Here is a 57,671-nt window from a genome sequence, read left to right on the forward strand (position 1 = left end):
CCCTCGCCGGTCGCCGGCCCCGGCGGCCTCACGGAGCGGGTCGGGGACACGGAACCGGCCCTCGTCGCGGAGCCGGCCCCGACCGCGGCCGCGGAGCCGGTCGCGGAGGCGGAGCCGGTCGCGGAGGCCGGGCCGGTCGCGGAGGCCGGGCCGGTTGTGGCAGTGGAGCCTGTGGGCGATGTGCGGTCCCTCGCCGTGCTGGACCGGGGGGACCGGGAGCGGCTGCTCGGGGGCGCGCACCATGACCCGCACTCCGTGCTCGGGGCCCACTCCGTGGCCGACGGAGTGGTCTTCCGGGTGCTGCGGCCGTACGCGCTCTCCGTGACCGTCGTCGCCGAAGGGCTGCGGGCCGAACTCCACGACGACGGGGACGGGTTCTTCTCCGCCGTGCTGCCACTGCGGGCGGTGCCGGAGTACCGCCTGACGGTGGAGTACGAAGGAACGGTGCAGGAGATCGAGGACGCGTACCGGTTCCTCCCCACGCTCGGCGATCTCGACCTGCACCTGTTCGGCGAGGGCCGGCACGAGCAGCTGTGGACGGTCCTCGGCGCGGAGCCGATGGAGCACCAGGGCGTCACCGGCACGCGCTTCTCCGTCTGGGCGCCGAACGCCCGCGGTGTGCGGGTCGCCGGCACCTTCAACTTCTGGGACGCGACGGCGTTCCCGATGCGGTCGCTGGGCTCCTCCGGGGTGTGGGAGCTGTTCGCTCCCGGTGTCGGCGAGGGAGAGCTCTACAAGTTCGAGATCACCCGGCCCGACGGGACGAAGACGCTGCGCGCCGACCCGATGGCACGGCGCACCGAGGTCCCGCCCGCCACGTCCTCCGTCATCCACACCTCGCGTCACGAGTGGCAGGACGAGGAGTGGATGGCGCGACGGGCCGACCGGCCCGCGCACGAGGCGCCGTTCTCCGTGTACGAACTCCATCTTGCCTCCTGGCGACCGGGCCTGACGTACCGTCAACTCGCGGACCAGCTGCCCCGGTACATCGCCGACCTGGGCTTCACCCACGTCGAGCTGATGCCGGTCGCCGAGCACCCCTTCGGCGGCTCCTGGGGCTACCAGGTCACCGGCTTCTACGCGCCCACCGCCCGCCTCGGCACCCCCGACGACTTCAAGTACCTCGTCGACGCACTGCACCAGGCCGGCATCGGCGTGATCATGGACTGGGTGCCCGCGCACTTCCCCCGGGACGAGTGGGCACTGGCCGAGTTCGACGGACGGCCGCTGTACGAGCACGAGGACCCGCTGCGGGCCGCGCACCCCGACTGGGGAACCCTCGAGTTCGACTACGGGCGCCGGGAGGTGCGCAACTTCCTCGTCGCCAACGCCGTCTACTGGTGCGAGGAGTTCCACATCGACGGGCTGCGGGTCGACGCCGTCGCCTCCATGCTGTACCTCGACTACTCGCGCGAAGCCGGCCAGTGGACCCCCAACGTCCACGGCGGCCGGGAGAACCTCGACGCGGTCGCCTTCCTCCAGGAGATGAACGCCACCCTCTACCGGCGCGAGCCCGGTGTCGTCACCATCGCCGAGGAGTCGACGGCGTGGGACGGGGTCACCCGGGCCACCCACCACATCGGGCCGGGCGGCTTCGGCGGGCTGGGCTTCGGTCTGAAGTGGAACATGGGCTGGATGCACGACTCCCTGGGATACGTCTCCCACGAGCCGGTCCACCGCAGGTACCACCATCACGAGATGACGTTCTCGATGGTGTACGCGTACAGCGAGAACTACGTGCTCCCCATCTCGCACGACGAGGTCGTGCACGGCAAGCGGTCGCTGGTGTCGAAGATGCCGGGCGACTGGTGGCAGCAGCGGGCCACCCAGCGGGCGTACCTGGGCTTCATGTGGGCCCACCCCGGCAAGCAGCTCCTCTTCATGGGGCAGGAGTTCGCCCAGGGCGCGGAGTGGTCGGAGGCGCACGGCCCGGACTGGTGGCTCCTCGACCCGTCGTACGGGGCCGAGGCCGACCACCGGGGTGTACGGGATCTGGTCCGGGACCTCAACACCGTGTACCGGCAGGCTCCGGCGCTCTGGGAGCTCGACACCGATCCCGCCGGGTTCGGCTGGGTGGCCGGGGACGCCGCGGAGGACAACGTCCTCGCCTTCCTCCGGCACGCCGCCGACGGATCACCGCTGCTCGCCGTCTCCAACTTCTCGCCGGTGGTGCGGCCCGAGTACCGGCTCGGGGTGCCGGACGACGTGAGCGCGTGGCACGAGGTGCTGAACACGGATGCGGGGCGGTACGGCGGGAGTGACGTCGGCAACGTCGGCCCCCTCAAGCCGGACGACACGGCGTGGCACGGACACCCCGCGAGCATCCGCGTCACGCTGCCACCCCTGTCGACGGTGTGGCTGCGGCCGGCTTAGGGTTTCCCACCCCTCGAACGCCGGACGGGCCGGAAATCCGGCGCGTCCGGCGTTAGAGGACGAGCGGGCCGATGATTCAGCCTGCCCGGCGTTCGAGGACGAGCGGGCTGATGATTCAGCCCGTCCGGCGTTTGAGGACGAGCGCGCAAGCGCGACAGGGGGTCTGGGGGCGCAGCCCCCGGGCAAGGGCGGCTCAGACGGTCTCCGTCAGCGCCGCCTCCAACGGCTTCGGCAGTGGTTCCGCGTGCACGATGCCCAACGACTGCGTGGCCCGGGTCAGGGCCACATAGAGATCGCTGGTCCCGAAGCGGCCCGGCTCGACGACCAGCACCGCGTCGAACTCCAGCCCCTTGGCCTGCCGGGGATCCAGCAGCACGACCGCGCGCGTCAGATCGGGCTGCTCCCCCACCACGATGCCGTCGAGCCGCGCGGCCAGCGCCCCGTGCAGATCACGCGGCGCGATCACCGCGAGCCGCCCCTCGGCGGGGGTCAGCTCCACGACGGCCTTCTCCACGGCACCGGGCAGGTCGGAGCTCTCACGCACCCAGGGACGTACGCCCGTCGAGCGCACCGAACTCGGCGGTTCGAAGTCCGCGTGCTCGGCGCGCGGGACGGCCGCCGCCACGTCCATGATCTCGGAAGGGGTGCGGTAGTTGACCGCGAGACGCGTGTGCTCCCAGCGGTCCTCGACATAGGGGTGGAGGATGTCCGACCAGGAGCCGACGCCCGCCGCCTCGGCGGTCTGGGCCGGATCGCCGACGAGCGTCATCGACCGTGTGGGGCTGCGGCGCATCAGCAGCCGCCACGCCATCGGCGACAGTTCCTGCGCCTCGTCGACGATGATGTGCCCGAACGCCCAGGTCCGGTCGGCGGCGGCCCGCTCGGCGGCGCTGCGGTGGTCGTCCTCCTCGTGGCGCTCGGCCATCCGTTCGGCGTCGATGATGTCGTGTGCCGACAGGACCTCGGCGTCCTCCTCGTCGATGTCCTCGAACTCGTACGTCCTCGACGCGTAGGAGACGTCCAGCACGCCCTGCGCGTAGGCGACCTGCCGGTCCCGCTCGTGCTCGGCGGCCGCCCGCGCCACCCGGTCGTCCTCGCCGAGGAGTTCGGCGGCCTCGTCGAGGAGTGGGACGTCGGCAATGGTCCAGGCCCGTGTCACCGGGCGGCGCACGGCGTCCGCGTCGGCCTCGGGGAGGTACACGTCGGGTGCGGCGAGGAAGTCCGCGACCAGCCGCCGAGGGGTGACGCGGGGCCACAACCGGTCGATGGCGGACCAGACTTCGCGGTTCTCGGCGAGGTCGTCGCGGATCTGGGTGATGTCGCTGGGGTCGAGCAGGTTCGTCCCGTCGAAGGGGTCCGTGCCGATCCGCTCGGCGAGCATGTCGGTGAGGGTGTTGAGGATGTGGCCCTCGAAGTGCTCGCGGGCCACGTTGTGCGGCAGGTCCAGTTCCCGGGTGCGCTCACGGGCGACGCCCACGAGACCGGCGTCGAGCATCAGGACGTCCCGGTCGTGCTCGATGGTGATCACCGGATCGGGCAGGCTCTGACGGTCGCGCACGACGGCGGCGAGGACGTCGGCCATGCCGGCGCGGCCCTTCACCGCGGCGGCCTCGGGGGTGTCGGACGCGCTCGCCCGCACGCCGGGGTACAGCTCGCCGAGGGTCGCGAGCAGGACTCCCGTCTCGCCGAGCGAGGGCAGGACCTCGCCGATGTAGCCGAGGAAGGCGGGGTTCGGGCCGACGATCAGGACGGCACGCTTGGCGAGCAGTTCCCGGTGCTCGTAGAGGAGGTACGCCGCCCGGTGCAGCGCCACCGCCGTCTTGCCGGTGCCCGGGCCGCCCTCCACCACCAGGATCCCGCGGTGCGGGGCGCGGATGATGCGGTCCTGTTCGGCCTGGATGGTCTGCACGATGTCGCTCATGCGCCCGGTGCGCGCGGAGTTGAGGGCGGAGAGCAGCACGGCGTCCCCGGTCGGGTCCTCGTGGCCGGTGCGCCGCTGGTCGCCCAGGTCGAGGATCTCGTCGTGCAGGGCGGTCACGGTACGGCCGTCGGTGGTGATGTGCCGGCGGCGGCGCAGGCCCATGGGGGTGTGGCCGGTGGCGAGGTAGAAGGGCCGGGCGACCGGGGCCCGCCAGTCGATCAGGACCGGGGTGTGTTCGGCGTCGTCGGCGCGGATGCCGATGCGGCCGATGTGATGGGTGGGTCCGGTGGGGAGCTCTTCCGGCCCGGACGGGGCCGAGGGCTCGGTGGAGAGGTCGATCCGGCCGAAGCAGAGCGAGCCGTCGACCGCGTTGAGGGCGGCGAGCAGGCCGGAGCGTTCGGCGACGAGGACGTCCCGTTCGAGGCGGGCCTGCATGGGGGTGCTGCCCTGCGCGAGTGCGTCCGTCACCGAGGCCTCGGTGCCGCCGCGCAGCGCGTCGACGCGCGCGTACAGGCCGTCGATGAATTCCTGCTCACGACACAATTCATCGTCCGGAAATCCAGTGGTTGAGTCTGTGTTTGAGGCCCTGTTTGACAATTCCGCTCCCGGCCGGATATACTGTGCTCAGTGAACTTCTCCGCGACTTGATTTCCTGAAGTCGCGAACCATTCAATATACGCAAAGAAATCCCCCGCAGGCAATTCCCTGCGGGGGATTTCTTTGTGTGCCGTGGGTTCCGGTCGGTTGCGGGAAGGTCAGAGCACGTCCGCCAGCTCCTCCAGCAGCCGCCTCTTGGCCCGGGCGCCCACCATCGACTTCACCGGCTGCCCGTCACGGAACACCATGAGGGTGGGCATCGACAGCACCCCGTACGCGTTCGTGGTCAGCGGGTTCGTGTCCACGTCCAGCTGCACCACCTTGAGCCGGTCGCCCTCCTCGCGGGCGACGGCGCTCAGCACCGGCGCGATCTGCCGGCACGGGGGACACCAGTCCGCGGTGAACTCCACCAGTACGGGCAGCTCCGCCCCGATCACCTCCGCTTCGAAGTCCGCGTCCGTCACCTCGGCCACGCCTGCCGCCTTGATCACCGCGTCCGCCTCCCTGTCTTCTCCGCCGGGTCCCCGGGAGCCGTCTCCCGGGGAAACACCGCACACGCGGGTTCCGGACCGCCCGGAACCGCCGCCTCGGCCGCCAGCTCGTCCATCGCCCGCTCGGCTCGCGTCAGCTGCTCGCCGACCTGCGCGCGCACCGACCGCAACTCGTCGATCAGCGTGTCGAGTTCGCCCAGCTTGCGGCGGTACACGGCGAGCGAGGCCGGACAGGCGTCGCCCTGCGGATGTCCGGCCCGCAGACACTCCACGAAGGGCCGCGTCTCCTCCAGGTCGAACCCGAAGTCCTGCAGCGTCCTGATCTGCCGCAGCAGCCTCAGGTCGTCCTCGTCGTACGTCCGGTACCCGTTGTCCCCGCGCCGCGCGGGCAGCAGCCCCCGTGACTCGTAGTACCTGAGCGTCCTCGTGGTGGTCCCGGCCCGCTCCGCCAGCTCGCCGATGCGCATGCCGCGACGGTAGTCCTTGACGCCGACGTCAAGGCAAACAGAGCGGGCCCGCGCGTCAGCGCGTGACGGGCGGCAGCAGCGGTTTGCGCTCCACCGGCGACGACAGGACGATCGAGGTCGTCGTACGGCCGAGCGCCGAGGTCTGCTCCAGGACGTCCTCCAGATGGATGGTGTCCTCGACCGCGACCTTGAGGATCCAGCAGTCCTCACCGACGACGTGATGGGCCTCGGTGACCTCGGGACGGGCGAGGAGCTCCAGCGTCCTCGGGTGCTTCAGGGTGTAGCCGCCGTGCGGATCGACCCGGATGAAGGCCTGGATCCCGTAGCCGAGCCGGGCGGGTGAGACGTGGGCGCCGTAGCCGGTGACGACACCGGCCTGCTCCAGGCGGCGGACCCGCTCGGCGACGGCCGCCGGGGACAGCCGGACCCGGCGGCCCAGCTCACTGAGCCTGATCCGGCCGTCGCTCTGCAGCAGCTCCAGGATCTGCCGGTCCAGCGAATCGAAGCCCGCCGACGTTTCGTGGGCGGCGGCCCGCAGATGCCGTGGTTCTTTCGGTGCCGCGACCGGATCTCCCATGTCTCCCCCTTCAGACCTCACTCGTACGCCACGAGAATTATGACCGCAGGACCGGGCCACCATGAATGGGATTACGGGAGGAACACCGTGCGCGAGGTGTGTGTCATAGGCGGCAACCGCTATTTCGGCAAGCGGCTGATCGACCGTCTGCTTTTGGCCGGGGACCGGGTCACGGTCGTCAATCGCGGCTCGTCCGCGCCTCCGCCGGGGGCAATTCACCTGATCGCCGACCGCGATGACGAGAAGTCCCTGGAGCGGGCGCTCGGCGCACGCACCTTCGACGTCGTCGTCGACCAGGTCTGCTACACCCCCGTCCAGGCGCGGATCGCCCGCCGGGTCTTCGCGGGACGCACCCGGCGGTACGTCATGACGTCCACGGTCGAGGTGTACGAGTACGAGGACTCGGCCCGGCCGGTGCGCGAGGACGCCGTCGACCCGCGTACGGTCCCGGTCGACGCCGAACTGCCCTGGGACGACCCGCAGTTCCTCGACGCCCACTACGGCGAGGGCAAGCGACAGGCCGAAGCCGTTTTCGCGGCGGATCCGCCGTTCCCGTACGTGGCCGTGCGGGTGGCCCACGTGCTGGGCGGCGACGACGACTTCACGGGGCGGCTCGGCCACTACGCCGATCGGATCCGCACCGGCGAGCCGGTCTCCGTACCGGCGGTGAACCACCCGGCCACGTACATCCACGTCGAGGAGATCGCCGACTTCCTCGCGTGGACGGTCGCCGGGGAGTTCACCGGGCCCGTGAACGCCGCGTCCCACGGACCGCTCACCACCGAGGACCTGTGCGAGGCGGTGACCGCGTACCTCCCGGACGGAAAGGCCGTGTTCCGCAGCGTGGACATCGGGCCCTTCTCGCCCCTGTCCTTCTCCCGCTCGTACGGGATGGACAACGCGCGGGCCACGCGCCTCGGCTTCTCCTTCGGCCGGGCACGCGACTGGCTCCCCCGCGCCGTCGCCGAGACCGTCGGAAAGGCGGCCGGCTGACATGCGCCACCGCACACTCGGCGACCGGCGGACCAGTGCCGTCGGGCTCGGTGCCATGCCCCTGTCCGTCGAGGGCCGGCCCGACGAGGCGCGGGCGCTGGCCACGGTGCACGCCGCCCTGGACGCGGGCGTCACCCTGCTGGACACCGCGGACTCGTACCATCTGCCCGGCGACGAGCCCGGCCACAACGAACGGCTCGTGGCCCGCGCCCTCGCGGCCCACGGCCCCGGCGCGGCCGATGTCCTCGTGGCCACGAAGGGCGGCCGCGGGCGGCCCGCCGACGGCGGCTGGACGGTGACGGGCTCGCCCCGGCACCTGAAGGCGGCGGCGGAGGCCTCGCTCCGGCGGCTCGGCACGGAGGCGATCGGCCTGTACCAGCTGCACAAGCCCGACCCGGCCGTCCCCTTCGAGGAATCGGTGGGCGCGCTGCGCGAGCTGCTCGACGAGGGCAAGATCCGCTACGCGGGCGTCTCCAACACCACCACCGACCAGATCCGCCGCGCCCACGCCCTCCTCGGCGACCGGCTGGTCTCCGTCCAGAACCAGTACTCCCCCGCCGTGCGCGACAGCGACCCCGAACTGCGGCTCTGCACCGAACTGGGCATCGCCTTCCTGCCGTGGAGTCCGCTGGGCGGGATCTCACGCAGCGCGCTGGACAGACAGACACCACCCGACGGCTCCGGCTCCGGCTCCGGCACGGGCATCGCGGACGCCTTCCACGCGGTGGCCCGCGACCGGGGAATCAGCCCCCAACAGCTCTGCCTGGCCTGGCTGTTGGCACGCTCACCCGTCATGGTGCCCATCCCGGGCGCCAGCCGCCCCAGCACGATCCGGGACTCGGCGGGCGCGGCCGACCTGGACCTGACCCCGGAGGAGACGGAGCGCCTGGACGCGGCGACGGACCCCGCTCCCGTCGCTCACGCCTGACCCCGTGCGCCGCGGGGCCGGACCCGCGGCCGGGGCCGAGCAGCATCCGGGGCCGAGCCGAATCCGGGGCCGCCCCGCAGCCGCGGACGGGTCAGACGGTCTGCGCCACCCGGTCGCCGCGCAGGAACTCGATCGTGCGCGTCCAGCTGTCGGCGGCGTGACCGTGGGCGACGGCCTTGTCGTACACCTCCTTGACCGGGCGGAGGGTGCTCACGTCGAGCCCGCGGTGCTCGGCCCACTCCAGGACGTGGCCGACGCCGGTCGCCATCATGCCGAGGTTGGCCTCGTCGCCCGGGTGGCTGCCCGCGTCGACGTCCCGGGCGGCCTCGGCGGCCAGGGCCGGCAGGATGCCGGTGATGGTGCCCAGATACGGCAGCAGATCGGCCGCCCGCACCCCGTCGGCGCCCGCCAGCGCGAACGCGTGCAGCAGGCCGGAGATCGAGGAGTAGAAGTAGTCGAGCAGGGCCAGGTCGTGGACGGCGGCGAGCCCGTGGTCCTCGCCGAGGTGGGCGGGCCTGCCGCCCAGCGCCTTCAGCGCCGGCTCGAACCTGTCGTACGCGGCCCGCGGACCGCTGTAGAAGATCAGCGCCTCGGGGTGCCCGACCATCGGGACCGGCACCATGATCGAGCCGTCGAGGTAGTCGACACCGCGCTCGGCCGCCCAGGCGGCGGTCGCGCGGGAGCGGAGGGGGGTGTCCGAGGTGAGATTGACCAGGACGCGGCCGGGCAGTTCGTCCGCGACGGCGTCGAGGACCGCCTCGGCCGCGTCGTAGTCGACCACGCAGACCACGACCAGCTCGGCCGCCCGTACCGCCTCGGCCGCGCTCGTGGCCCGGGCCGCGCCCCGGGTGACGAGTCCGTCCGCCTTGGCCGCGGAGCGGTTCCATACGGTGGTGGGGTGGCCGGCTGTCAGGAAGGCGGTGGCGAGGGCGTGTCCCATGGCACCGAGGCCCAGGACCGCGACGGGGGTCTTCTCAAGGTCACTTGTCATGGGGACCATGCTCTGGGTGGGCCCAACTCCCCACAAGAGCCCACTTTTTGCTCAGATACTGAGCTGGAGGTAAGCGAGCAGGTGCCTCCGGCCGGTGGGGGTGTTTGCGCAGTTCCCCGCGCCCCCGGGAGGGCTGGGTCTCCGCCGTGTTTCGACCGCGGGCCGGTGGGGGCCGGGCGCGCAGTTCCCCGCGCCCCTGGGAGAGCCGGACGTCCGGCGCGATCTTGACCGCGGGTCGGTGGGGGTTGTTCGCGCGGTTCCCCGCGCCCCTGAAAAGACCGGGCGGGCGTCCCTGGAAGGTGGGCCTCGGCTTCCGGGACGGGAAAAAGCCACCGGCAGGCGGCCAGGTCGGGGAAAACCTGGGCGTCTGCCGGTGGCCGGGGAGGGGGTGTGGTCCGGGCGGCCGGCGACGGGGGAACCAACCAGCCGCCCGGGGTTCTGGGGTGGGGCGGGTCCCGGGACTTTCCGGGGCCCGCCCGCCGGGGCGGTCAGGCCTTCGCGAGGGCCTTGTCGCCGCCGGGCTGCTGCGGCAGCTCCACCGAGGCGGAGTCCGCGTCGTCGTGCCCGCCGTGTCCGTCGTCCAGCAGTGTCGTCTCGTCGAACGGCAACTGCCCGGCGAGCACCTCGTCGACCCGCTGCCTGTCGATCTCCTTGGTCCACGTGCCGATCAGCACGGTCGCCACGGCGTTGCCCGCGAAGTTCGTCAGGGCGCGCGCCTCGCTCATGAACCGGTCGATGCCGACGATCAGGCCGATGCCGTCCACCAGCGCGGGCTTGTGGGAGGCGAGCCCGCCCGCCAGGGTGGCGAGCCCCGCTCCGGTCACACCGGCCGCGCCCTTCGAGGCGACCAGCAGGAAGAGCAGCAGCGGAATCTGCTCGCCGACCGACATCGGCGTACCCATGGCGTCGGCGATGAACAGCGAGGCCATGGTCATGTAGATCATGGTGCCGTCGAGGTTGAAGGAGTAACCGGTCGGAACGGTGATGCCGACGACCGGCTTGCTGACACCCAGGTGCTCCATCTTCGCGATGAGCCGCGGCAGGGCGGACTCGGAGGAGGAGGTGGACAGGATCAGCAGGAACTCACGGCCCAGGTACTTGAACAGCGTGAAGATGTTCAGGCCCGCGACGAGTCGCAGCATCGCGCCGAGCACGATGAAGACGAAGAGGAAACAGGTGACGTAGAAGCCGAGCATCAGCACGGCGAGGCTCTTCAGGGCGTCCACACCGGCCGAGCCGGTGACCGCCGCGATGGCGCCGAACGCTCCGATGGGCGCCGCCCACATCACCATCGCGAGGATGCGGAAGACGAGGCGCTGGATGTGCTCCACGCCTCGCAGGATCGGCGCGCCGGACGAACCCATCGCCTGCAGCGCGAACCCGGCGAGCAGCGCGATGAGCAGCGTCTGCAGCACCTCTCCGCCGGTGAACGCGGAGACGATCGTGGTCGGGATGATCCCGAGCAGGAACTCCTCGGTGTTCTTCGCCTCGGTGACCTGGCCCTGACCCGCGTCCTTGACCGCGTCGGTCACGGCGAGACCCGTACCGGGCTCCAGGATGTTGCCGACGACGAGGCCGATGGCCAGCGCGACGAACGACATGGCCACGAAGTAGCCGAGCGCGATGCCACCTACCGCGCCGACCTTGGCGGCCTTGCGCACCGAGCCGATGCCCAGCACGATCGTGCAGAAGATGATCGGGGAGATCATCATCTTGATCAGGTTCACGAAGCCGGTACCGATCGGCTTCAGCTCGACGGCGAAGTCGGGGGCGATCAGACCCACGGCGATGCCGGCGGCCACGGCGACAATCACCGCGATGTACAGGTAGTGGGTGCGGTCCCGCTTGGCAGCGGGAGCGGCAGGTGCCGTATCGGTTTTACTGGTCACGGCTGCCCTCCTTGACGACGTCGTCGGCATCATCCGGCGTGCGGCTCACGTCCGGGGGTTGTCGGTGACTATCTCCCGCCCTGTGAGGGCCGTCACCCTTCCGTTCATTTAGTTCGTACTTATCCGGAGGGGCACACTGAGTGCATGCGCCTCCCCCGTGCCCCCCGGCCCCGCAGCCTGGCAGGTCAGCTCTTCGCCATGCAGGCCGTGCTCGTCGCGGTCGTGGTCGCGGGCTGCGCGCTCTTCACGTACGTCAGCGACCGCAGCCAGGCCGAGGACGCGGCGGGCCGTCAGGCCATGGGGGTGGCCCGCTCGGTCGCGGACTCCCCTTCCGTACGGGAGGCCATCCGCACCGAGAACCCGACGAAGGAGCTCCAGCCGTACGCGCTGACGGTGCAGCGTGACGCGCAGGTCGACTTCGTCACGATCATGAACCCCGAGGGCATCCGCTGGACGCACCCCAACAAGGAGCTGATCGGCAAGCACTTCCTCGGCAACACCAGGCGCGCGCTCCTCGGCGATCCCTTCACGGAGACGTACACCGGCACGCTCGGCGCGTCCATGCGGGCCGTCACACCGATATACGACGACGGCCGCATCGTCGGCCTGGTCAGTGCGGGGATCAAGGTCGACGAGATAAGCCAGCGGGTCGAGGGCCAGCTCAAGGCCCTGTTCGGGGTCGCTGCCGCCGCGCTGGCCCTGGGCGCCGTCGGCACGTACGTCATCAACGCCCGGCTGCGCCGCTCCACGCACGGGATGAACGCGGCGGAGCTCAGCCGGATGCACGACTACCACGAGGCCGCCCTGCACGCGGTGCGCGAGGGGCTGCTGATGCTGGACGGGCAGTTCCGGGTGGCGCTGATCAACGACGGCGGGCGCGAGCTGCTCGACGTGACGGACGACGTGGTGGGCCGCTCGGTGGCGGAGGTGGGCCTGCCGACGCCGCTGACGGGGGCGCTGCTGTCCGGCGAGCCGCGCGTGGACGAGGTGCACCTGACCGAGTCGCGCGTCCTGGTGGTGAACACCTCGCCGGTGTCGGGCGGTGAGCGCCGGGGCACGGTCGTGACCCTGCGTGATGTCACGGAGCTCCAGTCCCTGATGGGCGAGCTGGACTCGGAGCGCGGTTTCACCACGGCACTGCGTTCGCAGGCGCACGAGGCCGCGAACCGTCTGCACACGGTCGTCTCCCTGATCGAGCTGGGCCGGGCGGAGGAGGCCGTCGACTTCGCCACGGCCGAGCTGGAGCTGGCCCAGGCGCTGACCGACCAGGTGGTCGCGGCGGTCAGCGAGCCCGTCCTCGCCGCGCTGCTCCTGGGCAAGACCGCCCAGGCGAACGAGCGCGGGGTCGAACTGGTGGTGTCCGAGGACAGCAGCATCGACGACGGCCTGCTCCCGGAGTCGCTCGCCGCACGTGACCTGGTGACGGTCCTGGGCAATCTGATCGACAACGCGGTGGACGCGGCGCAGGGCTCGGTCGGCGCCCGGGTGACCGTCACCGCGCTCGCGGACACGCGGGGCCTCGTCCTGCGGGTCACCGACACGGGTGCGGGGGTGGATCCGGCCCACTCGGAGATGGTCTTCCAGCGCGGGTGGTCCACGAAGCCCTCGGGGCCCGGTGGACGGGGCCTCGGCCTGGCCCTCGTACGGCAGGCGGTGGCCCGTCACGACGGCACGCTGACCGTGTCGGAGGCCCCCGGGGGCGGGGCGTCCTTCGAAGTACGGCTGCCGTTGCCGCCCGCGGCGCGGGAAGGGACTAAGGTCCACGCCGGACCCGACTCCGCTCCGGACCCCGCACCCGGCTCCGGACCGGCGCGCGAACCCCGGTCGGCGGGCGGGCACGGACCGGCACGCGAGCCCGGGTCCGGGCCCGATCTGTCCGGGCCCGAGCCCGGCAGCGCGCCCGGGTCCGACTCCGAGCCCGCGCCGACGCCACACGGAGGCACCGTATGAACACGCCTTCCCCGTCCCAGGACATCCGCGTCCTCGTCGTCGAGGACGACCCCGTCGCGGCGGACGCGCATGTCCTGTACGTGGGGCGGGTGCCCGGGTTCACCGCGGTCGGCAAGGCGCACACCGGCGCGGAGGCGAGACGCGCGCTGGACCGCATGCCCGTGGACCTCCTCCTCCTCGACCTGCACCTGCCGGACGTGCACGGTCTGCAGCTGGCCCGCTCGCTGCGGGCGGCCGGCCATCACGCGGACGTCATCGCGGTGACGTCGGCGCGCGACCTCACGGTCGTGCGGGAGGGTGTGTCCCTGGGGGTCGTGCAGTACGTGCTCAAGCCGTTCACCTTCGCGACCCTCCGGGACCGGCTCGTCCGCTATGCCGAGTTCCACGCCGCGGCCGGTGAGGCCAGCGGCCAGGACGAGGTCGACCGTGCCCTGGCCACGCTCCGGGCCCCCGGCCCCGCGGCCCTGCCCAAAGGGCTGAGCTCGCCCACCCTGGAGAAGGTCACGCACGCGCTGCGGGACTCCGAGGAGGGGCTGACCGCGACGGGGGTGGCCGAGGCGGTGGGCATCTCGCGGATCACGGCCCGGCGGTATCTGGAACACCTGGTGGACGCCGGGAGGGCCGGCCGGAGTCCCCAGTACGGGCAGGTGGGGCGGCCGGAGTTGCAGTACCGGTGGGTCAAGGGATAGCCGCCCGCCGGGTGTTCACCGACACTGGCCGTAACCGGCCATCTGCGCAAGGTCATTGACCTGAGCCGACCACTCCTCTTAGGTTCTCGGGGCAGCCGAACCCCGACGCCGAAGGCGTCGGCCAGCAGGAGGTCCTGCCCGTGCGCCCCACCGCCGTTCCCCTTCTTCTCGCGACCGTGCTCTCGGCCGCCGTGCTCAGCGCCTGCGGCAGCGAGTCCGGCAGCGATCCGGACACCGTGAAGGTCTCCTACAAACAGTCGACGGACAACTCGATCCGTGTCATGGACACGTATCTCGCCGACGTCAAGGAGCAGTTCGAGAAGGCCAACCCGGGCAAGAAGGTCGAGCTGGTGCCGATCAAGGCCCCGGACTCGGAGTACTACACGAAGCTGCAGCAGATGCTCCGCTCCCCGAAGACGGCCCCCGACCTGGTCTACGAGGACACCTTCCTCATCAACTCCGACATCACCAGCGGGTATCTCAAGCCCCTGGACCCCTACCTCGACACGTGGGAGGACTGGAACCAGTTCGTCGACACGGCGAAGTCGGCGGCGAAGGCGCAGGACGGGAAGACGTACGGCGTGCCGGACGGCACGGACACCCGGGGCCTCTGGTTCGACAAGGGCATCTTCAAGAAGGCCGGTCTGCCGGCCGACTGGCAGCCGAAGACCTGGGACGACGTCCTCACGGCGGCCCGGACGATCAAGCAGAAGGTCCCCGGCGTCATCCCCATGAACGTCTACACGGGCAAGCCCGCGGGTGAGGCGGCCACCATGCAGGGCTTCGAGATGCTCCTGTACGGGACGGCCACCGGCGCCACCGAAAGCCCCCTGTACGACACGGAGTCCGAGAAGTGGATCACCGGGAGCGAGGGTTTCAGGGACTCGCTCGAGTTCGTCGAGACCATTTTCAAGGAGAAGCTCGGCCCGGACGTGTCGGACGCCCTCGACCCCAACTTCGCGACCAGGGTGCGCGGTGAGCTCCTCCCCGAGGGCAAGCTCGGCATCAACCTGGACGGCTCCTGGCTCCCGCAGGACTGGCTGGAGGGCAGCGGCCACGAGTGGCCCGAGTGGTCCGAGAAGCTGGGTCTCGCGTACATGCCGACGCAGGACGGCCAGGCGCCCGGGAAGGTGAGCATGTCGGGCGGCTGGACCTGGGCGATCCCGAGCAAGGCGGCCAACCCGGACCTGGCGTTCGACTTCATCAAGACGATGCAGACGAAGGAGAACGCGCAGAAGTGGTACATCGCCAACTCCGGTATCTCGGTGCGCACGGACGTGGCCGAGGACCCGGCGTACGTGCAGGCGCAGCCCGGCATCGAGTTCTTCACGGAGCTGGTGGCGAACACGCACTACCGCCCTGCGTATCCCGCGTACCCGAGGGTCTCCACGGCCATCCAGGAGGCCATGGAGGGTGTGACGACGGGTGACAGCTCGGTCGAGGAGGCGGCGAGCCGCTACGACGAGGAACTGAAGACGGCGACGGACAACCAGATCATCCAGAAGTGAGCGCCGGGTGAGCGTCACCCGGCGGACACCCGGCCTCGGCGGGCGCGGAGCGGGCGTCGGAGCGGTCAGCCGCTCCAGCCCGGTGCGCGCCCTCTCCCGGGCCCTTCCCGTCGCCCCCGCCCTCGTCCTGCTGATCCTGTTCCTCGCCGGCCCCATCGCGTACTGCGCCTACATCGCCTTCACCGACCTCCAACTCACCGGCCAGGCCGAGTCGTCCTTCACGGGCTTCGACAACTTCCGTACCGCCTTCCGCGACGAGGCGTTCCTCAACGCCGTGTGGCTGACGCTGGTGTTCACGGTGCTGTCGTCGCTGGTCGGCCAGAACACGCTGGGGCTCGCGCTGGCGTCCCTGATGCAGCGGGCGTCGAAGCCGGTGCGTACGGTCGTGGGGGGAATCGTCATCACGGCGTGGGTACTCCCGGAAGTGGTGGCCGGCTTCCTCCTCTACGCGTTCTTCCGCCGCGAGGGCACCCTGAACGCCGTCCTCGACTGGCTCCATCTCCCCTCCCAGAACTGGCTGTTCACGCTCCCGATCCTGGCGGTGTCGTTCGCGAACGTCTGGCGGGGCACGGCCTTCTCGATGCTGGTCTACTCGGCCGCCCTGAACGAGATCCCGAAGGAGATCACGGAGGCCGCGGAGGTGGACGGCGCGGGCGGCTGGCGTCGCATGTGGCACATCACGCTCCCGATGATCCGCCGTTCCATCGGCACGAACCTGATGCTCAACACCCTCCAGACCCTCTCGGTCTTCGGCCTGATCTGGGTCATGACGCGGGGCGGCCCGGGAAACCGCAGCCAGACCCTCCCTCTCTTCATGTACGAACAGGCCTTCCAGAAGAGCATGATCGGCTACGGCACGGCGGTCGCCCTGCTGCTGCTGGTGGTGGGCTCCCTGTTCTCGCTCGTCTACATGCGCCTGCTGCGGACGGAGGTCTGAGATGGCCGCGCGCCGGACCCTCAACTCCCGTCGCGACAACCGCCGTCACGCGGCGGACGCGGGCCTGCTGTTCGTGGCGGCGGCCTTCGTCCTCCCGCTGGCCTGGGTGGTCCTGTCCGCCCTGGACCCGCACGCCGGACTGAAGGTGAAGCTGCCCGACGGTGTCACCCTCGACAACTTCGACGCGGTCCTGAAGCCGGAGATCACCTTCACTCCCCTGCTCAACAGCCTGATCCTGTGCGGCAGCGCGACGCTGCTGACGGTGGTCTGCGCGGCCCTCGCCGCGTATCCGCTCTCCCGTTTCCGCTCACGCCTGAACAGGCCGTTCCTGCTGACGATCCTGTTCGCGACGAGCCTGCCGATCACGGCGATCATGGTTCCGGTGTACGCGCTGTTCGTCCAGGTGAACCTGATCGACACGATGCGGGGCACGATCTTCTTCTTCGCCGCGTCCCAACTGCCGTTCGCCATCTGGCTGATGAAGAACTTCATGGACGGGGTGCCTAAGGAGCTGGAGGAGGCGGCCTGGACGGACGGCGCCTCGTCGTTCCAGTCGCTGCTGCGTATCGTGCTGCCGCTGATGGGGCCGGGCGTCGCGGTGGTGACCGTCTTCGCGTTCGTGATGATGTGGGGGAACTTCTTCGTCCCGTTCATGCTGCTGCTGACACCGGACCAGATGCCGGCGTCGGTCAGCATCAACGACTTCTTCGGGAACCGCGGGACGGTGGTCTACGGGCAGCTGGCGGCCTTCTCGATCATCTACTCGACACCGGTGATCCTGCTGTACGTACTGGTGGCCCGGCGGCTGGGCGGGGGCTTCGCCCTGGGCGGGGCCGTGAAGGGATAGGAGGCCGCGAAGGAACAGGAATCCCGATCGCGGCCCGCCGGTGCGTGCGAATTGCCGATAGGTGGAGGCGGACCGGGCGACGGACCGGCCGCCGCGGACGTCGTGCCGGGAGGGCGAACCGCAAGGATTGCGCCGCGGGTTTTCCTCCTTCACACGGCCGACCGACGTGTCGGCCATGACGTACTCGTCTTCGACGTCCGCCCACACGGGCGACACCCGCAGCGCCCCGTCCGCGCCCACGGTCGCCGGACGCCGGAGGTCCGGCGCCCGGCAGCCGCTCGCGAATATGCCCGTCGATCCTGCTCACGGCGCTTGCCAACCGCGGACCCGCCTTCCGGCCCGCCCGTACGGGCCCCTCACCGCCCCTCGCGATCACCCGCGCCGACCGCCCGCCCGATGGTCTCCAGCCACTCCGAACAGACCCGGACAGGCATCCGAAACCGTAGGTTCGCACAATCCGTGATCCTGGCCGAACAGACCGTAGTCACCGCAGTCCGCCACCCATACGTTGTGCGCGTGCACCAACCGTCGGACCATCAGCCCACCCCGCCCTTCGACGCCCCGGCCGCCCGTAAGCTCCGCGACGGCCTCGGCATGGGGCCCGAGCACGTCGCCTACGGGATGCGGACCTCGTTCGGACTGCCCCATGTGACGCCCGACCTGGTCGTCGCCTGGGAGCGGCGCCTGGCCACTCCCAGCCACGGCGAACTCACCGCGCTCGCGGGCGTGTTGTGGTGCTCCCCGGGTGACCTCATCGGCGCGCCCCGGACGTTGCGCGAGCACCGCGCGGCCCGGGGCCTCGCGGCAGAGGACGTCGCGCGCGCCGTGGGCCTCGAACTCCTCGCGTACGTACGGATGGAGGAGGCCGACGAGTGGCGCGGCAGCGAGCGGCAGGCGTCGGCGCTCGCCGAGGTGCTCGACCTCTCGCTGGCGGACCTCGTCACGGTCACCGGGCGCGAGTCGAAGCTGGCGGAGATGCTGCGCAGCGCGGTGACGACACGCTGGCAGGCGTACGTCCGCCCGGTGGGCAAGCTGCTGCCGATGGAGCGCCGGCTCGTGGGCCACACACTGCGGGCGCTGCACGCCGAGTACCAGGGCCGGATGGTGGCGACGCTGACCTGGGGCGCCGGTGCGGCGGCCGCGGACGCCGACGACGCGGGCCGGGACTTCCTGGACCGGATCGTCGACCGTTTCTGGTGGACGGTCCGGCGCGACAGCGCCTACTGAGCCCCGCCCGGGCCGTCGAGGCGCGGCCGGCCGGGCCCGGGCCGCGGCGGCCGGCACCGCGGGCCCGTGGGAATCCCTGGTGCCGCGGTACTAGAAGACCGACTCCGCCTCGTCCATCCGGTCCTTCGGCACGGTCTTCAGCTCGGTGACCGCCTCCGCCAGCGGCACCATGACCACGTCCGTGCCGCGCAGGGCCGTCATCCGGCCGAACTCGCCCCGGTGAGCGGCCTCCACCGCGTGCCAGCCGAAGCGCGTCGCCAGCACCCGGTCGTACGCGGTCGGCGTGCCGCCCCGCTGGATGTGGCCGAGGATGACCGGTTTGGCCTCCTTGCCGAGGCGGCGCTCCAGTTCGTACGCCAGCGCCGCTCCGATGCCCTGGAAGCGCTCGTGGCCGAACTGGTCGATGTCGCCGTGGCCGTAGTCCATGGAGCCCTCGGCGGGGTGGGCGCCCTCGGCCACACAGATGACGGCGAACTTCTTGCCCCGCGCGAAGCGCTCCTCGACCATCTTGACCAGGTCGGCCGGGTCGAAGGCCCGCTCGGGCAGGCAGATGCCGTGGGCGCCGGCCGCCATGCCGGACTCCAGGGCGATCCAGCCGGCGTGGCGGCCCATGACCTCGACGACCATCACCCGCTGGTGGGACTCGGCGGTCGTCTTGAGTCGGTCCATCGCCTCCGTGGCGACCCCGACAGCGGTGTCGAACCCGAAGGTGCGGTCCGTCGACGAGATGTCGTTGTCGATCGTCTTCGGGACGCCGACCACCGGCAGGCCCGCGTCCGACAGCATCCGCGCCGCCGTCAGCGTGCCCTCGCCGCCGATCGGGATCAGTACGTCGATACCGAACTCACGAGCCATGTCCTGCGCGTTCTCGCAGGCCTCGCGGAGGCGGTCGCGCTGGAGGCGGGAGGAGCCGAGAATGGTGCCGCCGCGGGCGAGGATGCCGCTGACGGCGTCCAGGTCGAGGGTGCGGTGGCGGCCGTCGAGCAGTCCCGCGTAGCCGTCCTCGAAACCGATGACCTCGTCGTCGTAGTTGGTGACTGCCCGGTGCACGACCGACCGGATCACTGCGTTCAGCCCCGGACAGTCGCCGCCTGCGGTGAGAACTCCGATACGCATCGTGCTGTGTCTCCTGCTCGCTGTTGGGCTGTGTTTCCTGTGGTGCCTGAGAGCCAGTCCGATTGTTTCACGGGCTGCAGGGGGCCGCTGTCCGTGCCCCGCGCGCCCCCTTCGACCGCCCGCACGCCCCCCGAAGCCCCTGCTCACCCGCTCCGGAGAGGCCGTCCGCCCCCGGACTGACGGGCGCCTTAACCAGGCCCGGAGGTATTGTCAAGAGGGCTCAGCCGACGATGACGGCTGCCTTTTTACCGATATCGGAGGAAACGGAGAGCACGCGTGACGCGCAGCGTGTACGTGACCGGGATCGACCGCGGTGACGGCCGCCAGGTCGTCGAGCTGGGGGTCATGGAGCTCCTGACCCGCCAGGTCGACCGGGTGGGGGTGTTCCGGCCTCTCGTGCACGACGGGCCCGACCGTCTCTTCGAGTTGCTGCGAGCCCGCTACCGCCTGGCGCAGGACCCGGCGACGGTCTACGGCATGGACTACCACGAGGCGTCCGCGCTCCAGGCCGAGCAGGGCACCGACGAGCTGGTCTCGCAGCTCGTCGACCGCTTCCTGCGGGTGGCCCGCGACTACGACGTCGTCCTCGTCCTCGGTACGGACTACGCGGACACGCAGTTCCCGGACGAGCTGGCGCTCAACGCCCGCCTGGCGAACGAGTTCGGCGCCGCCGTGGTCCCCGTCGTGGGCGGCCGCAAGCAGACCTCGGAGTCGGTGCTCGCGGAGACCCGCAACGCGTTCCGCGCCTACGACGGACTCGGCTGCGACGTGCTCGCGATGGTGGTGAACCGGGTGGCCCCCGCCGACCGCGCCGACATACACGAGCTGCTCGACAACCGCCTGCCGGTGCCCTGTTACGTGCTGCCGGACGAGCCCGCGCTCTCCGCGCCGACGGTCGCCCAGATCACCCACGCGCTCGGCGGCAAGGTGCTGCTCGGCGACGACGCGGGGCTCGCGCGCGACGCGCTGAACTTCGTCTTCGGCGGCGCCATGCTGCCGAACTTCCTGGGCGCGCTGACCCCGGGCTGCATGGTCGTCACACCCGGCGACCGCGCCGACCTCGTGGTGGGCGCCCTGGCCGCGCACAGCGCCGGCACCCCGCCCATCGCGGGCGTCGTGCTCACCCTGAACGAACGCCCCAGCGACCTCGTCCTCACCCTGGCCGCCCGCCTCGCCCCGGGCACCCCGGTGATCGCGGTCGAGACCGGCTCCTTCCTCACGGCGTCCGAACTCTTCGCCATGGAAGGCAAGTTGAACGCGGCCACGCCCCGCAAGGCAGAGACCGCACTCGGTCTCTTCGAGCGGTACGTGGACACCGGCGACCTGCTCAAGCGCGTCTCGGCGCCCAGCAGCGGCCGCGTCACGCCGATGATGTTCGAACACAAGCTCCTGGAGCGGGCCCGCTCCGACATGCGCCGTGTCGTGCTGCCCGAGGGCACCGAGGCGCGCGTCCTGCACGCCGCCGAGGTGCTGCTGCGCCGGGGAGTCTGCGACCTGACCCTGCTGGGCCCCGTCGACCAGATCCGCAAGAAGGCGGCCGACCTGGGCATCGACCTCGGCAGTGCCCAGCTGATCGACCCGCAGACCTCGGAGCTGCGCCACCGGTTCGCCGAGCGCTACGCCGAGCTGCGGGCCCACCGGGGCGTGTCCGTCGAGCTCGCGTACGACGTCGTCGCGGACGTGAACTACTTCGGCACGCTGATGGTCCAGGAGGGCCTCGCCGACGGCATGGTCTCGGGGTCCGTGCACTCCACGGCGGCCACCATCCGCCCGGCCTTCGAGATCATCAAGACCAAGCCGGAGGCATCCATCGTCTCCTCGGTGTTCTTCATGTGCCTCGCCGACAAGGTCCTCGTGTACGGCGACTGCGCGGTCAATCCCGACCCGAACGCCGAGCAGCTGGCCGACATCGCCGTCCAGTCGGCCGCCACCGCCGCGCAGTTCGGGGTCGAGCCGCGGATCGCGATGCTCTCCTACTCGACCGGCACCTCCGGTTCGGGGGCGGACGTCGACAAGGTGCGTACGGCCACCGAGCTGGTCCGCGCCCGCCGCGACGATCTGCGGATCGAGGGCCCGATCCAGTACGACGCGGCCGTCGAGCCGTCCGTCGCCGCGACCAAGCTGCCGGAGTCGGAGGTCGCCGGGCAGGCGTCCGTCCTGATCTTCCCGGACCTCAACACGGGCAACAACACGTACAAGGCCGTGCAGCGTTCCGCCGGCGCCATCGCCGTCGGACCGGTCCTCCAGGGCCTGCGCAAGCCGGTCAACGACCTGTCCCGCGGCGCGCTCGTCGGGGACATCGTGAACACCGTCGCCATCACCGCGATCCAGGCCCAGGCGCGGCCCTCGGCCGTGCCCGCGTCCAAGGAACCGTCCCCGACCCCGAAGGCTTCCGTCCAGTGAGCGCCACCCGTGTCCTCGTCCTGAACTCCGGCTCCTCGTCGCTGAAGTACCAGCTGCTCGACATGAGCGACGGCAGCCGGCTGGCCGCCGGTCTCGTCGAGCGCATCGGCGAGGGGGCCTCCCGGCTGAAGCACTCCCCGCTGGCCGCGGGGGGCACGGCCCGCGAGACGACCGGCCGGATCGACGACCACGAGGCGGCGCTGCGGGCCGTCGCGGAGGAGCTGTCCCGGGACGGACTCGGCCTGGACTCCCCGGAGCTGGCCGCGATCGGCCATCGCGTCGTGCACGGCGGCCGGTCCTTCACCGAGCCGACCGTCGTCGACGACGCGGTCCTCGCCGAGATCGAGCGCCTGATCCCGGTGGCGCCCCTGCACAACCCGGCCAACCTCACCGGGATCCGTACCGCTCGGGCGCTGCGCCCGGACCTCCCGCAGGTCGCGGTCTTCGACACGGCGTTCCACACGACGATGCCGGAGGCCGCCGCCCGCTACGCGATCGACGTGAGGACCGCCGACGAGCACCGCATCCGCCGGTACGGCTTCCACGGCACCTCGCACGCGTACGTGTCCCGCGAGACGGCCCGCCTTCTCGGCCGCGCCCCGCAGGACGTGAACGTCATCGTGCTGCACCTGGGCAACGGCGCCTCGGCGTCGGCGGTCGAGAAGGGCCGCTGCGTGGACACCTCCATGGGACTGACTCCCTTGGAAGGGCTCGTGATGGGTACACGCTCCGGAGACATGGATCCCGCGGTCATTTTCCATTTGGCGCGCGTTGGCGGGATGTCCATGGACGAGATCGACACTCTTCTCAACAAGAAGAGCGGTCTGATCGGTTTGTGCGGCGACAACGACATGCGGGAGATCCGCCGCCGCATCGACGAGGGCGGCGCGGACGCCGCGCAGGCGCAGCTCGCCTTCGACATCTACATACACCGACTGAAGAAGTACATCGGCGCGTACTACGCGGTACTCGGCCGGGTCGACGCGGTCGTCTTCACGGCCGGGGTCGGGGAGAACGCCGCTCCGGTGCGCGAGGCCGCCGTCCGGGGACTGGAGGGGCTGGGCCTCGCCGTCGACGACCGGCTGAACGCCGTACGGTCCGCCGAGCCGCGGCTGATCTCGCCCGAGGGCGCGCGGGTCGCGGTGGCCGTCGTACCGACCGACGAGGAACTGGAGATCGCCGACCAGACGTACGCGCTCGTCGGAGGCGGCAACGCCTGAAAGGGCGCGGCCGGTCCCGGAAGCAGCAGAAGCAGTAGAAGCAGCGAAACAGCAGGTATGAGAACGCCGAGGAAAACAGCCGGTCAGGGCCACGCCTGAGCGCACACCCGCCCATTTGTATCTTCCGCCAGACGGAATATTCCGAAGCGAAACAAACCGATAGGATCGCCCCCATGCGCCGTTCCAAAATCGTCTGCACACTGGGCCCAGCCGTCGACTCGCACGAGCAGCTCGTCTCGCTGATCGAGGCCGGCATGAACGTGGCCCGATTCAACTTCAGCCACGGCTCGCACGCCGAGCACCAGGGCCGCTACGACCGGGTCCGGGCCGCCGCCCAGGAGACGGGCCGTGCCATCGGGGTCCTCGCCGACCTCCAGGGCCCGAAGATCCGGCTGGAGACCTTCGCCGAGGGCCCCGTGGAGCTGGAGCGGGGTGACGAGTTCACCATCACGACCGAGGACGTGCCGGGCGACAAGTCGATCTGCGGCACCACGTACAAGGGTCTGCCGGGTGACGTCTCCAAGGGCGACCAGATCCTGATCAACGACGGCAACGTCGAGCTGCGGTGCGTCGGGGTCGACGGCCCCCGGGTCAGGACGGTCGTCATCGAGGGCGGTGTGATCTCGGACCACAAGGGCATCAACCTGCCCGGCACGGCGGTGAACGTGCCCGCGCTGTCCGAGAAGGACGTCGACGACCTGCGCTTCGCCCTGCAGATGGGCTGCGACCTGGTGGCGCTCTCCTTCGTGCGCGACGCCCACGACGTGAACGACGTGCACAAGATCATGGACGAGGAGGGCCGCCGGGTCCCCGTCATCGCCAAGGTGGAGAAGCCCCAGGCGGTGGAGAACATGGAGGCCGTCGTGGCGGCCTTCGACGGCGTCATGGTCGCCCGCGGCGACCTGGCCGTCGAGTACCCCCTGGAGCGCGTCCCGATGGTGCAGAAGCGCCTCGTGGAGCTGTGCAGGCGCAACGCCAAGCCGGTGATCGTCGCGACCCAGATGATGGAGTCGATGATCACCAACTCCCGCCCCACGCGCGCCGAGGCGTCCGACGTCGCCAACGCGATCCTGGACGGCGCGGACGCGGTCATGCTGTCCGCCGAGTCCAGCGTGGGCGCGTACCCGATCGAGACCGTGAAGACGATGTCGAAGATCGTCGTCGCGGCCGAGGAGGAGCTGCTCTCCAAGGGCCTGCAGCCGCTCGTGCCCGGCAAGAAGCCGCGTACGCAGGGTGGTTCGGTGGCCCGCGCCGCGTGCGAGATCGCGGACTTCCTGGGCGGCAAGGGCCTGGTGGCCTTCACCCAGTCCGGCGACACCGCCCGCCGGCTGTCCCGTTACCGCGCCGCCCAGCCGATCCTGGCCTTCACCACGGACGAGGGCACCCGCAACCAGCTCTCGCTGAGCTGGGGCGTCGAGTCGTACATCGTGCCGTTCGTGAAGAGCACCGACGAGATGGTCGAGCTGGTCGACAACGAACTGCGCAAGATCGATTACCTCAGTGAGGGCGACATCGTCGTGATGACCGCCGGCTCGCCCCCCGGCGTCCCCGGCACCACGAACATGGTCCGCGTGCACCACCTGGGCGGCTGAACCGCCTGTACGGGCGCGTGCGGCCCGTACGACCGCTCGTACGTCACTGAGGGCGCCCCCGCCGCGCGGGGGCGCCCTCAGGCGTTCCGGTGCGCACAGCCGGTACGGGACGGGGTGTGCCCCGGCCCCCGCGCGAGCGGAGACCGGGGCACACCCCGTGCGACGTCGATGCAGCCCTCGGGGTCTATCCGAGCGGCGTGTTGAACTGGTGCATCCCGGGGACGGTCAGCGTTCCGCCGAACTGGGCGGCCTGCACGACCTTCACCTTGGTGAAGTAGATCAGCGGGATGTTCAGCGGCGGCGGGTGCTTCGGGTCGAACGTGACCGGGATCAGACCGAGCAGGTTGCCCGAGATGCTCTCCGTGTACATGACCGTCTTGCCGTCGGTGATCGTGGACGTCGTACCCTTGCCGGCCTGGACGTGGTACTTCACCCCGGCGTCCTTGTCGTCGACGGTCTGGTGGAGATCGCCGATGTCGGTGCCGTCGGAGACCACGTACTTCAGGACCTCCTTGACCGTGCCGTTGGCGGTCTTCACCTTGACGATGCCCTGGTAGTCGGCGCCCTTGAGCAGCAGCGAGCTGGCTTCCAGCACCCAGGGGTCGTCGGCCAGGGCGGGGATGCCCTTCTCGACGCCGCTCTCGTCGTCCGTGGCCGCCGGGCAGTCGTCCGGGTCCGTGGTGGCGCTCGCGGACGGGCTGGGCGACGGGGAGGCGGTGGCCTCGCCGGCCGCGTCCTCCGCCTTGTCCGCGGTGTCCTCGGCCGCCCCGGACGCCGTGTCGGTGACGTCCTTGGCCGGGTCGTCGGCCTTGCCGGCCGTGTCCTCGGCAGGGTCCTTCGCGTCCCCGGCCTCGTCGGAGGGGCCCTCCGTGGCCGACGGCGTGGGGGTGGCGGACGGCTCCGCGGTGGGAGTCTCGGACTCCTTCTCGCCGGGCGTGAAGATGTCCTCCAGCGCGTTGCCGATGTCGTCCAGGACGTTGCCGGTCTCGGACGGGGTGGGCGTCGGGGTGGACGCACCGTCCTCCGCGGACTCGGCCGGCGCGCTCGTGGACGGGGACGGCTTGGGCTCGGGCTTGTCGTCGGAACCTGAATCCGGCGAAGAGCCGTTGTCCGTCGAGCCGTCGTCCGCGGGGTCCTCGTCCGCGGGGTCCTCGTCCGAGGCACCCTCTTCGTCGCCGGACGCGGGAGCGCTCGTCGAGGCGGAGGGCGACGGCGTCGCCGAGGGGTCCTTCTCCTCGTCGGTCTCGTCGGCCTTGTCGCTCGCGTCCAGCGCCTCGACGCAGTCCTTGTACTCGTCGATCGTGAGGTTCTTCGAGGACGGCTTGTCGTCGGCCTGGGCGAGCGTCGGCGTGAACCCCATGCCCATGAGGATCGCGGTCGGCATCGACGCGATGGCTATCGCCTTGCCCGCGGGCACGTTGAGCCTGGTGAACAAGGGCTTCTTGGGGGCAGCGTGCCGCGGCCCGGTTCTCTCACGGGACTCGCCCGCGGAGTCCGCGTATTGGACCTCGTCAGCCGGCACTGTGCCTCCCGTTCGCCCCGTTGGTCGGGATCGTTCCTGACAGATCGTTCGGCTCGCTCGTCCCGTCGGCCGTGGTGGCCTGCGGAACGCCTCCCTTGTCCGCACGGTCCGTCTCGGCCGGCCCTGCGGCCGACTGCTCGCCCGGCACCCAGGACACGGCCATCCCGCCGCCCACCAGGGCCAGCAGGAAGCCGATCAGGAAGCCGCCGAGGTTCGACACCGGAATGGAGACAAGCCCGAGCAGGATCGCCGCCACACCGGCGAAGACCCGCACGTGCTTCTGGTACCAGAGGCTGATTCCGAGAACGCCCAGGAGCACGCCGATGATGAGCGAACCGGCGCCCGCGGTCGTCGCCATGGCCAGCGTGAGATGCCCGATCTGAAGGTTCGCGTACGGGAAGTACGCGATCGGGAATCCGCCGAGCAGGATGAACAGGCCGGCCCAGAACGGCCGGCCACCCCGCCAGGCACGGAACCGCAGCCGCCAGTAGACGATTTGACCGCGCGCGGCAGGAGTCTCGGCAGGAGTCTCGGCGCTCATGGAAACAGCTCCCTGGAACGGCGTTGCTGTGAGAGGTTCACGTACTACGAGTAAGGACGGGCGGGCGAGGCAGCACAGGCTCCCTCACCCGCCCAGGGAGTGCTTAGTAGCACTCCTTGACACCCTTGGACAGCGACATCTTGAGGCCGCTGAGCTTGAAGGTGCCGGCGGTGGTCGCCCACGCCGTCTGCTTCACGTCGGTCAGCGTGGCCGAGTCGGCCTGCTGGGCGAAGCCGTAGGGGTTCGCCGTGTCACCCTTGGCGATTCCCGGACCCTTGCTGGCGTCCTTGGCCGCAACACCGATGTCGATGTTGCGGAAGGTCGCGTTGGCCTGCAGCTCTTCGACGTCGATGTACAGGTTCTCGGCCTGTACCGGCGTGTCGCCGCCGCCGGCCTTCAGCATCAGGCTGACGGAACCGATGAGCGGGATGTCCGGGGTCACAACGGACTGGCACATGTTCTTGATCGAGGCGTTCTTGAACGCCGACACCGCAACCGGGTGCGCCGTCTTCTCGCCCTTGAGCGTGTACCCCTGGTCGATGGCTCCGTACTGCGAGAAGCCCGTACCGTCGAGGCGGTCAGCCGTCACCTTGAACGACTGACCCGACACGCTGAACGACGCGGCGAGAGCGCCTTGTGCAAGAGCGATGCCTATGCACGCCGTCGCGGCCACACTCGGGACCATGACGACGGCGAACCGCTTCCATCTGGTCCCGCCACGCACCTGGGACTCCATATTTCCTCCTTCTCGGACGTACATCTCCGGCCCTGGCTGCCTCCAGACGGCGGCTCAGCCGGGCAGGGATGGGAGAAGTGCTACGTCCTCGGGAAGGAGAGCGCCCGACCCGGAGGCGCAACGCTCCCGAATCACCGGCGATCACCCCCGAGCGACAACCACTGGTCGCGCCTGAACACTTCACGCACAACCTGCCGGACAGGCTCCGCCGAGCGGCGAAGACCCCCCTGTCCAAGGACCGGCGCCACTGCCGCCGCCCCTACTCGGTGGGGACCCAAGGCAACCCGCTGACCCGAGTGGTTGTCGGGGGAGGGAAATGGACCGAGCGTCGCCGATCGTGGTGCATTCTCGCCGCCCGCACAAGGGGGTTCGTTACTGGCTAGTAACGGCCGGATAACCGAACAACGACCCCTCGGTATCGGCCGACAACTCAGGGTGGCCCCGGGGTAGGTGACAAAGTGATCGAACTTTGGACGGAATCCGACAGAACACCGCCCGCGACTTACTCCAAGTAACAGCGGCCGCGTTTACCAAGATTTGGTAAAGCGCGGCCGCAGTGTCGCTCTCTCGCCACATTCCGCCACTCGGGTACCACGGTTCCCGGCGTTTAACGACTGGTCAGAACAGGGCCCGGGCCAGTGCCCGGCGGGCGGCGGTCACCCTCGGATCGTCGGTGCCGACCACCTCGAAGAGCTCCAGCAGCCGCACCCTCGCCGCGTCCCGGTCGTCACCCGCCGTACGCGCCACGGCGTCGACGAGCCGCCCGAGGGCGTCCTCGACATGACCGCCCACCAGATCCAGGTCGGCGGCGGCGATCTGCGCCGGTACGTCACCGGGCCGGTCCGCGGCGTCCCTGCGCACCTGCTGCGGGTCGAGACCCTGCACCCGCTGGAGCAACTCGGCCTGGGCGAGCCCCAGCCTGGCCTCCGTGTTCTCCGGATCGTCGCCCAGCACGTTCCTGTACGCCTGGACCGCGCCGGCCAAGTCACCGGCGTCCAGGGCTCGTACGGCGGCTTCGAGCAGCGCGTCGTACGGGCCGGCCGGCATCTCGGGGGCCGTGTCGGCCTCTCCGGGGCGGGCGTCCTGGTCCACGGTCAGGCCCGTGAGCCCGAAGCGCTCCTCGGCGACCTGCACGAGCTGGTCCAGGGTGCCTCGGATCTGCGCCTCGGGAGCGGCGCCCTGGAAGAGCGGCAGGGCCTGACCCGCCACCACCGCGAAGACCGCCGGGATCCCCTGGACCCCGAACTGCTGCATCAGCATCTGATTCGCGTCGACGTCGATCTTGGCGAGGACGAACCGGCCGTTGTACTCGGCGGTGAGGCGCTCCAGGAGCGGGCTGAGCTGCTTGCACGGCTCGCACCACTCGGCCCAGAAGTCGATGACGACCGGCACCTCGGTGGAGCGCTGCAGGACGTCCCGCTCAAAACCCGCCTCGTCGACGTCGATGACGAGACTCGACGCGGACACCGCGGGGACGGCCCCGCCGCCCTGCCGTGCCGCTTCGGCGCGCGCCTGCTCCGCCTTCGCCTTGGCCTCCTGGGCCGCTTTCACCGCGGCGAGGTCGACGACTCCGCTCATGGACATGTTCCGTGGCTGCATGCGCCTATCCTCCCCCCTCCGCGCGCCTGTGTGAAAAGCGTTGTGAAAGCCAGGCCTGATACGTGTGGTTGGCGCCGGGTCCCCACCTGGCGCCGCGTGGTCGTCGCTCACGTACGAGCCGGGTCGACGGCTCCCGTTCCGTGCTTTCGCTACGGGTCGTAGCGTAACTGTGCCGGGGTGGCCCGGGGAACCCCGTTCCGGTGATCTCCCTCACCTCTCCACGCAATCCCCCTTTGCGGAACGTCCGGATATGGTCGCCGCCATGCAGAGCAGCACTCCCCCTCCCCGCACCGGGCGCCCGCGCAGCGCCGAGGCCGACGCGGCGATCCTGGCGGCGACACGGACGGCCCTCGTCGAACTGGGCTGGTCCAAGCTGACCCTGGGGGACGTGGCGATGCGCGCGGGGGTCGCGAAGACGACCCTCTACCGGCGCTGGGCGGGCAAGAACGAACTCGTGGTCGACGCGGTGGCCGAGCTCTTCGACGAGCTGGAGCTGCCCGACCGGGGCAGTCTCACGGCGGACATCGAAGGGGTGGTGCTCCAGTTCGCGGCGATCCTGGCGATGCCCGAGGCGAGGAACGGGCTGATGGCGGTCGTCGCCGAGTCGACCCGTGACGACGCCCTGCGCGAGCGGATCCGCACCTCGATCGTCGACCGTCAGAAGCGGCTCGTCGTGGAGGGCCGGTCCCGCGCCCAGGCCCGCGGCGAGCTTCCGCAGGAGCCGGACCCCTCGGCCGCCGCCCGCACGGCGGACCTCGTCTTCGACATGGTGGCCGGTGCGGTGGTGCACCGCACCCTCGTCAGCGCGGAGCCGGTGGACCCGGCCTGGGTCCACGACTTCACCCGCGTCCTCCTGCTGGGGCTCGCGGGCGCGGCGGCCGGTCCCTGACGATCCGCAGCGGAATCCCCGCTCAGAAGCCCGGCGGCTCGGTGTAGACCCCCCACTCGTCCCGCAGCACGCCGCAGATCTCCCCGAGCGTCGCCTCGGCCCGCACCGCCTCCAGCATCGGCACGATCATGTTCGACCCGTCCCGCGCGGCGGCGAGCATGGCGTCCAGCGAGGACCGCACGGCGGCCTCGTCCCGGGCGGCCCGGCGCCCGCCCAGCTCCCGTACCTGGTCCCGCTCCACCTCGTGGCTGACCCGCAGGATCTCCAGGTCGCCGGTGACCGAACCGTGGTGGACGTTGACCCCCACGACCCGCTTGTCGCCCTTCTCCAGCGACCGCTGGTACTGGAAGGCGGACTCGGCGATCTCGCCGGTGAACCACCCGTCCTCGATCCCGCGCAGGATGCCGGAGGTGATCGGCCCGATGGGGTGCCGGCCGTCGGGGTGGGCCCGCAGACCCCGCTCCCTGATCTGCTCGAAGATCCGCTCGGCGTCGGCCTCGATCCGGTCGGTCAGCTGCTCCACGTACCAGGAACCGCCCAGCGGGTCCGCCACGTTGGCGACCCCGGTCTCCTCCATCAGCACCTGCTGTGTGCGCAGGGCGATCTCCGCGGCTTGCTCGGACGGCAGCGCCAGCGTCTCGTCCAGCGCGTTCGTGTGGAGGGAGTTGGTGCCGCCCAGCACCGCGGCGAGCGCCTCGACGGCCGTACGGACGACGTTGTTGTAGGGCTGCTGGGCCGTCAGCGAGACGCCCGCCGTCTGTGTGTGGAAGCGCAGCCACTGCGCCTTGTCCGACCGCGCCCCGTACACGTCCCGCATCCAGCGGGCCCAGATCCGCCGCGCCGCCCGGAACTTGGCGATCTCCTCGAAGAAGTCGAGATGCGCGTCGAAGAAGAAGCTCAGGCCCGACGCGAAGGCGTCGACCTCCAGCCCGCGCGAGAGCCCCAGCTCCACGTACCCGAAGCCGTCGGCGAGGGTGTACGCCAGTTCCTGCGCGGCCGTCGAGCCCGCCTCGCGGATGTGGTAGCCGGAGACCGACAGCGGTTTGTACGCGGGGATCTTCGCCGCGCAGTGCTCCATCAGGTCCCCGATGAGCCGCAGATGGGGCTCGGGCTGGAAGAGCCACTCCTTCTGCGCGATGTACTCCTTGAAGATGTCGGTCTGGAGCGTGCCGTTCAGCACCGCGGGGTCCACGCCCTGCCGCTCGGCGGCGACCAGGTACATGCAGAAGACCGGCACCGCGGGCCCGCTGATCGTCATCGACGTCGTCACGTCACCCAGCGGGATGTCCTTGAACAGGACCTCCATGTCGGCCGCGGAGTCGATCGCGACCCCGCAGTGGCCGACCTCGCCGAGCGAGCGCGGGTCGTCCGAGTCGCGGCCCATGAGCGTGGGCATGTCGAAGGCGACGGAGAGACCGCCCCCGCCGTTGGCGAGGATCGTCTTGTAGCGCTCGTTGGTCTGCTGGGCGTTCCCGAACCCGGCGAACTGCCGGATGGTCCACGTCCGCCCCCGGTAGCCCGTCGCGTGGAGCCCCCGCGTGTAGGGGTACTCCCCGGGCCAGCCGATCCGCTCGAAACCCTCGTACGCGTCCCCGGGCCGCGGCCCGTACACCGGCTCCACGGTGTCCCCGGAGAGCGTGGTGAAGTCGGCCTCGCGCTTGCGTGAGGCGTCGTACCGGGCCTGCCAGCGTCGGCGGCCCTCCTCGATGGCGTCAGCGTCCATGCACCCAAATTTACTAGGACGTCCTAGTAAATGTCGATGGGAGACCGCCCGGCGCTTTCGGGCCGGGCGGCCGGGTCCTCCGCGTTACGCCTTGGCGACGGCCGACGCCGGGCCGTCGGTGATCAGCGGCTTGGCCTCACGCGTGATCTTCGGCTCGACGAAGAAGGAGGCCACCGGGATGCAGCCGGCGGCGAGTACCCACAGCAGCTTGCCGAACGGCCACTTCGCCTTGGAGCCGAGGTCGAAGGCGAAGACGACGTAGATGATGAACAGGACGCCGTGGATCTGCGAGATCACCATCGTGTCACCCGTCTCGAAGGCGTACTTGGCGATGATGGCGACGGTGAACACCAGCAGCCAGACGGCGGTGACGTAGGCCATGACGCGATAGCGGGTCAGCACGCTGTTTTTCATGGCTACGAGCGTAACCACCGGTTTCGCACGATCTTCGGGCGCCCCCGGAGCCCGGGCGGCCGCGCACGGCCGGGTGCGCCCTGCGGCCCTATTCCTCGTCGAAGTCGTGCGCGGCGACCCTCAGCGGCCGCAGCATCGCGAAGATCTCCCGGCACTCCTCGGCGTCGTACACACCCAGCCCGAAGTCCATCGCCATCAGGTCCCGGGTGGCCGCGTCGCAGGCCTCACGGCCCTTCTCGGTGATCGAGGCGAGGGTTCCGCGTCCGTCGTTGGGGTTGGGCCGCTTGTCGACCAGCCCCGACAGCACGAGCCGGTCCACGGTGTTCGTCACGGACGTCGGGTGCACCATCAGCCGCTCGCCGATCTTGGACATCGGCAGCTCACCGGCCTTGGAGAAGGTGAGCAGCACCAGGGCCTCGTACCGGGCGAACGTCAGCCCGTACGGCTTGACGACCGCGTCGACCTCGGCGAGGAGGATCTGGTGCGCGCGCATGATCGAGGTGATCGCGCCCATGGACGGCACGGATCCCCAGCGCTGTTTCCAGTGCTCGTCGGCGCGGGCGATGGGATCGAAGGCAAGACTGAGCGGCTTCGGCACGGCAAAGACCCTACCGGCCGGTCATATCGTGGTCAGCCCCGTCTCGCGTATCGGAACCCGCCCCCATTCCCGACTCCTTTCCCGCCCTTTCCCCCGCCCCTTTCACAGCCCTTCCGGAGCGCCGCACCTCCACCACCAGGAGCAGACAGCACACCGTCCCGAGCACGCCGACCCCGCCCACGACCGTGCTGACCGCCCAGAACTCCGCGGCGGCCCCGGCCAGCGCCATGCCCACACCCTGGATGGTCATCAGCCCGGCCGTGTGGACGGTCATCGCGCGCCCGCGCAGCTCCTCGGGCACCGCGTCCACGAACCAGCGGTCGAGCCCCAGGGTGTACGCGCCGGCCGACCCGGCGAGCACCAGCGCCGGCAGGATCCAGCCGAGGCCGGGGTGGAGCGGATAGACGAGGAGCGGCAGCAGACCGCATCCCGCGAGGGGCAGCACGATCCGGGAGCGGGCCGCCGGCGACAGGGCGGCGCCCGCGTACAGCTCCCCCGCGATCGTCCCGACCGGCATCGCGCACATCAGCAGCCCCACCCAGGCCGTACCGGCCCCGATCTCGTCCGCGTACGCGGCGGCGAGGGCCTCCGGCGCGACGACGAACATCGGCGGCACCCACAGCAGGAGCAGCAGCGCCCGGATCCGGCGGTCGCCGAGGACCTGCCGGGTGCCGGTGAGCGAGTAGCGCATCAGCGGTCCGCCCCCGGCCCGGGCGGGCCTGCGCCGGGTGCCCAGCCGCAGGAGCAGCGCGGAGGCGAGGAAGGTGCCCAGGGTGATGCCGAGCGCCCCGCGCGGCGGCACGAAGGTCAGCAGGATCCCGCCCGCGCCGAAGCCCACGAGCACGGCACTCTGCGACACGATCCGCAGCAGGGAGCGGCCGAGCACGAACAGGTCGCCGTCCCCGAGGATCTCGGTGAGCGTGGCCATCCGCGTGCCGCTGAAGACCGGCGACACGGCCGCGATGACGCACCGTAGCCCGAGCAGCGCGGCGACGGGGGTGGCCGGCAGGGCCATCAGCGCCGCGCATCCGGCGCACACGAGGTCGCACGCGACGAGCACCCGCCGGGCCGGGAACCGGTCGGCCACTCCGGACAGCAGCGTCCCGCCCACGAGGTACGGCAGGAAGCCCACCGCGAAGGCCAGTGCGCTGAGCAGCGGTGACCCCGTGAGTTCGTACACGAGCACGGTGAGCGCGATCTCGCTGACGACGACCCCCAGCAGGGACAGCGCGTGCGCGGCGAACACGGCGCGGAACTCTGCGACGGCGAAGACGGGGCGGTACCCGCCGCGTGCGTCGGCGGACCGCTCGGGCGCCGTCGTCACGGTCTGTGTCTCTTCTGGCATGCGTCGCAGCGTCACGCGTACGCGGTGGGAGCCATAGAGTTTCGGCTGGAGACGAATCTTCCGTCGGGAGGCGTGCATGCCGTTCCACCTCCACTTCGGTGAGGACGACCTCCTCAACTGCCGTTTCGCGCTGTCCCCCCTGTGGGAGACCCACGAGGCGGTGCGCACCCTGCGGCGTCCGGAGCGGCAGGGCTACCACTCCGCGTGGCTGCGCCGCATCCGCACGACGGCGGCCGCGCTGGACCTGGAGCCCCTGTGGCTGCTGATGCCGCAGCGCGGGAACAGTCCGGACTGCCTGATGCCGCCTCCGATCGGACCCGCGGCCACGTTCGAGGAGGAGATCGCCGCCGTACGGGGCACCGCTCCGGAGCTCGCCCGCGCCGAGATGGCGCTCTCGCTGGCGGACACCCCGGGTGCCACACAGTCCCCGCCCGGCCGGGCGATGCTCGCCGAACCGGCCCGTGCGGTACAGGAGTTGGCGGACACGATGGAGGAGGCCTGGCACACCCTCGTCGAACCCGTCTGGCCGAGGCTGCGTGCCCTCCTTGAGGCCGACATCGCCTTCCACTCGCGCCGCCTCGCCACCGTGGGTCTCGCCGGACTGCTGCCCGAGCTGGACCGGCGGGTCGCCTGGGACGCGGGCCGGCTCACGGTCGACTCGCGCGGGGAGCACGTACGCGAACTCGGCGGTCAGGGACTGGTGCTGATGCCCAGCGTGTTCTCCTGGCCGGACGTGGTGAGCGGCTTCGACCCGCCCTGGCAGCCGACCCTGGTCTATCCCGCGCGGGGCATCGGCGGCCTGTGGGCCGAGCCGTCCGGCCGGACGCCCGAGGCCCTCGTACGGCTCCTCGGCCGCGGCCGGGCCGCCGTGCTGGCCGCGCTCGACGAACCGGCGGCCACCACGGCCCTCGCGCACCGGCTCGGCCTCGCGCCCTCGTCCGTCTCCGCGCACCTGTCGACGCTGCGCGAGGCGGGCCTGCTCGTGGCGCACCGGTACGGACACCAGGTGCTGTACGAGCGGACACCGCTCGGCATCGCGCTGGCCTCCGGCGAAGCCTGACGGTCCGGCAGGGGAACGGCCGGCTCACGGTGTCGCACCCATGACCGATAGGTCCGCTATGTCACGATGGCCGGAAACCGTCACTGACCGTCACCTTCGCCCAAGGGGGCAGGATGTTCCGGCCGACCCGTACCCGTACCCTCGTGGCGCTCGCCGTGCTCGGACTCGCGACGGGCTGCTCGTCCCCGCCCGAGGTCAGCACGACGTCCGCCGCCCGTGAGACCCGCGCCCAGGCGAGCCCCGCCGCCGGTTCCCCCTTCTGGATCGACCCGGCGAGCCCGGCCGCCCGGCAGGTCAGGGCGTGGGAACGGCAGGGGCGCGGGAACGACGCCCGGCTCCTCAGACGCATCGCGGACCGGCCCGTCGCACTGTGGCCGCCCGCCGACCGCCCCGAGCCGAGGATCAGGGAGGCGACCGCGGCGGCGGCCGGGGAAGGACGTACGGCCGTGTTCGTCGCGTACGACATCCCGCACCGCGACTGCGGTCAGCACTCGGCGGGCGGAGCGTACGACGCCGACGCCTACCGGGACTGGATCGACCGGTTCGCGGGGGCCCTCGGCGACAGCGACGCGCTGGTCGTGCTGGAGCCCGACGCGGTCGCCCACATCGTCGACGGCTGCACCCCGGGCGAGTACCACGCCGAGCGCGAGCAGTTGCTCTCCGAGGCGATCGTGCGACTGAAGCAGCAGCCGGGCACGAGGGTGTACCTGGACGCGGGCAACCCGGCCTGGATCCAGGACTCGGAGAAGCTCGTCGAGCCCCTCGGCCGGGCCGGCGTCGCGCACGCCGACGGCTTCGCCCTCAACGTCTCCAACTTCCAGACGGACGAGACCACCCGGCAGTACGGGCGCCGCCTCTCGGAGGCCCTCGGCGGCAAGCACTTCGTCGTGGACACCAGCCGCAACGGCAACGGCCCGCTCGGCGGCGACCCCTCCCAGGCCTGGTGCAACCCGCCGGGCCGGGCGCTCGGCACCCCGCCCACCACGGACACCGGGGACCCGCTCATCGACGCGTACCTGTGGATCAAGCGGCCCGGGGAGTCCGACGGGCAGTGCCGCGGGGGCCCCGCGGCGGGGAAGTGGTGGGCGGACTACGCCCTGGGCCTGGCCCGCAACTCCACGGCGCGGTAGCCGGCGGCACCGCCCGCCGCCGCACCGCCCGCCACCGCTGCGCGCGTCACCTGACCTGGACCCACTTCGCCTCGGACGGCGTTCCGTCGCCGTCCGTCACGAACAGCATGTACCAGCCGGGCGGCACCAGGGTCCGGTCCTTCGGTACGTCCACCGTCACCGAGTCCTTGGTCCTGGTGAGCTCCAGCGCGATGGACCGCTGCTCGACGTCCGTCGTGTGCGTGACCGCGCTGGGCCGCATCAGGCGGGCGCTCACGACCCGCTCCGGGTGGCGGGTGGCGAAGGTGGCGCGGCCCTCCCCGTCCACCTCCTGCGGGCCGTCCCCGAGCACGGGGCGGCTCTTGCCGTTCTTGTGCAGGGCGGGCGGCGTGAAGATCTCCATGCGCTGCTCGAAGTGGCCGAGCTTGGTGTTCTGCTGGTCGTCGAAGAGCGGGTCGGAGCCGAAGGTGGCGATCCGGCCGTCGGGCAGCAGGAGCGCCTCGGAGTGGTAGTTGCGGCCGACCTTCGGCGAGGCGGCCGTGCGGAAGGAGTTGGACTTCGGGTCGTAGAACTGAGCCTTGAGGATGTTGCTGGAGCTGCGTCCGCGGTAGTCCTCGGCGCCGTTCGACGTGAACACCGAGTCGTCCGGCATGATCACGCTGTTCAGGTAGCGGGTGCCCTGCGGCAGGTCGGGGCCGTCCTCGAAGACGGGGTTGTCCTTCTTGAGGTCGACGACGGCCGTGCGCGACGTCGACTTCTTGGACTCGCCGACACCTCCGCCGCCGAGGATCATCACCTTCTGGTCCTGGGCGGGGGGCAGCAGCAGCGACGCCGACGTCTCCGTCTCGTCCTGGTCCCGCAGACCGGGCACCTTCTCGAACGTGTTGGTCTTCAGGTCCCACAGACCCGGTTCACGGCCGAGCTCGGCGGGGCCGTAACCGGCGTTCGAGGCCGGGTAGAAGAGCTTGCCGCCCTTGGTGAGGAAGAGGGCCGGATAGGTGGGGAAGTAGCGCTTGGGGCCCGGGGTCCACTTCTTGGTCCTCGGGTCGTAGATCTCGTTGTCGCCGGGGTCGATCACGCCGACGTCGTCGAGTCCGGAGACCGCGAGCACCCGCCCGTCCTCCAGCCCGACGAGCGTCGGATACCAGCGGGCCTTGTCCATGGGCTCGACGGGGACGTACTTCTCCGCCGTCGGGTCGAACTCGTAGGCGGCCTTGATCCCCTGGAAGTCCTGCTTCTCCATGGTGATCTTCTCGGAGATGCCGTACGTGTTGTCGGCGTCCTTGCCCTTGAGGCCGAGGATCTCGTACTGGGCCTGCTTGTCCGTGACCGCGGCCGGGCCGTCCTCGGTGGCCTCGACGAAGACCCGGGCCTCGCTCGCGGTGACCTTCGTCTTCCAGGGCTGCATGACACCGGCCCTGTTGTAGGTGATCTCCTGGGTCCGCTTGGCCTTGGGGACGGTGACGTCGAACCTGCTGACGTACTCGACGCCGGCGGGCGAGCGGAAGCGGGTGCCCTTCTTGAGGGCGATCGGCCTGTCCGGGTTCTCGTTCTTCACGCGCATGCCGCCGCCGGCCCGGTCGACCTCGCCGTCGAGGAGTTCGTAGCGGGCCGTGCCGCCGGCCACGAGCATGCGGCCGCTGGGCAGTTGGGCGTGTCCGGCGCAGAAGAAGTCGTCCGGGGTGGGGATCTTCTTGAAGGTGTCGGTCGTCGGGTCCCACAGGACGGTGTCGAAGGAGCCCTTGTCGAACTTCTTCTGCTCGTTGCCGGAGCCCGCGACGATCAGCACCTTGCCGGTGTGCAGGAGTGCCGCGTGGATGGCGTTGGTGCGGAACTCCTCGGGGATGTCCAGTTTCTTCCAGGAACCGAACTTCGCCTGGTAGCCGGGCTGGGCGATCTTGTACTCGTAGTACTGCTCCGAGGCGAAGCCGATGGCGGCGGGGGCGTTGAGTCCGGCGAGCAGCGCGATGCCGCCGACGCCGAGCAGCCGCTTCTGGGTCTTCTTCGAGGGCCGGTAGGCCATGGCCTAGTTACCTCCTGTCGTACTGCTGGAGACCGTCCCGCCGGCGACCGCGCCGCCGGCGCTGCCCGCGAGCGCCGGGGCGGGCTCGCCCTCGGGGATCCGGACGGCGGGCGCGTGGCGCCGTTCGGCCCTGCGTTCCCTGGCCCGCGTGGCGGCCCACACGGCCACCGGGGCGAGGGAGATGCCGAGCGCGAGGACCGCCCAGGTGCGCATGGCCGCGTGGGTGTGCCCGAGCACGAACGAGGCGGTCAGTGAGGCTGTCAGGACCGCCGCCCAGAAGAGGTGGATGCGGAAGGTCAGCAGGCGGTCGGGGCTGGTGTCGCCGCCCTTCGGGGTGACGACGAAGCGGCTGGGGCGGCGGATCAGGGCCGCGCCCAGGGACTTGAGGTAGATCGGCGCGGAGAGGGCCGACATCGCCATGCCGGCGAGGCCGCCGGAGCCCTCCGGTTCGTGCGGGGAGACGTTGTGCCGCCGGTTCCACAGGTAGAGGCCGATCTGCAGGGCGGCGGCGTCGCTGTAGAGCATCAGCCACATGGAGGCGGCGACCTGCGTGCCGGACGCGCCGAAGCACAGGAACAGCACGCAGCTCAGGATGCCCAGCAGCCAGTTGACGGCCGTCATCGGGTAGTAGACGAGCATCAGCGTGTACGAGAAGAGCCTGCCGGGCGGCATGGTGAAGGGCGCCTTCCAGTACTGCTTGAACAGCGTCTCGTAGGTGCCGCGCGACCAGCGCATCTGCTGGGTGAAGAAGTCGGTCCAGGAGGCGGGCCCTTCACCGACGGCGAGCACGTCGGGGGTGTAGACGGACTGCCAGTGGTGACCGGTCCTCGGGTTCTTGTGCCGGTGCAGTTCGAAACCGGTGGCCATGTCCTCGGTGATGGAGTCGTACAGGCCGCCGATCTGCCGCACGGCCGCGATCCGTACGACGTTGTTGGTGCCGACGAACATGGGCGCGCGATAGCGGTTGCCGGCGCGCTGGATCAGGGCGTGGAAGAGGAACTGCTGGGACTCGGCCGCCTTGGTGACGGGAGTGGTGTAGTTGCCGTACACCTGCGGGCCGACGACGAAGGCGACGTCCGGGTCGCGGAAGTAGCCCATCATCCGTTCCAGGAAGTCCGGCAGCGGGACGTGGTCCGTGTCGACGGAGGCGAAGTACTCGTACTCGCCGCCGTGCATGGCGATCCACGCGTTGTAGTTGCCGTGTTTGGTACGGGCCTTGTGGACGCCCTTGGTCCTGTTCCACTCGGGGACGCCGTGGCGGGTGAAGTGGCGTACGCCGAGCTCTTCGCACAGGGCCCTGGCCTGGGCGTCGTTCCCCTCGTCGAGGAGCCACACGTCCAGGCGGCCCGGGTGGGTCACGCGGCCGGCGCCCTCGAGGGTGGCGCGGACCATGGAGAGCGGTTCCTTGCCGGGGACGTACGTGGTCAGGAAGGCGACGCGGGTGCCGGTCTCGGGGGTGACGGGGACCGGGTCCCGGGCGACCATCGTCGCGTGGGCGATGGACGCCACGTTGACGACCATGAACAGCTCGATCAGGCCGATCGCCACGAGCATCGTGATGTCGAGGCCGACCAGCCAGCGGGCGCCGCCCTCGCGGGCCACCCAGTGCGTGGGCCACACCAGGTAGACGAGGAGCAGTCCCGTGAGCACCGGGGCGAGCGTCATGAGCAGGACGGCTCGTATTCGGTGGGGCTCGCGCGACAGGAGCTTGGTGTACTGCACCCGGTACGCCGTGCCGGACGGCTCCGTGAGCGGTCCGGCAAGTCGGCTGTGGGTGTCGTAGTCGTAGCCCTCCGGCCGCACAGCGCCCTCCAGTGATCGAACGAGCCGATACCCACACAAAAGTGGCTTTCGGTCGGCGTGTCGAACGGAGGGGGTCCAGGCGGGTGGGGGTCGGCGGTCGGGTTCGGCGGTCGGGTGCGCTCGGGCACGCCCGCGGGAGGGACGGGGTGGCGCTTCCCGCACTCCGTCGGACGCGCCCCTTCAGAGGCGCGGGGAACTGCGCGCTCAGGCCCCAGCCGGCCCGCAGCATGCGCACGGCCGCGGGGGCCCGGGGGCCCGGTCCTCCGCCCCCGGCCCTCGGAAGAGGTGGGCCGAGGAAGGGGCAGGGCCGAGGAAGGGGCAGGGCCGAGGAAGGGGCAGGGCCGGGAAGGAAAGGCTGTCGGCCCCGCCGGTCAGGCGGACAGGTGGCGCTCCACCGTCTCCACCTTGGACGTGAGTCCGTCGGTCACACCGGGGCGGATGTCGGCCTTCAGGACGAGGGAGACCCGGGGGGCCCGCGCCTCCACCGCGGCCACGGCCCGCCCGACGACGTCCATGACCTCGTCCCACTCGCCCTCGATGGACGTGAACATGGCGTCGGTGCGGTTCGGCAGCCCGGACTCCCGCACGACACGCACGGCATCGGCCACGTACTCCCCCACGTCCTCACCGACACCGAGGGGCGTCACGGAGAAGGCGACGATCATGCGCTGACGATCCCCTCGTTGCGGGCGCGGGACGCGATGACCGCGTTCTCGGCCTCACGCTTGAGCTTGCGCTCGGCGAAGAACCCGCCGGCCGGCAGCACGGAGAGGACGAAGTACAGGGCCGCGGTCTTCAGGTCCCACTTGGCGCGGTTCCAGGCGTCGGCCCAGAAGATCACGTACAGGACGAAGAGGACACCGTGGACCATGCCCATCACCGGTACCGCGTTGAAGTCCGTCGTCCGCTTCAGCACCGAGCAGACGAGCAGCAGCAGGAACGAGACGGCCTCCGGGGCCGAGACCAGGCGGAGTCGGCGGAGGGCCGAGGCGGTCTTGATGTCCACGAGTCACCTTCGTGAGGAGAGGGCCACAGAGCCGGGCCGGTGGGGCGGAAGAGAGATTTTGCCGTGCGGGCACGGGTTTGTGAACGTGCGCACAAGCATTTCCATTGAAGCATCCGGCTTCCGGCCGCCCGGGCACGGGGTCCCGGGGCGTCCTCGGGGTCCTTCTCGGGGTCGGATCATCCCGAAGGATCTGTCGGTGGCCCCGGCCGACGGCTACCGTCGGACCGTGGCGATGTTCCGACTCCAAGGCAGCAAGGTGCTGGCCGTCGACATGACCGGCGACGCCGTGAAGGCGAAGAACGGCTCCATGGTGGCGTACGACGGTCAGATGGCCTTCAAGAAGCTCAGCGGCGGCGGCGAGGGCGTCCGCGGCATGGTGACGCGCCGGATCACCGGTGAGCAGATGACCCTCATGGAGGTGAAGGGGCAGGGGACCTGCTGGTTCGCCGACCGGGCGAGCGAGATCAACCTCGTGGACCTCCGGGGCGACAAGCTCTTCGTCGAGTCGAGCAATCTGCTCGCGACCGACTCGGGGCTGCGCACGGGCACGTCCTTCACCGGCCTCAGGGGCGCGTCCCAGGGCAACGGTCTCTTCACGACGACGATCGAGGGCCACGGCCAGGCGGCGATCACGTCGGACGGGCCGGCGGTGGTGCTGCGGGTCAGCTCGCAGTACCCCCTCACGGTCGACCCGGGCGCGTACATCGCCCATCAGGGCAACCTGCGGCAGTCCTTCCAGTCCGGCGTGACGTTCCGCACGTTCCTGGGCGAGGGCGGCGGCGAGGCCTTCCAGATCCGCTTCGAGGGCGACGGTGTCGTCTACGTCCAGCCCAGTGAGCGCAACTCGATCGCGGGAGATGTGTGACATGCCCTTCCGTGAGATCAACTCGAAGATGATCGAGGCCACGGTGACGCCGGGGCAGCGGCTGTTCAGCCAGCGCGGCGCCATGCTCGCCTACCGGGGCGAGGTGTCCTTCACCCCGAACATGCAGGGCGGCCGGGGCGGGGTGATGTCGATGATCGGGCGCCGGGTGGCCGACGAGGCGACTCCGCTGATGTCCGTCGAAGGTTCCGGCACGGTCCTGTTCGGACACGGCGGCCACCACATCCAGGTGATCAACCTCACCGGCGAGACCCTCTACGTGGAGGCGGACCGGCTGCTCGCCTTCGACGGGACGCTGGACCAGGGCACGATGTTCATGGGCTCGCAGGGCGGGGTCATGGGCATGGTGCGCGGCCAGGTGACGGGTCAGGGGCTGTTCACCACGACCCTCAAGGGCCACGGCGCGGTGGCGGTCATGGCGCACGGTGGAGTCATCGAGGTGCCGATCGGCCCGCAGCGCCCGGTCCATGTCGACCCGCAGGCGTACGTGGCCCACCACGGCGACGTACGCAACAAGCTGTCCAGCGCGCTGGGCCTGCGCGACCTGGTGGGCCGCGGTTCGGGCGAGGCCTTCCAGCTGGAGCTGAGCGGCAGTGGCGCGGTCTACGTGCAGGCGTCGGAGGAGAAGCTGTGACCACCCACCCGGGCGCGGGCCCCGTCATCCACGACCCGTCGACCCTGCCGGTCGACGACAACGTGAACGCGTACACCTTCTGCGTGGAGCTCAAGGGGACCGAGTGGTTCCTGCAGAAGGGCAAGATGATCGCCTACTACGGCTCGATGGAGTTCAACGGCGTCGGGCACGGTCGTCTCGACCGGCTGGTGCGGACGAGTTTCCATTCGCCGTTGCACGCGAGCGACTGGGTCGTGGCCTCCGGTTCGGGCAAGATGCTCCTCGCCGACCGGGCCTTCGACGTGAACTCGTTCGACCTGGAGGAGGGGAACCTGACCATTCGCTCGGGCAATCTCCTCGCTTTTCAGCCAAGTCTCGCCCTCAAGCAGTCGATCGTGCCGGGCTTTCTGACACTGATCGGGACGGGCAAGTTCGTCGCCGCCTCGAACGGCCCCGTGGTGTTCATGGAACCTCCGATCCGGGTCGATCCGCAGGCCCTGGTCGGCTGGGCGGACTGCCCCTCGCCGTGCCACCACTACGACCACGGGTACATGACGGGCTTGATGGGCGGCCTACGTGCGCTTACGGGCCTGGGCGGAGCCTCCGGCGAGGAGCACCAGTTCGAGTTCGTGGGCGCCGGCACGGTGCTCCTGCAGTCCAGTGAGGTGCTGATGGCCGAGCAGGCGGCGGGCACGGTCCCGAACGAACCGGGAGTACCGGGCGGCGGCGGGGTACCCGGCCGCCAGGGACAGCAGGCCGGTACACCGCGCCTTCCCGGACAGCTGGGGGACCTCCAGCGTCGCTTCGGGCTGTGAGCGGTAGTCTGCGGAGTGTGACGTCGAACGTGTGCGCGTCGTCACGCCACCCTCACTAGTTCGCCTTTCAACATTTTAGGTAGACTTCATTCATGGAGACCGAGACGGCCACCCGCTGGCTGACCGATGCGGAGCAGTGCGCCTGGCGCACCCACCTGGAGGTCAACAGGCTGTTGACGTATCAGCTCGAAAGGGACCTCCAGCCGTACGGCCTGACGATGAACGACTACGAGATCCTGGTGAACCTCTCCGAGTCGGAGGGCGTCCGGATGCGGATGAGCGACCTCGCGTCCGCCACCCTCCAGTCCAAGAGCCGCCTCTCGCACCAGATCACCCGCATGGAGAACGCGGACCTGGTCCGGCGCGAGAACTGCGAGTCCGACCGCCGTGGCCTGTACGCGGTGCTCACGGACCACGGCATGGAGACCATGCAGAAGGTCGCCCCCCACCATGTGGGGTCCGTGCGGCGGCACTTCATCGACCTCCTGTCGCCCGAGGCGCTGGAGGAGCTCCACAAGTCCCTGACCCCGATCGCGGAGCAACTGCGGGGCCAGCGCGGACGTCCGTGACCTACAAGGTCCGGGCGGGATCTAGACGGCAGGCAGGCGGAGTTCGAACAGGGCTCCGCCTGTCGGCGTCTCCCGGACGGTGAGAGATCCACCGTGCCGTACGGCCACGTCACGGGCGATGGCGAGGCCCAGACCGGCTCCGCCCTCGTCCCGGGTCCGCGCCTCGTCGAGCCGTACGAACCGCTCGAAGATCCGCTCGCGCTCGGCGGGGGGCACCCCCGCTCCGTCGTCGCCGACCTCGACGACCGCCTGCTTGCCCGCGCGCCGCACGGTCACGGCGACCGACGACCGCGTGTGTCGCTGCGCGTTGTCCAGCAGGTTGCCCAGCACCCTCGCCAGCTGCCTGCGGGATCCGGCCACCTCGACCGGCTCCGCGGTCACGGACGCGGCGATCCGGTCCCCGCTCCGCTGCGCCGTCTCCTCGCCGACGAGCTCCGCCAGGTCGAAGCGCGCGTCCGCCGGCCGCTCCCCCGCGTCGAGCCGGGCGAGCAGCAGCAGGTCGGCGGCGAGCCGCTGGAGTCGTACGGTGTCCTCGACGGCGCCCTCGACGTCGAGCAACTCCGGGTGCGCGGCGCCCACTTCGAGCTGGGTGCGCAGCGATGCGATGGGGCTGCGCAGCTCGTGCGAGGCGTCGGCGACGAACGCGCGCTGGCGCTCCACCGAGGTCTCCAGGGCCGCGAGCGTCTCGTTCGTCGTCCGGGCGAGGCGGGCGATCTCGTCGTGGGTGGCGGGCTCGGGGACGCGCCGCGAGAGGTCCTCGGAGGCCGTGATGGCGGCCATCTCGGCACGGATGCCCTCGACGGGGCGCAGGGCCCGCCTGGTGACGAGGTAGGTCATCCCACCGACCGTCACCAGCAGCAGGGGCAGGCCGATCAGCATGGCCGTCAGCGCCGTGCCGACGGCGTCCTTCTCGCCGGAGAGCGGAGCGCCCGCGTAGACGGTGAGCGGGACACCGCCCTTGGTGACCACGTCGACCCCGGCGAACCGGTAGTCGTCCTTCTCCCCCTCGACGGTCGCGGTGCCCTCGCCGTACCAGGTCTCGTCGGCGATGTCGCCGGCGCCGAGGGGGTCCTCCTCGTCCGCCACCCCTTCGTCCGTGTCACCGGCGTCGTCGTTGGCGACGGAGTTCAGCCGGTCCGAGGCGCTGGCACTCAGGCTCATGCCCTCGACGTCCTCGCCGACGGCGACGGGCCTGCCCTTCCGGTCCAGTACCTCGACGGGGTTCTCGTCGCCGTCCGGCAGGTCGAGGTCGTTGTACGCGAACCCGTTCGACAGCGCCGAGGCGGCGTTGCGGGCCACCGAGTCGGCCTCGGTGTCCGCCTGGTCGATGAGGCTGGACCGCAGCGCGAGCAGCACGGCGGCGCCCGCGGCGACCAGGGCCACGGCGACGACGAGGGTCGCGGCGAGCGTGGCCCGGGCCCGTACCGACCTCATGCGGCGCCTCATGTCCGTGCCTCCAGTCTGTATCCGGCCCCGCGTACGGTCTTGATGAGCGCGGGGCCCAGCTTGCGGCGCAGGGTGCTGATGTAGACCTCGACGATGTTCGGGTCCCCGTCGTACGCGAAGTCCCAGACGTGCTCCAGGATGTCGGCCTTCGACACGACGTCCCCGGGCCGCACGACGAGCTGCTCCAGCACGGAGAACTCCTTGGTGGTCAGGGTGATCTCGTCGTCCGCGAGGAACACGCGCCGGGCGGCGGTGTCGACCCTCAGGTTCCCGACCTCGTGCACGGGCGAGGCACCGCCCGACGGGCCGCGCCTGCGCAGCAGCGCCTTCACCCGGGCGACGAGGACGACGTACGAGAACGGCTTGGTCAGATAGTCGTCGGCGCCCGTGTCGAGTCCCTCGGCCTCGTCGTACTCGCCGTCCTTGGCGGTGAGCATCAGGATCGGCACGTCGTGTCCTGCGGCGCGCAGGGCGCCGCACACCCGGTAGCCGTTCATGCCGGGGAGCATGATGTCGAGGATCACGAGGTCGTACGACCCCTCGCTCGCCCGGTGCAGGCCCTCCAGGCCGTCGTGGGCGACGTCCACGGCATAGCCCTCGGCCGTCAGCCCCTTGGCCAGCGACACCGCGAGCCGCTTCTCATCTTCCACGATCAACAGGCGCATGTGCCCAGCTTGGCAAACCGAACCTGAAGACACCTTCAGGGGGCTTCAGGTCCGCTTCAGCGTCGGTCGTCCAGATTGGTTCCTGTCGACAGCAGAGAGGCACACAAGCCAGCTGCAACCGGCGACACCATCCGTTACTGGTTGCAACCAGTCGCATTCAGGAGGAATCCCATGAAGCGCAACATCGTCATCGCCACCATCGCGGCAGCGGCCCTGATCGGCGGCGGCACCGCGACCGCCATCGCGGTCTCGGGTGACGAGGAGGCGCCGGCGAAGAAGTCCACCGTGCAGGCGTCGAACGACGACACCGGCCGTGACGACGACGCCAACACGGACGACGCGGACGACAACGACCCGGACGACAGGGCCGAGGACAAGGCCGACGCGGCGGAGGACAAGGCCGCGAAGGACAACGGCGAGGACGCCGAGGACCGGGCCGAGAACGCCGGCGACGCCAAGGCCGCGCAGGTCACGGCCGCCGACGCGATCAAGGCGGCGCTGAAGGACACGAAGGGTACGGCGGTTTCGGCCGACCTGGACGACGAGGGCACCAAGCACGTGTGGGACGTCGACATCCTCACCAACGGCGGTGCCTGGCACAGCGTCCAGATCGACCCCGCCACCGGCAAGGTCGTGGGCTCCCACACCGACCGGGACGACGACGGTGACGACGCCGCCGAGACCGCGCAGATCCGTGCCGCGCTGAAGGGCAGCTCCGTGACGGCCGCCGAGGCCGCGGAGGCCGGCGCCGCCAAGGGCACGGTCACCTCCGTCGACCTCGACGAGGAGAGCAGGGACAAGGCCTGGGAGGTCGACACCACCTCCGCGAACGGCACCGGCAGCGACTGGAGGGTCGCCCCCGACTCCGGCAAGATCACGGCGGACCGCTCGAACGACTGACGTTCCCTCCCCTCCCCCCTCAGGTAAGGGCACCCGGTTCCGGGTGCCCTTACCGGCGTTCGGGAGCCTGTTCCACGGGGCCGGCCACCCGCTCGCGCTCCAGCTCTCCTTCCTGCCCCTGCCCCTGCCCCTGCTCCTGCTCCTGCTCCTGCTCCTGCTCCTGCTCCTGCGGCAGCGCGTGGGGCCGCACGGCTCCGATGCCGACGGCGGCTGCCACGAGCAGCGCCGCCCCGCCGGCCAGGGCGAACCCCGCCTCCGGGGGCACCCGGTCCACCAGCAGCCCACCGGCTGCCGCACCCGCCGAAATGCCCGCGTTCACCGCGGTGTTGACCCAGGCGCCGGCCCGGACGCGGGCGCCCGGCGCGGCGGACTCGTCGGCCACGAGGTAAGCGGTGGTCAGCGCCGGGGCGACGAAGAACCCGGCGCACACGACGGCGCCGGTGAGCGCCACGAGGCCCGGGGCGAGCCCGGCGACGGCCAGGGCGAGACCGAGGCCCGCCGTCAGCACCGGCAGCCGCCGCCGGGCTCCGGTGCGCCACTCGACGGCGCCGTACAGCAGCCCGCCCACGGCGCTGCCCGCCGACAGCGCGGCGAAGATCCACGCCACGGTGCCGTCGCCATGGCCCCGCTGCTCGGCGAAGGCCAGCACCAGCAGGTCGACGGCGCCGAGCGAGAGCCCCACGCCCGCGGCGACGACGACCGGCAGTACGAGCCCGCGCCCGGGACGCGTCCGCCGGCCGGTGCGTACGGCGCTCACGGTGAGGCCCTTCACCGCGGGGGACACGACGAACGCGAGGGTGCCGAGCCCCATCAGCAGCGCGCTGACGACGACCGCGAGGGCCGGGGACGCGAACCCCACGAGCAGCCCCACGAGCAGGGGGCCCGAGACGAACAGCAGTTCCTCGGCGACCCCGTCCAGGCTGTACGCGCGCTGCAGCAGCCGCCGGTCCGTGACGAGCTCGCTCCAGACGGCCCGCATGGCGGCACCGAGCGGCGGGGCGCAGGCTCCCGCGGCGACGCCCACCGCCGCGAGCACCGGTACCGGCACGCCCGGGTGCCGGCTCACCTCCGCCAGCACGCACAGCAGGCCCGCGTACAGCGTGGCCATCGGCAGCAGGGCGCGGCGGGGACCGTACCGGTCGACCAGGGCCGCCCGCAGGGGCGACAGGAACACGCTCGCTGCGCCGAAGAGCGCCACGACGACACCGGCCGCGGCGAACGAGCCGGTCGCGCGGCTCACCGCCAGCAGCACGGCCAGCGAGACCATTCCGTACGACAGACGGCCGGCGAGGGCCGCGGTGAAGGTGCGGGTGGCGTGGGGCATGCGCAGGACCGCGGCGTACGAAGGCCGCGCGGAAGACGCAGACATGCGAAGAGTTCCTCAGGAAGGGGGCGCCTCGACGGGCGCCCTGGCTACGGGGACGCCTGTGGGCCGCGGCGGTCGCGCCTGCTGCGCTGCCGGCCGCGGGCCGGGGCGGGCCCTATGCCAAGAGGAGGAACACGCGGATCAAGGTACCAGCGGCCCGTGCGGCCGACCAGGCCGCACGGGCCGGGAAGCAGGTCTGCCCTGCGTCCGCGGAGCGGCAGTTGGAGGGCCGGGCCGTCGGGTGAGTGACGGGTACGGGTGACGGCGGCGGGGGCGCGACAGAGAGCGGCCAGACGCTGGGCTCAGCCTTCCGTCAGGCCCTCCACCAGGGAGTCCGCCGCCCGGTAGGGGTCCAGCTCGCCGGCGACGATCCGCTCGGCGAGGGCACTCAGCCGACGGTCCCCGTGCAGGTCCCCGATGCGCTCCCGGAGCGCGGTGACCGCGATGGCCTCGACCTCGCCCGAGGCCCTCGCCAGCCGCCGCTGCGCGAGCACTCCCCGCTCCTCCATCCACGCCCGGTGCTTCTCCAGTGCCTCGACGACCTCGTCGATGCCCTCTCCGCGCGCGGCCACGGTCTTCACGATGGGCGGCCGCCAGTCCCCCGGCCCACGGGACTCGCCGAGCCCCAGCATGTGGTTCAGCTCGCGGGCGGTCGCGTCGGCCCCGTCCCGGTCGGCCTTGTTGACCACGTACACGTCCCCGATCTCCAGGATTCCGGCCTTGGCCGCCTGGATCCCGTCGCCCATCCCGGGCGCGAGCAGCACCACGCAGGTGTCGGCCTGCGCGGCGATCTCGACCTCCGACTGGCCGACGCCCACGGTCTCGACGAGCACCACGTCGCACCCGGCCGCGTCCAGCACCCGGATGGCCTGGGGCGCGGCCCACGCGAGGCCGCCGAGGTGCCCGCGCGTGGCCATCGAGCGGATGTAGACGCCCGGGTCGGACGCGTGGTCGGACATCCGCACACGGTCGCCGAGCAGCGCCCCGCCGGAGAACGGCGACGACGGGTCGACGGCGAGGACGCCGACCCGCTTTCCCTGCCGCCGGTAGGCGCTCACGAGGGCCGAGGTGGACGTCGACTTGCCGACACCGGGCGATCCCGTGAGGCCGACGACGTACGCGTTGCCCGTGAGCGGGGCCAGCGCGGCCATGACCTCACGCAGCTGCGGGGACGCCCCCTCCACCAGGGAGATCAGCCGGGCCACGGCCCGTGGCCTGCCTTCCCTGGCCGCGGCCACCAGCGAGGCGACGTCCTGCATCACAGCTCCGTTCACTCGGTACTCGGTCACTCGGTCACGGGGTCGTCCGGTCACCGGGTCACCGGGGTCGGCACAGGCGCTCAGGGAACGCGTGTCAGCCCTTGGGTACCCGCACGATCAGCGCGTCACCCTGCCCGCCGCCACCGCACAGCGCCGCCGCGCCCACGCCACCGCCGCGCCGCTGCAGCTCCAGGGCGAGGTGCAGGACGAGCCGGGCGCCGGACATGCCGATCGGGTGGCCGAGGGCGATGGCGCCGCCGTTGACGTTCACCTTTTCCGTGGACACCCCGAGATCCTTCATTGACTGGACCGCGACGGCGGCGAAGGCCTCGTTGATCTCGATCAGATCAAGATCCCCGACGCTCAGGCCCTCCTTCTTCAGCGCGTGCTCGATCGCGTTCGACGGCTGCGACTGCAGGGAGTTGTCAGGTCCGGCGACGTTCCCGTGGGCGCCGATCTCCGCGATCCACTCGAGGCCGAGTTCCTGAGCCTTGGCCTTGCTCATGACGACCACGGCGGCCGCCCCGTCGGAGATCTGCGAGGCCGAGCCGGCGGTGATCGTCCCGTCCTTCGCGAAGGCGGGCCGCAGCCTGCCGAGCGACTCGGCGGTCGTCTCCCCGCGGATGCCCTCGTCCTGGCTGAAGACGACGGGGTCGCCCTTGCGCTGCGGGACGTCGACCGGTGTGATCTCCGCCTCGAAGACGCCGTTCTTCTGCGCGGCGGCGGCCCGCTGGTGCGAGAGGGCGGAGAGCTCGTCCTGCTCGGGCCGCAGGATCCCGAGGCGCGTGTTGTGCTTCTCGGTCGACTCGCCCATGGCGATGTTCTCGAACGCGTCGGTCAGCCCGTCGTACGCCATCGCGTCGAGCATCTCGATCGCGCCGTACTTGAAGCCCTCGCGGGACTTCGGCAGCAGGTGGGGGGCGTTGGTCATGGACTCCTGCCCGCCGGCGACCACGACGTCGAACTCACCCGCGCGGATGAGCTGGTCGGCGAGCGCGATCGCGTCGAGGCCAGAGAGACACACCTTGTTGATCGTGAGCGCGGGCACGCTCATCGGGATGCCCGCCTTGACCGCGGCCTGGCGCGCCGGGATCTGACCCGCCCCGGCCTGGAGCACCTGGCCCATGATCACGTACTGCACCTGGTCGCCACTGATTCCCGCACGGTCGAGGGCGGCCTTGATCGCGAATCCACCGAGGTCGGCTCCCGAGAAGGACTTCAGAGAGCCGAGCAGCCGTCCCATCGGGGTGCGGGCACCCGCGACGATGACGGAGGTCGTGCTGTTCGTTCCGGACATGAGGAGCGATCCCCTTCCAGCTTGCACAGCTGAGGAGTGAACGAGGGTTTACTCAGAATGTACTGAGCGGTACGCCACCCGTCATCCGGCGCGAAGTGTGATCGCGCGCACGTTGCGTAACCGTCCCCGGAGCGCTGCACTGACACCATGCTGACGCGAATCGACCACATCGGGATCGCCTGTTCCGACCTCGACGCAACCGTCGAGTTCTACCGGGCCACCTACGGCTTCGAGGTGTTCCACACCGAGGTCAACGAGGAGCAGGGCGTACGCGAGGCCATGCTCAAGATCAACGAGACGTCCGACGGCGGCGCCTCCTACCTCCAGCTCCTGGAGCCCACCCGCGAGGACTCCGCCGTCGGGAAGTGGCTGGCCAAGAACGGTGAGGGCGTGCATCACATCGCTTTCGGTACGGCGGACGTCGACGCCGACGCGGCCGACATCCGGGAAAAGGGCGTACGGGTGCTGTACGACGAGCCGCGCAGGGGTTCGATGGGCTCCAGGATCACCTTTCTGCACCCCAAGGATTGTCATGGCGTCCTGACAGAACTGGTCACTTCGGCACCAGTTGAGTCACCTGAGCACTGACCTCCGTATATCTGGGCCGGTAGGGTTGGGCACGGCCGTCGCCTCTTCGGGGCGGTCCGGGTCCTCATCGTCAGGATCCGAGGGCCGGGGCCCAGGTTTCGGGGGACGAGCGTCGGGGGAGCAGCCCGTGCTCCCTCGTTGATCTGACACCATTCCCCGGGGGCCCCGTCCGGCGGATGGACGGTGCTCGTTTGGAGAGACTTGCGACCAGGGGACGGATGGGACCGCGCAGTGCGGGGCTACGAACGCCAGGAGCGAGAGCCGGCGGCTGACGTCGACCACCTCTCTCGGTTCGAGGCCGAGATGGAACGGCTGAAGACCGAGCGGGAGAAGGCCGTCCAGCACGCCGAGGACCTCGGCTATCAGGTCGAGGTGCTGCGCGCCAAGCTGCACGAGGCGCGGCGCGCTCTGGCGACCCGGCCTGCCTACGACAGCGCCGACATCGGCTACCAGGCCGAGCAGATGCTCCGTAACGCGCAGATCCAGGCAGATCAGCTGCGCCAGGACGCCGAGCGGGAGCTGAGCCAGGCCCGCGCGCAGACGCAGCGCATCCTCCAGGAGCACGCCGAGCAGGCCGCCCGGCTCCAGGCCGAGCTGCACCAGGAAGCGGTCACCCGCCGCCAGCAGCTCGACCAGGAGCTGTCCGAGCGCCGGCAGAGCGTCGAGTCGCACGTCAACGAGAACGTGGCCTGGGCCGAGCAGCTGCGGGCCCGCAGCGAGCAGCAGGCCCGCCGACTGGTCGACGAGTCGCGCACGGAGGCCGAGCAGGCCCTGACCGCGGCCCGCGCGGAGGCCGAGCGGGTCGCCGCCGAGGCCCGCCAGCGGTTGCAGAGCGACGCCGAGCAGGCCCGCGCGGAGGCCGAGGCGCTGCTGCGCCGGGCCCGCACCGACGCGGAGCGGCTCCTGAACGCGGCGTCGACGCAGGCCCAGGAGGCCACCGACCACGCCGAGCAGCTGCGCACATCGACCGCGTCCGACTCGGACAACGCCCGCCGTCAGGCCGGCGAGCTGAGCCGCGCCGCCGAGCAGCGCATCCAGGAGGCCGACACGGCTCTGCGCGAGGCGCGGGCCGAGGCGGAGAAGGTCCTCGCCGAGGCCAAGGAGGCCGCCACCAAGGCGCTCTCCAGCGCCGAGTCGGCGAACGAGCAGCGCACCCGCACGGCCAAGGAGCAGGTCGCCCGGCTGGTCAGCGAGGCCACCAAGGAGGCCGAGTCCACCAAGTCCGAGGCCGAGCAGGTCGTCGCGGACGCCCGTACCAAGGCCGAGAAGATCATCGCGGAGGCCGAGGAGAACGCCCGCAGCCTCACCGCCGAGGAGACCGCGTCCCAGCTGTCCAAGGCGGCCCGTACGGCCGAGGACGTGCTGAACAAGGCGTCCGAGGAAGCCAAGTCGACCACCAAGGCCGCGTCCGAGGAGGCCGAGCGGATCCGCGCCGAGGCCGAGGCCGAGGCGGACCGGCTGCGCGCCGAGGCGCACGACATCGCCGAACAGCTCAAGGGCACGGCGAAGGACGACACCAAGGAGTACCGCGCCAAGACGGTCGAGCTGCAGGAGGAGGCGCGCCGGCTGCGCGGCGACGCCGAGCAGCTGCGCGCGGACGCCAACGCCGAGGGCGAGCGGATCCGCTCCGAGGCCCGGCGCGAGGCCGTCCAGCAGATCGAGGAGGCGGCCAAGACCGCCGAGGAGCTGCTCTCCAAGGCGAAGGCCGACGCGGACGAGCTGCGGTCGAACGCGACGACGGAGAGCCAGCGGGTCCGCACCGAGGCCATCGAGCGGGCGACGACGCTGCGCCGTCAGGCCGAGGAGACCCTGGAGCGCACCCGCGCGGAGGCCGAGCGGCACCGGGCGGAGGCCGTCGAGCAGTCCGAGGAGATCCAGGCGGACGCCGAGCGGGCCGCCCGTGAACTGCACGAGGACACCGAGCGGGCCATAGCGGCCCGCCAGGCCGAGGCCGCCGAGGGGCTGGCCCGGCTGCACACGGAGGCGGAGGAGCGTCTCGCCTCCGCCGAGCAGGCCCTGACCGACGCCCGCGCACAGGCCGAGCGGATCCGCCGTGAGGCCGCCGAGGAGATCGACCGGCTGCGCGGCGAGGCCGCCGAGCGGATCCGTACGCTCCAGGCGCAGGCCGAGACGGAGGCCGAGCGCCTTCGCACGGAGGCCGCCGCCGACGCGTCCGCGTCACGTGCCGAGGGCGAGTCGATCGCCGTGCGGCTGCGTTCGGAGGCCGCCGCGGAGGCCGAGCGGCTGAAGTCGGAGGCACAGGACAGCGCCGACCGCGTACGGGCGGAGGCGCAGGCCGCCGCCGAGCGGCTCGCCACGGAGGCCGCGGAGGCCCTGTCGGCGGCCCAGGAGGAGGCGGCCCGGCGTCGCCGCGAGGCCGAGGAGCTTCTCGGCGCCGCGCGCCAGGAGGCCGACCAGGAGCGCGAGCGGGCGCGCGAGCAGAGCGAGGAACTGCTGGCCTCGGCGCGCAACCGCGTGGAGGAGGCCCAGACCGAGGCTGTTCGGCTGGTTGAGGAGGCGGACCGCCGGGCGACCGAGATGGTGTCGGCCGCCGAGCAGACCGCGCAGCAGGTACGGGACTCCGTGGCCGGGCTGCACGAGCAGGCCCAGGAGGAGATCACCGGCCTGCGCAGCGCCGCCGAGCACGTGGCGGAGCGCATGCGCACGGAGGCGCAGCAGGAGGCCGACCGGGTCCGCGCCGACGCGTACGCGGAGCGGGAGCGGGCGAGCGAGGACGGCAACCGGATCCGGCGCGAGGCGCAGGAGGAGTCGGAGGCCGCCAAGTCCCTCGCGGAGCGCACGGTCTCGGAGGCGATCGCCGAGTCCGAGCGGTTGCGTTCGGACGCGTCGGAGTACGTCCAGCGGGCCCGCACGGAGGCCTCGGACGCCATCGCGTCGGCCGAGCAGGACGCCTCGCGTTCCCGGGCCGACGCCCGGGAGGACGCGAACCGCATCCGGTCGGACGCGGCGACACAGGCGGACACCCTCCTCACGGAGACGACGTCCGAGGTGGAGCGGCTCATCGCGGAGACGAACCAGGAGGCGGAGCGTGTCCGCGCCGAGTCCGTGGCGAAGGCCGAGCAGCTGATCTCGGACGCGACGGGCGACGCGGAGCGGCTGCGCGCCGAGGCGGCCGACACGGTCGGTTCCGCGCAGCAGCACGCCGAGCGGATCCGCTCGGAGGCGCAGCGCGTCAAGGCCGAGGCCGCCGCGGAGGCCGACCGGCTCATGTCGAACGCCCGCGACGAGGCCGACGACACGCTGGACAAGGCGCGCAAGGAAGCCAACAAGCGGCGGTCCGAGGCGGCCGAGCAGGTCGACAAGCTGATCACGGAGACGACCGCGGAGGCGGACAAGCTCCTCTCGGAGTCGCAGCAGAGCGCGCACAAGACGACCGCCGACGCGGAGACGCAGGCCGACACGATGGTGGGCGCGGCCCGCAACGAGGCGGAGCGGCTGCTCTCCGAGGCGACGGTCGAGGGCAACTCGCGGGTGGAGCGGGCCAGGACGGACGCGGACGAGCTGCTGGTCGGCGCGCGCCGGGACGCCACGGCCATAAGGGAGCGCGCGGAGGAGCTGCGTGACCGGATCACCGGCGAGATCGAGGAGCTGCACGACCGGGCCCGCCGGGAGTCCGCCGAGACGATGAAGGCGGCGGGCGACCGCTGCGACGCGCTCATCAAGGCCGCCGAGGACCAGCTGAGGGAAGCCGAGGCGAAGGCCAAGGACCTGGTGTCGGAGGCCAACTCCGAAGCGGGCAAGGTCCGTATCGCCGCCGTGAAGAAGGCGGAAGGGCTCCTCAAGGAGGCCGAGCAGAAGAAGGCCGCGCTCATCTCCGAGGCCGAGGCGATCAGGTCCGAGGCGGTCCGGGAGGCGCGGGCCGCGGTCGAGGAGGGCAAGCGCGAGCTGGAGGTGCTGGTCCGGCGCCGCGAGGACATCAATGCCGAGATCTCCCGTGTCCAGGACGTCCTTGAGGCGTTGGAGTCGTTTGAGGCCCCGTCGAGCACGAAGGACGGGGGCGTCAAGGCGGGCGCTGCGGCCGGTGCGACTCGTTCGGGTGGGAAGCCGTCGGAGGGCTAGCCAAGGGCCAACTTCCGTGCTTGTCAGGGGCGCTCAGCAAAGTCTCTGGCAAGCGGTCCGGCAGTTAGCCACCGAAAAGGGTGTCATTCTCCATATCAATCGGGCTACTGCTCGATGACACACCGTTCTGGCCCCTAGGATTCCATCTATCACCTCACCGGTCTCATTCGACAGGAACCCCATGAGCGACACTTCCCCCTACGGCTTCGAGCTTGTGCGGCGTGGGTACGACCGCGCTCAGGTGGACGAACGCATTTCGAAGCTCGTCTCCGACCGTGACAGCGCTCTGGCCCGTATCACTGCTCTCGAGAAGCGCATCGAGGAACTTCATCTCGAAACGCAGAACGCCCAGGCCCAGGTAAGCGACGCCGAGCCGTCGTACGCCGGCCTCGGCGCGCGCGTCGAGAAGATCCTCCGCCTCGCCGAGGAGGAGGCCAAGGACCTGCGCGAGGAGGCCCGTCGCGCGGCGGAACAGCACCGTGAGCTCGCCGAATCGGCGGCCCAGCAGGTGCGCAACGACGCAGAATCGTTCTCTGCGGACCGCAAGTCCAAGGCCGAGGACGAGGGCGTCCGGATCGTCGAGAAGGCCAAGTCCGACGCGTCGCAGCTGCGCCAGGAGGCGACGAAGGACGCTCAGTCGAAGCGTGAGGAGGCGGACGCCCTCTTCGAGGAGACCCGTGCGAAGGCCGCGCAGGCCGCCGCCGACTTCGAGACGAACCTCGCCAAGCGCCGGGAGCAGTCCGAGCGTGACCTGGCCTCGCGTCAGGCCAAGGCCGAGAAGCGTCTCGCGGAGATCGAGCACCGGGCGGAGCAGCTGCGCCTGGAGGCCGAGAAGCTGCGTACGGACGCCGAGCGCCGCGCCCGTCAGACGGTGGAGACGGCTCAGCGCCAGGCCGAGGACATCGTGGCCGACGCGAACGCCAAGGCGGACCGGATCCGTTCGGAGTCCGAGCGCGAGCTGGCGGCTCTCACGAACCGCCGCGACTCGATCAACGCCCAGCTGACGAACGTGCGCGAGATGCTGGCGACGCTCACCGGTGCCGCTGTGGCCGCCGCGGGCTCTCCGGCCGACGACGAGCCGATCTCTCGGGGGGTGCCGGCTCAGCAGACCCGGTAGGTGCGGGTCATGGGGATCTGCGGGTCCGTTCGGGCTGGTCGCGCAGTTCCCCCGCGCCCCTGAAGCAGGGGCGCGCGCCCGTTGCGCCTGGTTCAAGGCCCCCTGCCACTCCGGTGGCAGGGGGCTTTGTCGCGTTCTAGCGTGGGCCCATGATCGAGCTCGAAGGGCTGACCAAGCGGTACGGCGAGAAGATGGCGGTGAACCAGCTGACGTTCGCCGTGCGGCCCGGGGTCGTCACCGGGTTCCTCGGGCCGAACGGCGCCGGGAAGTCCACGACGATGCGGATGATGCTCGGCCTCGACCGGCCGACCGCGGGTGACGTCCGGATCGACGGGCAGCACTACGACCGCCTCAAGGATCCGCTGAAGTACATCGGGGGTCTCCTCGACGCCAAGGCCATGCACGGCGGGCGCAGTGCCTTCAACCACCTCCTGTGCCTGGCGCAGAGCAACGGCATCCCGAGGTCGCGGGTGCACGAGGTCCTCGACACCGTCGGCCTCACGGCGGTGGCGAAGAAGAAGGCGAAGGGCTTCTCCCTCGGTATGGGGCAGCGGCTCGGCATCGCGGGCGCGCTGCTCGGCGACCCGCGGATCCTGATGTTCGACGAGCCGGTCAACGGGCTCGACCCCGAGGGCATCCACTGGATCCGCAACCTGATGAAGTCCCTCGCCGCCCAGGGCCGTACGGTCTTCGTCTCCTCGCACCTGATGAGCGAGATGGCGCTGACGGCCGACCACCTCGTCGTGATCGGCCAGGGCCGGCTGCTCGCGGACACCTCCATGGCCGGTTTCATCCGCGAGAACTCCCGGTCGTACGTACGGATCCGGTCGCCTCAGCGGGAATCGCTGCTCGACGTGCTGCACTCGGCGGGGGTCACGGTCGTCGAGACGGGCAACGGGACGCTGGAGGTGGACGGTTCGAAGTCGGAGCACATCGGTGAGCTCGCCGCACAGCACCGGATCGTGCTGCACGAGCTGAGCCCCCAGCAG

General features: G+C 71.0%; 48 protein-coding genes (1 of these 48 running past the window's edge). 24 read left to right on the forward strand and 24 right to left on the reverse strand.

Annotation, left to right across the window (positions count from 1 at the left end):
* Positions 1-156 precede the first annotated feature (156 nt).
* A complete protein-coding gene (glgB, locus tag KUF83_RS23380; protein WP_308403112.1) occupies positions 157-2,373 on the forward strand; it encodes a 1,4-alpha-glucan branching enzyme in 2,217 nt (738 codons plus the stop codon).
* 193 nt (positions 2,374-2,566) lie between these two features.
* On the opposite strand, the gene KUF83_RS23385 is transcribed toward glgB, so the two are convergent.
* The 4 genes from KUF83_RS23385 to KUF83_RS23400 all read right to left on the reverse strand — a co-directional run bounded on the left by KUF83_RS23385 (position 2,567) and on the right by KUF83_RS23400 (position 6,426).
* Positions 2,567-4,891 carry an ATP-dependent DNA helicase gene (locus tag KUF83_RS23385; protein WP_374106140.1) on the reverse strand — a complete coding sequence of 775 codons (2,325 nt, stop codon included), beginning with the start codon at positions 4,889-4,891 and terminating at the stop codon, positions 2,567-2,569.
* A 158-nt stretch (positions 4,892-5,049) separates the two neighbouring features.
* Entirely contained in the window at positions 5,050-5,382 is a 333-nt protein-coding gene (locus KUF83_RS23390; RefSeq protein ID WP_308403108.1) for a thioredoxin domain-containing protein, read from the reverse strand.
* Positions 5,379-5,849 carry a MerR family transcriptional regulator gene (locus KUF83_RS23395; protein ID WP_217456764.1) on the reverse strand — a complete coding sequence of 157 codons (471 nt, stop codon included), beginning with the start codon at positions 5,847-5,849 and terminating at the stop codon, positions 5,379-5,381. The genes KUF83_RS23390 and KUF83_RS23395 overlap by 4 nt, the downstream gene beginning before the upstream one ends.
* A gap of 55 nt (positions 5,850-5,904) precedes the next feature.
* Positions 5,905-6,426 (reverse strand): Lrp/AsnC family transcriptional regulator, encoded by a 522-nt coding sequence (locus KUF83_RS23400; RefSeq protein ID WP_217456765.1) that lies wholly within the window; start codon positions 6,424-6,426, stop codon positions 5,905-5,907.
* 87 nt (positions 6,427-6,513) lie between these two features.
* Between KUF83_RS23400 and KUF83_RS23405 the strand changes: the two genes are divergently transcribed.
* Positions 6,514-7,419, forward strand: coding sequence for an NAD-dependent epimerase/dehydratase family protein (locus KUF83_RS23405; protein WP_308403110.1), 906 nt, complete (start codon positions 6,514-6,516; stop codon positions 7,417-7,419).
* A 1-nt stretch (position 7,420) separates the two neighbouring features.
* Positions 7,421-8,347, forward strand: a complete 927-nt coding sequence (locus tag KUF83_RS23410) for an aldo/keto reductase (RefSeq protein WP_217456767.1) — start codon at positions 7,421-7,423, stop codon at positions 8,345-8,347.
* Between the two features lie 91 nt (positions 8,348-8,438).
* Here KUF83_RS23410 and KUF83_RS23415 read toward each other — a convergent pair whose 3' ends face one another.
* Together KUF83_RS23415 and KUF83_RS23420 are read right to left on the reverse strand one after the other, a co-directional pair.
* A complete protein-coding gene (locus tag KUF83_RS23415) occupies positions 8,439-9,338 on the reverse strand; it encodes an NAD(P)-dependent oxidoreductase (protein ID WP_254644271.1) in 900 nt (299 codons plus the stop codon).
* 488 nt (positions 9,339-9,826) lie between these two features.
* Positions 9,827-11,227: a cation:dicarboxylate symporter family transporter gene (locus tag KUF83_RS23420; protein ID WP_217456769.1), complete on the reverse strand. Its 1,401-nt coding sequence runs from the start codon at positions 11,225-11,227 to the stop codon at positions 9,827-9,829.
* A gap of 144 nt (positions 11,228-11,371) precedes the next feature.
* On the opposite strand from KUF83_RS23420, the gene KUF83_RS23425 reads away from it, so the two are divergent.
* The 6 genes from KUF83_RS23425 to KUF83_RS23450 all read left to right on the forward strand — a co-directional run bounded on the left by KUF83_RS23425 (position 11,372) and on the right by KUF83_RS23450 (position 18,385).
* Positions 11,372-13,177, forward strand: a complete 1,806-nt coding sequence (locus KUF83_RS23425) for a sensor histidine kinase (RefSeq protein WP_217456770.1) — start codon at positions 11,372-11,374, stop codon at positions 13,175-13,177.
* A complete protein-coding gene (locus KUF83_RS23430) occupies positions 13,174-13,866 on the forward strand; it encodes a response regulator (protein WP_217456771.1) in 693 nt (230 codons plus the stop codon). The genes KUF83_RS23425 and KUF83_RS23430 overlap by 4 nt, the downstream gene beginning before the upstream one ends.
* Before the next feature lie 134 nt (positions 13,867-14,000).
* Positions 14,001-15,374, forward strand: a complete 1,374-nt coding sequence (locus tag KUF83_RS23435; RefSeq protein ID WP_217456843.1) for an extracellular solute-binding protein — start codon at positions 14,001-14,003, stop codon at positions 15,372-15,374.
* 7 nt (positions 15,375-15,381) lie between these two features.
* Positions 15,382-16,311, forward strand: a complete 930-nt coding sequence (locus KUF83_RS23440) for a carbohydrate ABC transporter permease (RefSeq protein WP_374106142.1) — start codon at positions 15,382-15,384, stop codon at positions 16,309-16,311.
* 1 nt (position 16,312) lies between these two features.
* The gene (locus tag KUF83_RS23445; protein WP_217456772.1) at positions 16,313-17,158 is read left to right on the forward strand and encodes a carbohydrate ABC transporter permease; all 846 of its coding nucleotides are present in this window, start codon (positions 16,313-16,315) and stop codon (positions 17,156-17,158) included.
* A 510-nt stretch (positions 17,159-17,668) separates the two neighbouring features.
* Entirely contained in the window at positions 17,669-18,385 is a 717-nt protein-coding gene (locus KUF83_RS23450) for a helix-turn-helix transcriptional regulator (RefSeq protein ID WP_217456773.1), read from the forward strand.
* A gap of 90 nt (positions 18,386-18,475) precedes the next feature.
* Here the strand turns inward: KUF83_RS23450 and KUF83_RS23455 are convergent, their stop codons facing one another.
* Entirely contained in the window at positions 18,476-19,501 is a 1,026-nt protein-coding gene (locus KUF83_RS23455) for an ATP-dependent 6-phosphofructokinase (protein ID WP_217456774.1), read from the reverse strand.
* A 276-nt stretch (positions 19,502-19,777) separates the two neighbouring features.
* Here KUF83_RS23455 and pta point away from each other — a divergent pair, with 276 nt between their 5' ends.
* From pta to pyk, 3 genes are all read left to right on the forward strand, one after another.
* Positions 19,778-21,904 carry a phosphate acetyltransferase gene (pta, locus tag KUF83_RS23460; RefSeq protein WP_217456775.1) on the forward strand — a complete coding sequence of 709 codons (2,127 nt, stop codon included), beginning with the start codon at positions 19,778-19,780 and terminating at the stop codon, positions 21,902-21,904.
* The gene (locus KUF83_RS23465; protein ID WP_217456776.1) at positions 21,901-23,124 is read left to right on the forward strand and encodes an acetate kinase; all 1,224 of its coding nucleotides are present in this window, start codon (positions 21,901-21,903) and stop codon (positions 23,122-23,124) included. Before pta ends, KUF83_RS23465 begins: the two co-directional genes overlap by 4 nt.
* A 173-nt stretch (positions 23,125-23,297) precedes the next feature.
* A complete protein-coding gene (gene pyk / locus KUF83_RS23470) occupies positions 23,298-24,716 on the forward strand; it encodes a pyruvate kinase (protein WP_217456777.1) in 1,419 nt (472 codons plus the stop codon).
* 184 nt (positions 24,717-24,900) lie between these two features.
* On the opposite strand, the gene KUF83_RS23475 is transcribed toward pyk, so the two are convergent.
* The 4 genes from KUF83_RS23475 to KUF83_RS23490 all read right to left on the reverse strand — a co-directional run bounded on the left by KUF83_RS23475 (position 24,901) and on the right by KUF83_RS23490 (position 29,114).
* Entirely contained in the window at positions 24,901-26,238 is a 1,338-nt protein-coding gene (locus tag KUF83_RS23475) for a hypothetical protein (RefSeq protein ID WP_217456778.1), read from the reverse strand.
* Complete coding sequence (locus KUF83_RS23480; protein ID WP_217456779.1) at positions 26,228-26,779, reverse strand: DUF6114 domain-containing protein; 552 nt, start codon at positions 26,777-26,779, stop codon at positions 26,228-26,230. The genes KUF83_RS23475 and KUF83_RS23480 overlap by 11 nt, the downstream gene beginning before the upstream one ends.
* A 103-nt stretch (positions 26,780-26,882) precedes the next feature.
* A complete protein-coding gene (locus KUF83_RS23485) occupies positions 26,883-27,515 on the reverse strand; it encodes a DUF6230 family protein (protein ID WP_217456780.1) in 633 nt (210 codons plus the stop codon).
* Between the two features lie 618 nt (positions 27,516-28,133).
* Entirely contained in the window at positions 28,134-29,114 is a 981-nt protein-coding gene (locus KUF83_RS23490) for a tetratricopeptide repeat protein (RefSeq protein ID WP_217456781.1), read from the reverse strand.
* A 262-nt stretch (positions 29,115-29,376) separates the two neighbouring features.
* Here KUF83_RS23490 and KUF83_RS23495 point away from each other — a divergent pair, with 262 nt between their 5' ends.
* A complete protein-coding gene (locus KUF83_RS23495) occupies positions 29,377-30,003 on the forward strand; it encodes a TetR/AcrR family transcriptional regulator (protein ID WP_217456782.1) in 627 nt (208 codons plus the stop codon).
* A 22-nt stretch (positions 30,004-30,025) separates the two neighbouring features.
* On the opposite strand, the gene KUF83_RS23500 is transcribed toward KUF83_RS23495, so the two are convergent.
* The 4 genes from KUF83_RS23500 to KUF83_RS23515 all read right to left on the reverse strand — a co-directional run bounded on the left by KUF83_RS23500 (position 30,026) and on the right by KUF83_RS23515 (position 34,083).
* Positions 30,026-31,726 carry a methylmalonyl-CoA mutase gene (locus KUF83_RS23500; protein ID WP_217456783.1) on the reverse strand — a complete coding sequence of 567 codons (1,701 nt, stop codon included), beginning with the start codon at positions 31,724-31,726 and terminating at the stop codon, positions 30,026-30,028.
* Between the two features lie 84 nt (positions 31,727-31,810).
* Positions 31,811-32,140, reverse strand: coding sequence for a DUF3817 domain-containing protein (locus KUF83_RS23505; RefSeq protein ID WP_217456784.1), 330 nt, complete (start codon positions 32,138-32,140; stop codon positions 31,811-31,813).
* Positions 32,141-32,228: 88 nt separating this feature from the next.
* Positions 32,229-32,738 carry a MarR family winged helix-turn-helix transcriptional regulator gene (locus tag KUF83_RS23510; protein ID WP_217456785.1) on the reverse strand — a complete coding sequence of 170 codons (510 nt, stop codon included), beginning with the start codon at positions 32,736-32,738 and terminating at the stop codon, positions 32,229-32,231.
* A 10-nt stretch (positions 32,739-32,748) separates the two neighbouring features.
* A complete protein-coding gene (locus KUF83_RS23515) occupies positions 32,749-34,083 on the reverse strand; it encodes an MFS transporter (protein ID WP_217456786.1) in 1,335 nt (444 codons plus the stop codon).
* 76 nt (positions 34,084-34,159) lie between these two features.
* Between KUF83_RS23515 and KUF83_RS23520 the strand changes: the two genes are divergently transcribed.
* Together KUF83_RS23520 and KUF83_RS23525 are read left to right on the forward strand one after the other, a co-directional pair.
* Positions 34,160-35,143, forward strand: coding sequence for a DUF5937 family protein (locus tag KUF83_RS23520; RefSeq protein ID WP_217456787.1), 984 nt, complete (start codon positions 34,160-34,162; stop codon positions 35,141-35,143).
* Positions 35,144-35,256: 113 nt separating this feature from the next.
* Positions 35,257-36,273 (forward strand): glycoside hydrolase family 6 protein, encoded by a 1,017-nt coding sequence (locus tag KUF83_RS23525; RefSeq protein ID WP_217456788.1) that lies wholly within the window; start codon positions 35,257-35,259, stop codon positions 36,271-36,273.
* A gap of 46 nt (positions 36,274-36,319) precedes the next feature.
* Here the strand turns inward: KUF83_RS23525 and KUF83_RS23530 are convergent, their stop codons facing one another.
* From KUF83_RS23530 to KUF83_RS23545, 4 genes are all read right to left on the reverse strand, one after another.
* Positions 36,320-38,275 (reverse strand): kelch motif-containing protein, encoded by a 1,956-nt coding sequence (locus KUF83_RS23530; RefSeq protein WP_217456789.1) that lies wholly within the window; start codon positions 38,273-38,275, stop codon positions 36,320-36,322.
* 3 nt (positions 38,276-38,278) lie between these two features.
* Positions 38,279-40,078 (reverse strand): glycosyltransferase family 2 protein, encoded by a 1,800-nt coding sequence (locus KUF83_RS23535; protein WP_217456790.1) that lies wholly within the window; start codon positions 40,076-40,078, stop codon positions 38,279-38,281.
* A gap of 371 nt (positions 40,079-40,449) precedes the next feature.
* Positions 40,450-40,743 (reverse strand): MTH1187 family thiamine-binding protein, encoded by a 294-nt coding sequence (locus KUF83_RS23540; RefSeq protein ID WP_217456791.1) that lies wholly within the window; start codon positions 40,741-40,743, stop codon positions 40,450-40,452.
* A complete protein-coding gene (locus KUF83_RS23545; protein ID WP_217456792.1) occupies positions 40,740-41,084 on the reverse strand; it encodes a DUF3817 domain-containing protein in 345 nt (114 codons plus the stop codon). Before KUF83_RS23545 ends, KUF83_RS23540 begins: the two co-directional genes overlap by 4 nt.
* Before the next feature lie 232 nt (positions 41,085-41,316).
* Between KUF83_RS23545 and KUF83_RS23550 the strand changes: the two genes are divergently transcribed.
* The 4 genes from KUF83_RS23550 (at position 41,317) to KUF83_RS23565 (ending at position 43,964) form a co-directional block, all read left to right on the forward strand.
* Entirely contained in the window at positions 41,317-41,949 is a 633-nt protein-coding gene (locus KUF83_RS23550; protein WP_217456845.1) for an AIM24 family protein, read from the forward strand.
* Position 41,950: 1 nt separating this feature from the next.
* Positions 41,951-42,601: an AIM24 family protein gene (locus KUF83_RS23555; RefSeq protein ID WP_217456793.1), complete on the forward strand. Its 651-nt coding sequence runs from the start codon at positions 41,951-41,953 to the stop codon at positions 42,599-42,601.
* The gene (locus KUF83_RS23560) at positions 42,598-43,395 is read left to right on the forward strand and encodes an AIM24 family protein (RefSeq protein ID WP_217456794.1); all 798 of its coding nucleotides are present in this window, start codon (positions 42,598-42,600) and stop codon (positions 43,393-43,395) included. The genes KUF83_RS23555 and KUF83_RS23560 overlap by 4 nt, the downstream gene beginning before the upstream one ends.
* Positions 43,396-43,487: 92 nt before the next feature.
* Complete coding sequence (locus KUF83_RS23565) at positions 43,488-43,964, forward strand: MarR family winged helix-turn-helix transcriptional regulator (protein WP_217456795.1); 477 nt, start codon at positions 43,488-43,490, stop codon at positions 43,962-43,964.
* A 21-nt stretch (positions 43,965-43,985) separates the two neighbouring features.
* Here the strand turns inward: KUF83_RS23565 and KUF83_RS23570 are convergent, their stop codons facing one another.
* Both KUF83_RS23570 and KUF83_RS23575 read right to left on the reverse strand, forming a co-directional pair.
* Positions 43,986-45,410: a HAMP domain-containing sensor histidine kinase gene (locus KUF83_RS23570; RefSeq protein ID WP_217456796.1), complete on the reverse strand. Its 1,425-nt coding sequence runs from the start codon at positions 45,408-45,410 to the stop codon at positions 43,986-43,988.
* Complete coding sequence (locus KUF83_RS23575) at positions 45,407-46,075, reverse strand: response regulator transcription factor (RefSeq protein WP_217456797.1); 669 nt, start codon at positions 46,073-46,075, stop codon at positions 45,407-45,409. The genes KUF83_RS23570 and KUF83_RS23575 overlap by 4 nt, the downstream gene beginning before the upstream one ends.
* 171 nt (positions 46,076-46,246) lie before the next feature.
* On the opposite strand from KUF83_RS23575, the gene KUF83_RS23580 reads away from it, so the two are divergent.
* Complete coding sequence (locus KUF83_RS23580) at positions 46,247-46,975, forward strand: PepSY domain-containing protein (protein ID WP_217456798.1); 729 nt, start codon at positions 46,247-46,249, stop codon at positions 46,973-46,975.
* A 49-nt stretch (positions 46,976-47,024) separates the two neighbouring features.
* Here KUF83_RS23580 and KUF83_RS23585 read toward each other — a convergent pair whose 3' ends face one another.
* The 3 genes from KUF83_RS23585 to KUF83_RS23595 form a co-directional block, all read right to left on the reverse strand.
* The gene (locus tag KUF83_RS23585; protein WP_217456799.1) at positions 47,025-48,344 is read right to left on the reverse strand and encodes an MFS transporter; all 1,320 of its coding nucleotides are present in this window, start codon (positions 48,342-48,344) and stop codon (positions 47,025-47,027) included.
* Between the two features lie 299 nt (positions 48,345-48,643).
* Positions 48,644-49,600 carry a methylmalonyl Co-A mutase-associated GTPase MeaB gene (gene meaB, locus KUF83_RS23590; protein ID WP_217456800.1) on the reverse strand — a complete coding sequence of 319 codons (957 nt, stop codon included), beginning with the start codon at positions 49,598-49,600 and terminating at the stop codon, positions 48,644-48,646.
* A gap of 94 nt (positions 49,601-49,694) precedes the next feature.
* Positions 49,695-50,897 (reverse strand): acetyl-CoA C-acetyltransferase, encoded by a 1,203-nt coding sequence (locus KUF83_RS23595; RefSeq protein WP_217456801.1) that lies wholly within the window; start codon positions 50,895-50,897, stop codon positions 49,695-49,697.
* A gap of 147 nt (positions 50,898-51,044) precedes the next feature.
* On the opposite strand from KUF83_RS23595, the gene mce reads away from it, so the two are divergent.
* The 4 genes from mce to KUF83_RS23615 form a co-directional block, all read left to right on the forward strand.
* Positions 51,045-51,485, forward strand: a complete 441-nt coding sequence (gene mce, locus KUF83_RS23600) for a methylmalonyl-CoA epimerase (RefSeq protein ID WP_217456802.1) — start codon at positions 51,045-51,047, stop codon at positions 51,483-51,485.
* A 231-nt stretch (positions 51,486-51,716) separates the two neighbouring features.
* Positions 51,717-55,565: a polarized growth protein Scy gene (gene scy, locus KUF83_RS23605; protein ID WP_217456803.1), complete on the forward strand. Its 3,849-nt coding sequence runs from the start codon at positions 51,717-51,719 to the stop codon at positions 55,563-55,565.
* 181 nt (positions 55,566-55,746) lie between these two features.
* A complete protein-coding gene (locus tag KUF83_RS23610; RefSeq protein ID WP_217456804.1) occupies positions 55,747-56,682 on the forward strand; it encodes a cellulose-binding protein in 936 nt (311 codons plus the stop codon).
* Between the two features lie 149 nt (positions 56,683-56,831).
* Positions 56,832-57,671, forward strand: the 5' portion of a protein-coding gene (locus KUF83_RS23615) for an ABC transporter ATP-binding protein (protein ID WP_217456805.1). Its footprint extends 147 nt past the window's final position; only the first 840 of its 987 coding nucleotides appear in the window; its start codon is at positions 56,832-56,834; its stop codon lies off the right edge, out of view.

The sequence above is a fragment of the Streptomyces sp. BV286 genome (assembly GCF_019090165.1).
In the GTDB taxonomy this organism is placed as follows: domain Bacteria; phylum Actinomycetota; class Actinomycetes; order Streptomycetales; family Streptomycetaceae; genus Streptomyces.

Coding starts and splice junctions, on each gene's coding strand:
- KUF83_RS23395 (WP_217456764.1), bottom strand. CDS start 5,849: ATGCGCATCGGCGAGCTGGCGGAGCGGGCCGGGACCACCACGAGGACG.
- KUF83_RS23400 (WP_217456765.1), bottom strand. CDS start 6,426: ATGGGAGATCCGGTCGCGGCACCGAAAGAACCACGGCATCTGCGGGCC.
- KUF83_RS23410 (WP_217456767.1), top strand. CDS start 7,421: ATGCGCCACCGCACACTCGGCGACCGGCGGACCAGTGCCGTCGGGCTC.
- KUF83_RS23415 (WP_254644271.1), bottom strand. CDS start 9,338: ATGACAAGTGACCTTGAGAAGACCCCCGTCGCGGTCCTGGGCCTCGGT.
- KUF83_RS23425 (WP_217456770.1), top strand. CDS start 11,372: ATGCGCCTCCCCCGTGCCCCCCGGCCCCGCAGCCTGGCAGGTCAGCTC.
- KUF83_RS23430 (WP_217456771.1), top strand. CDS start 13,174: ATGAACACGCCTTCCCCGTCCCAGGACATCCGCGTCCTCGTCGTCGAG.
- KUF83_RS23445 (WP_217456772.1), top strand. CDS start 16,313: ATGGCCGCGCGCCGGACCCTCAACTCCCGTCGCGACAACCGCCGTCAC.
- KUF83_RS23455 (WP_217456774.1), bottom strand. CDS start 19,501: ATGCGTATCGGAGTTCTCACCGCAGGCGGCGACTGTCCGGGGCTGAAC.
- pyk (WP_217456777.1), top strand. CDS start 23,298: ATGCGCCGTTCCAAAATCGTCTGCACACTGGGCCCAGCCGTCGACTCG.
- KUF83_RS23480 (WP_217456779.1), bottom strand. CDS start 26,779: ATGAGCGCCGAGACTCCTGCCGAGACTCCTGCCGCGCGCGGTCAAATC.
- KUF83_RS23485 (WP_217456780.1), bottom strand. CDS start 27,515: ATGGAGTCCCAGGTGCGTGGCGGGACCAGATGGAAGCGGTTCGCCGTC.
- KUF83_RS23490 (WP_217456781.1), bottom strand. CDS start 29,114: ATGCAGCCACGGAACATGTCCATGAGCGGAGTCGTCGACCTCGCCGCG.
- KUF83_RS23495 (WP_217456782.1), top strand. CDS start 29,377: ATGCAGAGCAGCACTCCCCCTCCCCGCACCGGGCGCCCGCGCAGCGCC.
- KUF83_RS23500 (WP_217456783.1), bottom strand. CDS start 31,726: ATGGACGCTGACGCCATCGAGGAGGGCCGCCGACGCTGGCAGGCCCGG.
- KUF83_RS23505 (WP_217456784.1), bottom strand. CDS start 32,140: ATGAAAAACAGCGTGCTGACCCGCTATCGCGTCATGGCCTACGTCACC.
- KUF83_RS23515 (WP_217456786.1), bottom strand. CDS start 34,083: ATGCCAGAAGAGACACAGACCGTGACGACGGCGCCCGAGCGGTCCGCC.
- KUF83_RS23520 (WP_217456787.1), top strand. CDS start 34,160: ATGCCGTTCCACCTCCACTTCGGTGAGGACGACCTCCTCAACTGCCGT.
- KUF83_RS23525 (WP_217456788.1), top strand. CDS start 35,257: ATGTTCCGGCCGACCCGTACCCGTACCCTCGTGGCGCTCGCCGTGCTC.
- KUF83_RS23530 (WP_217456789.1), bottom strand. CDS start 38,275: ATGGCCTACCGGCCCTCGAAGAAGACCCAGAAGCGGCTGCTCGGCGTC.
- KUF83_RS23540 (WP_217456791.1), bottom strand. CDS start 40,743: ATGATCGTCGCCTTCTCCGTGACGCCCCTCGGTGTCGGTGAGGACGTG.
- KUF83_RS23550 (WP_217456845.1), top strand. CDS start 41,317: ATGTTCCGACTCCAAGGCAGCAAGGTGCTGGCCGTCGACATGACCGGC.
- KUF83_RS23555 (WP_217456793.1), top strand. CDS start 41,951: ATGCCCTTCCGTGAGATCAACTCGAAGATGATCGAGGCCACGGTGACG.
- KUF83_RS23565 (WP_217456795.1), top strand. CDS start 43,488: ATGGAGACCGAGACGGCCACCCGCTGGCTGACCGATGCGGAGCAGTGC.
- KUF83_RS23570 (WP_217456796.1), bottom strand. CDS start 45,410: ATGAGGCGCCGCATGAGGTCGGTACGGGCCCGGGCCACGCTCGCCGCG.
- KUF83_RS23575 (WP_217456797.1), bottom strand. CDS start 46,075: ATGCGCCTGTTGATCGTGGAAGATGAGAAGCGGCTCGCGGTGTCGCTG.
- KUF83_RS23580 (WP_217456798.1), top strand. CDS start 46,247: ATGAAGCGCAACATCGTCATCGCCACCATCGCGGCAGCGGCCCTGATC.
- KUF83_RS23585 (WP_217456799.1), bottom strand. CDS start 48,344: ATGTCTGCGTCTTCCGCGCGGCCTTCGTACGCCGCGGTCCTGCGCATG.
- meaB (WP_217456800.1), bottom strand. CDS start 49,600: ATGCAGGACGTCGCCTCGCTGGTGGCCGCGGCCAGGGAAGGCAGGCCA.
- KUF83_RS23595 (WP_217456801.1), bottom strand. CDS start 50,897: ATGTCCGGAACGAACAGCACGACCTCCGTCATCGTCGCGGGTGCCCGC.
- mce (WP_217456802.1), top strand. CDS start 51,045: ATGCTGACGCGAATCGACCACATCGGGATCGCCTGTTCCGACCTCGAC.
- KUF83_RS23610 (WP_217456804.1), top strand. CDS start 55,747: ATGAGCGACACTTCCCCCTACGGCTTCGAGCTTGTGCGGCGTGGGTAC.